This is a genomic window from Pseudomonas koreensis (genome assembly GCF_025447595.1).
Taxonomy (GTDB): Bacteria; Pseudomonadota; Gammaproteobacteria; order Pseudomonadales; family Pseudomonadaceae; genus Aquipseudomonas; species Aquipseudomonas koreensis_H.
Genome location: NZ_JAOEJU010000002.1, coordinates 230,687 through 287,545, shown reverse-complemented (window position 1 = coordinate 287,545; position 56,859 = coordinate 230,687). Strand labels below are relative to the sequence as shown.

The 56,859-nt window shown below is 59.6% G+C and carries 54 protein-coding genes and 1 pseudogene (2 of these 55 only partly in view); 20 read left to right on the top strand and 35 right to left on the bottom strand.

The features are described 5' to 3' along the window. A protein-coding gene (locus tag N8H71_RS05100; protein ID WP_262193162.1) for a hypothetical protein crosses the window boundary here: on the top strand, positions 1-169 show its 3' portion. The gene continues 41 nt to the left of window position 1, outside the view; the window shows 169 of its 210 coding nt (coding positions 42-210); its start codon lies off the left edge, out of view; its stop codon occupies positions 167-169. 74 nt (positions 170-243) lie between these two features. Here the strand turns inward: N8H71_RS05100 and rpmG are convergent, their stop codons facing one another. Beyond that, positions 244-399 carry a 50S ribosomal protein L33 gene (gene rpmG / locus N8H71_RS05095; RefSeq protein WP_003177274.1) on the bottom strand — a complete coding sequence of 52 codons (156 nt, stop codon included), beginning with the start codon at positions 397-399 and terminating at the stop codon, positions 244-246. Between the two features lie 11 nt (positions 400-410). Beyond that, positions 411-644, bottom strand: a complete 234-nt coding sequence (rpmB, locus tag N8H71_RS05090; RefSeq protein ID WP_003177273.1) for a 50S ribosomal protein L28 — start codon at positions 642-644, stop codon at positions 411-413. Between the two features lie 446 nt (positions 645-1,090). On the opposite strand from rpmB, the gene N8H71_RS05085 reads away from it, so the two are divergent. After that, positions 1,091-2,677: an ABC transporter substrate-binding protein gene (locus N8H71_RS05085; protein ID WP_085606123.1), complete on the top strand. Its 1,587-nt coding sequence runs from the start codon at positions 1,091-1,093 to the stop codon at positions 2,675-2,677. Positions 2,678-2,802: 125 nt separating this feature from the next. Here the strand turns inward: N8H71_RS05085 and radC are convergent, their stop codons facing one another. After that, entirely contained in the window at positions 2,803-3,477 is a 675-nt protein-coding gene (radC, locus tag N8H71_RS05080) for a RadC family protein (protein ID WP_007954447.1), read from the bottom strand. A 135-nt stretch (positions 3,478-3,612) separates the two neighbouring features. On the opposite strand from radC, the gene coaBC reads away from it, so the two are divergent. From coaBC to argB, 4 genes and pseudogenes are all read left to right on the top strand, one after another. Further along, positions 3,613-4,821 carry a bifunctional phosphopantothenoylcysteine decarboxylase/phosphopantothenate--cysteine ligase CoaBC gene (coaBC, locus tag N8H71_RS05075; protein ID WP_085708873.1) on the top strand — a complete coding sequence of 403 codons (1,209 nt, stop codon included), beginning with the start codon at positions 3,613-3,615 and terminating at the stop codon, positions 4,819-4,821. A 5-nt stretch (positions 4,822-4,826) separates the two neighbouring features. After that, complete coding sequence (gene dut, locus N8H71_RS05070) at positions 4,827-5,282, top strand: dUTP diphosphatase (RefSeq protein ID WP_007954445.1); 456 nt, start codon at positions 4,827-4,829, stop codon at positions 5,280-5,282. 263 nt (positions 5,283-5,545) lie between these two features. Then, positions 5,546-6,922, top strand: a pseudogene (locus tag N8H71_RS05065) (phosphomannomutase/phosphoglucomutase); the annotation flags it as partial. 24 nt (positions 6,923-6,946) lie between these two features. After that, positions 6,947-7,852, top strand: a complete 906-nt coding sequence (gene argB / locus N8H71_RS05060; RefSeq protein WP_007954443.1) for an acetylglutamate kinase — start codon at positions 6,947-6,949, stop codon at positions 7,850-7,852. Positions 7,853-7,922: 70 nt separating this feature from the next. Here the strand turns inward: argB and pyrE are convergent, their stop codons facing one another. Then, complete coding sequence (pyrE, locus tag N8H71_RS05055) at positions 7,923-8,567, bottom strand: orotate phosphoribosyltransferase (protein ID WP_007954442.1); 645 nt, start codon at positions 8,565-8,567, stop codon at positions 7,923-7,925. Positions 8,568-8,649: 82 nt separating this feature from the next. Between pyrE and N8H71_RS05050 the strand changes: the two genes are divergently transcribed. Next, entirely contained in the window at positions 8,650-9,429 is a 780-nt protein-coding gene (locus N8H71_RS05050) for an exodeoxyribonuclease III (protein ID WP_007920349.1), read from the top strand. Between the two features lie 81 nt (positions 9,430-9,510). Here N8H71_RS05050 and gltS read toward each other — a convergent pair whose 3' ends face one another. From gltS to rph, 3 genes are all read right to left on the bottom strand, one after another. Continuing rightward, positions 9,511-10,719: a sodium/glutamate symporter gene (gene gltS / locus N8H71_RS05045; protein WP_262193161.1), complete on the bottom strand. Its 1,209-nt coding sequence runs from the start codon at positions 10,717-10,719 to the stop codon at positions 9,511-9,513. A gap of 385 nt (positions 10,720-11,104) precedes the next feature. Continuing rightward, the gene (locus N8H71_RS05040; RefSeq protein ID WP_085731380.1) at positions 11,105-11,473 is read right to left on the bottom strand and encodes a DUF4870 domain-containing protein; all 369 of its coding nucleotides are present in this window, start codon (positions 11,471-11,473) and stop codon (positions 11,105-11,107) included. A gap of 29 nt (positions 11,474-11,502) precedes the next feature. Further along, a complete protein-coding gene (gene rph / locus N8H71_RS05035) occupies positions 11,503-12,225 on the bottom strand; it encodes a ribonuclease PH (protein WP_003229494.1) in 723 nt (240 codons plus the stop codon). 267 nt (positions 12,226-12,492) lie between these two features. Between rph and N8H71_RS05030 the strand changes: the two genes are divergently transcribed. From N8H71_RS05030 to N8H71_RS05005, 6 genes are all read left to right on the top strand, one after another. Beyond that, a complete protein-coding gene (locus tag N8H71_RS05030) occupies positions 12,493-13,356 on the top strand; it encodes a YicC/YloC family endoribonuclease (RefSeq protein ID WP_007954440.1) in 864 nt (287 codons plus the stop codon). A gap of 10 nt (positions 13,357-13,366) precedes the next feature. Beyond that, positions 13,367-13,987 (top strand): guanylate kinase, encoded by a 621-nt coding sequence (gene gmk, locus N8H71_RS05025; protein ID WP_003229498.1) that lies wholly within the window; start codon positions 13,367-13,369, stop codon positions 13,985-13,987. Between the two features lie 168 nt (positions 13,988-14,155). Then, on the top strand, positions 14,156-14,419 hold the full coding sequence (gene rpoZ / locus N8H71_RS05020; RefSeq protein WP_119426810.1) for a DNA-directed RNA polymerase subunit omega: 264 nt from the start codon (positions 14,156-14,158) through the stop codon (positions 14,417-14,419). Between the two features lie 57 nt (positions 14,420-14,476). Continuing rightward, complete coding sequence (spoT, locus tag N8H71_RS05015) at positions 14,477-16,582, top strand: bifunctional GTP diphosphokinase/guanosine-3',5'-bis pyrophosphate 3'-pyrophosphohydrolase (RefSeq protein ID WP_007954439.1); 2,106 nt, start codon at positions 14,477-14,479, stop codon at positions 16,580-16,582. A 24-nt stretch (positions 16,583-16,606) separates the two neighbouring features. Further along, positions 16,607-16,987, top strand: coding sequence for a RidA family protein (locus tag N8H71_RS05010; RefSeq protein WP_003229509.1), 381 nt, complete (start codon positions 16,607-16,609; stop codon positions 16,985-16,987). A gap of 72 nt (positions 16,988-17,059) precedes the next feature. Further along, on the top strand, positions 17,060-17,800 hold the full coding sequence (locus N8H71_RS05005; RefSeq protein ID WP_007954437.1) for a hypothetical protein: 741 nt from the start codon (positions 17,060-17,062) through the stop codon (positions 17,798-17,800). 138 nt (positions 17,801-17,938) lie between these two features. On the opposite strand, the gene N8H71_RS05000 is transcribed toward N8H71_RS05005, so the two are convergent. Then, on the bottom strand, positions 17,939-18,796 hold the full coding sequence (locus tag N8H71_RS05000) for an SDR family oxidoreductase (RefSeq protein ID WP_262193160.1): 858 nt from the start codon (positions 18,794-18,796) through the stop codon (positions 17,939-17,941). A 188-nt stretch (positions 18,797-18,984) separates the two neighbouring features. Here N8H71_RS05000 and exbB point away from each other — a divergent pair, with 188 nt between their 5' ends. The 6 genes from exbB to N8H71_RS04970 all read left to right on the top strand — a co-directional run bounded on the left by exbB (position 18,985) and on the right by N8H71_RS04970 (position 25,889). Then, positions 18,985-19,938 carry a tonB-system energizer ExbB gene (exbB, locus tag N8H71_RS04995; protein WP_262193159.1) on the top strand — a complete coding sequence of 318 codons (954 nt, stop codon included), beginning with the start codon at positions 18,985-18,987 and terminating at the stop codon, positions 19,936-19,938. 6 nt (positions 19,939-19,944) lie between these two features. After that, positions 19,945-20,373, top strand: a complete 429-nt coding sequence (gene exbD / locus N8H71_RS04990) for a TonB system transport protein ExbD (protein ID WP_007954431.1) — start codon at positions 19,945-19,947, stop codon at positions 20,371-20,373. Continuing rightward, positions 20,370-21,116: a TonB family protein gene (locus N8H71_RS04985; protein ID WP_262193158.1), complete on the top strand. Its 747-nt coding sequence runs from the start codon at positions 20,370-20,372 to the stop codon at positions 21,114-21,116. The genes exbD and N8H71_RS04985 overlap by 4 nt, the downstream gene beginning before the upstream one ends. Positions 21,117-21,394: 278 nt before the next feature. Then, entirely contained in the window at positions 21,395-22,324 is a 930-nt protein-coding gene (locus N8H71_RS04980; protein ID WP_007954418.1) for a hydrogen peroxide-inducible genes activator, read from the top strand. A 9-nt stretch (positions 22,325-22,333) separates the two neighbouring features. Continuing rightward, a complete protein-coding gene (recG, locus tag N8H71_RS04975; RefSeq protein WP_262193157.1) occupies positions 22,334-24,409 on the top strand; it encodes an ATP-dependent DNA helicase RecG in 2,076 nt (691 codons plus the stop codon). A 79-nt stretch (positions 24,410-24,488) separates the two neighbouring features. Then, positions 24,489-25,889 carry an aminoacyl-tRNA deacylase and HDOD domain-containing protein gene (locus N8H71_RS04970; protein ID WP_114886341.1) on the top strand — a complete coding sequence of 467 codons (1,401 nt, stop codon included), beginning with the start codon at positions 24,489-24,491 and terminating at the stop codon, positions 25,887-25,889. A gap of 71 nt (positions 25,890-25,960) precedes the next feature. On the opposite strand, the gene N8H71_RS04965 is transcribed toward N8H71_RS04970, so the two are convergent. After that, positions 25,961-26,344, bottom strand: coding sequence for an SCP2 sterol-binding domain-containing protein (locus N8H71_RS04965; protein ID WP_096817262.1), 384 nt, complete (start codon positions 26,342-26,344; stop codon positions 25,961-25,963). A gap of 586 nt (positions 26,345-26,930) precedes the next feature. Between N8H71_RS04965 and N8H71_RS04960 the strand changes: the two genes are divergently transcribed. Beyond that, positions 26,931-27,299: a DUF6124 family protein gene (locus N8H71_RS04960; protein ID WP_262193156.1), complete on the top strand. Its 369-nt coding sequence runs from the start codon at positions 26,931-26,933 to the stop codon at positions 27,297-27,299. A 62-nt stretch (positions 27,300-27,361) separates the two neighbouring features. Here the strand turns inward: N8H71_RS04960 and N8H71_RS04955 are convergent, their stop codons facing one another. The 26 genes from N8H71_RS04955 to tssH all read right to left on the bottom strand — a co-directional run. Further along, positions 27,362-28,450 (bottom strand): hypothetical protein, encoded by a 1,089-nt coding sequence (locus N8H71_RS04955; RefSeq protein ID WP_262193155.1) that lies wholly within the window; start codon positions 28,448-28,450, stop codon positions 27,362-27,364. A 28-nt stretch (positions 28,451-28,478) separates the two neighbouring features. Next, a complete protein-coding gene (locus N8H71_RS04950; RefSeq protein ID WP_262193154.1) occupies positions 28,479-29,498 on the bottom strand; it encodes a hypothetical protein in 1,020 nt (339 codons plus the stop codon). 34 nt (positions 29,499-29,532) lie between these two features. Further along, complete coding sequence (locus N8H71_RS04945; RefSeq protein ID WP_262193153.1) at positions 29,533-30,288, bottom strand: lysozyme inhibitor LprI family protein; 756 nt, start codon at positions 30,286-30,288, stop codon at positions 29,533-29,535. 2 nt (positions 30,289-30,290) lie between these two features. Continuing rightward, positions 30,291-31,139 carry a tetratricopeptide repeat protein gene (locus N8H71_RS04940; RefSeq protein ID WP_262193152.1) on the bottom strand — a complete coding sequence of 283 codons (849 nt, stop codon included), beginning with the start codon at positions 31,137-31,139 and terminating at the stop codon, positions 30,291-30,293. Continuing rightward, positions 31,126-31,671: a hypothetical protein gene (locus tag N8H71_RS04935; RefSeq protein ID WP_262193151.1), complete on the bottom strand. Its 546-nt coding sequence runs from the start codon at positions 31,669-31,671 to the stop codon at positions 31,126-31,128. Before N8H71_RS04935 ends, N8H71_RS04940 begins: the two co-directional genes overlap by 14 nt. A gap of 4 nt (positions 31,672-31,675) precedes the next feature. Further along, positions 31,676-32,131 (bottom strand): hypothetical protein, encoded by a 456-nt coding sequence (locus tag N8H71_RS04930; RefSeq protein ID WP_262193241.1) that lies wholly within the window; start codon positions 32,129-32,131, stop codon positions 31,676-31,678. An 87-nt stretch (positions 32,132-32,218) separates the two neighbouring features. Continuing rightward, positions 32,219-32,728, bottom strand: coding sequence for a hypothetical protein (locus N8H71_RS04925; RefSeq protein WP_262193150.1), 510 nt, complete (start codon positions 32,726-32,728; stop codon positions 32,219-32,221). Next, a complete protein-coding gene (locus N8H71_RS04920) occupies positions 32,725-35,175 on the bottom strand; it encodes an alpha/beta fold hydrolase (RefSeq protein ID WP_262193149.1) in 2,451 nt (816 codons plus the stop codon). The genes N8H71_RS04925 and N8H71_RS04920 overlap by 4 nt, the downstream gene beginning before the upstream one ends. Positions 35,176-35,184: 9 nt before the next feature. Next, a complete protein-coding gene (locus N8H71_RS04915) occupies positions 35,185-36,579 on the bottom strand; it encodes a TIGR01777 family oxidoreductase (RefSeq protein ID WP_262193148.1) in 1,395 nt (464 codons plus the stop codon). Between the two features lie 99 nt (positions 36,580-36,678). Continuing rightward, a complete protein-coding gene (locus N8H71_RS04910; RefSeq protein WP_262193147.1) occupies positions 36,679-36,999 on the bottom strand; it encodes an XAC2610-related protein in 321 nt (106 codons plus the stop codon). 121 nt (positions 37,000-37,120) lie between these two features. Continuing rightward, entirely contained in the window at positions 37,121-37,552 is a 432-nt protein-coding gene (locus N8H71_RS04905; protein ID WP_262193146.1) for a hypothetical protein, read from the bottom strand. A gap of 176 nt (positions 37,553-37,728) precedes the next feature. Beyond that, on the bottom strand, positions 37,729-38,475 hold the full coding sequence (locus N8H71_RS04900) for a lysozyme inhibitor LprI family protein (RefSeq protein WP_262193145.1): 747 nt from the start codon (positions 38,473-38,475) through the stop codon (positions 37,729-37,731). A 387-nt stretch (positions 38,476-38,862) separates the two neighbouring features. After that, the gene (locus N8H71_RS04895; RefSeq protein ID WP_262193144.1) at positions 38,863-39,273 is read right to left on the bottom strand and encodes a hypothetical protein; all 411 of its coding nucleotides are present in this window, start codon (positions 39,271-39,273) and stop codon (positions 38,863-38,865) included. After that, entirely contained in the window at positions 39,274-42,183 is a 2,910-nt protein-coding gene (locus N8H71_RS04890; protein WP_262193143.1) for a M23 family metallopeptidase, read from the bottom strand. A 5-nt stretch (positions 42,184-42,188) separates the two neighbouring features. Continuing rightward, the gene (locus N8H71_RS04885; RefSeq protein WP_262193142.1) at positions 42,189-42,659 is read right to left on the bottom strand and encodes a hypothetical protein; all 471 of its coding nucleotides are present in this window, start codon (positions 42,657-42,659) and stop codon (positions 42,189-42,191) included. An 11-nt stretch (positions 42,660-42,670) separates the two neighbouring features. Continuing rightward, the gene (locus N8H71_RS04880; RefSeq protein WP_262193141.1) at positions 42,671-44,704 is read right to left on the bottom strand and encodes a type VI secretion system tip protein VgrG; all 2,034 of its coding nucleotides are present in this window, start codon (positions 44,702-44,704) and stop codon (positions 42,671-42,673) included. A gap of 28 nt (positions 44,705-44,732) precedes the next feature. Continuing rightward, positions 44,733-45,734: a serine/threonine-protein kinase gene (locus tag N8H71_RS04875; RefSeq protein ID WP_262193140.1), complete on the bottom strand. Its 1,002-nt coding sequence runs from the start codon at positions 45,732-45,734 to the stop codon at positions 44,733-44,735. Continuing rightward, positions 45,731-46,459 (bottom strand): PP2C family protein-serine/threonine phosphatase, encoded by a 729-nt coding sequence (locus N8H71_RS04870; RefSeq protein WP_262193139.1) that lies wholly within the window; start codon positions 46,457-46,459, stop codon positions 45,731-45,733. The genes N8H71_RS04875 and N8H71_RS04870 overlap by 4 nt, the downstream gene beginning before the upstream one ends. Beyond that, positions 46,459-49,998, bottom strand: coding sequence for a type VI secretion system membrane subunit TssM (gene tssM / locus N8H71_RS04865; RefSeq protein WP_262193138.1), 3,540 nt, complete (start codon positions 49,996-49,998; stop codon positions 46,459-46,461). The genes N8H71_RS04870 and tssM overlap by 1 nt, the downstream gene beginning before the upstream one ends. 13 nt (positions 49,999-50,011) lie before the next feature. Further along, entirely contained in the window at positions 50,012-50,887 is an 876-nt protein-coding gene (gene icmH, locus N8H71_RS04860; RefSeq protein WP_007954389.1) for a type IVB secretion system protein IcmH/DotU, read from the bottom strand. 5 nt (positions 50,888-50,892) lie between these two features. Then, positions 50,893-52,224: a type VI secretion system baseplate subunit TssK gene (tssK, locus tag N8H71_RS04855; RefSeq protein WP_011336586.1), complete on the bottom strand. Its 1,332-nt coding sequence runs from the start codon at positions 52,222-52,224 to the stop codon at positions 50,893-50,895. Between the two features lie 2 nt (positions 52,225-52,226). After that, complete coding sequence (tssJ, locus tag N8H71_RS04850) at positions 52,227-52,727, bottom strand: type VI secretion system lipoprotein TssJ (RefSeq protein WP_011336587.1); 501 nt, start codon at positions 52,725-52,727, stop codon at positions 52,227-52,229. A gap of 5 nt (positions 52,728-52,732) precedes the next feature. After that, a complete protein-coding gene (gene tagH / locus N8H71_RS04845; protein ID WP_085647082.1) occupies positions 52,733-53,926 on the bottom strand; it encodes a type VI secretion system-associated FHA domain protein TagH in 1,194 nt (397 codons plus the stop codon). 18 nt (positions 53,927-53,944) lie between these two features. Continuing rightward, a complete protein-coding gene (locus N8H71_RS04840; RefSeq protein ID WP_003229566.1) occupies positions 53,945-54,085 on the bottom strand; it encodes a hypothetical protein in 141 nt (46 codons plus the stop codon). Positions 54,086-54,178: 93 nt separating this feature from the next. After that, a complete protein-coding gene (locus N8H71_RS04835) occupies positions 54,179-55,705 on the bottom strand; it encodes a sigma-54 interaction domain-containing protein (protein ID WP_262193137.1) in 1,527 nt (508 codons plus the stop codon). A 10-nt stretch (positions 55,706-55,715) separates the two neighbouring features. Continuing rightward, positions 55,716-56,859: the 3' end of a type VI secretion system ATPase TssH gene (gene tssH, locus N8H71_RS04830; protein WP_262193136.1), read on the bottom strand. 1,514 nt of this gene lie beyond the right edge of the window; the window shows 1,144 of its 2,658 coding nt (coding positions 1,515-2,658); its start codon lies beyond the right edge, outside the window; its stop codon occupies positions 55,716-55,718.

Sequence of the window (56,859 nt, the reverse complement as noted above, 5' to 3'; positions counted from 1 at the left end):
CGGCCAAATCGCCACCCCTGAGACCCTGAGCGCTATCCGCACTGCGGCCGGAGTTCAGAAACATCGACTGGAACGGCCGGAAGACTTGTTCAATCTCCTGCCCAAGCCCGACCGAATCCGGGTATTGGTCAACGATCGCAATGAGATCGATGAACTGATCTGCGGTTGATTGCCAACCGCCAGGCAACAAAAAAGGCCCGTATCGTGAGATACGGGCCTTTTTCGTAAGTCGGGAAAAATCAATTACTTGATTTTGCCTTCCTTGTAGATCACGTGCTTGCGAACAACCGGATCATATTTCTTGATCTCGATTTTGTCCGGGGTAGTACGCTTGTTCTTGTCGGTAGTGTAGAAGTGACCAGTACCGGCGCTCGAGATCAAACGAATCAATTCACGCATGATTAGCTCCCTTAAACCTTGCCGTCGCGACGCAGCTCGGCCAGCACAACGCTGATGCCACGCTTGTCGATGATACGCATGCCTTTGGCGGAAACGCGCAGGCGTACGAAACGTTTCTCTTCTTCAACCCAGAAGCGGTGATGCTGCAGGTTCGGCAGGAAACGACGACGGGTTTTGTTGTTTGCGTGGGAAATGTTGTTCCCAGTCACCGGACCCTTACCGGTAACTTGACATACTCTAGACATGCCTCAGCCCTCTAAAACCACATGCCCAACCCGGCATGGGTTGGCCGCTTAATCTCTAGTCATTGTGGCGCCAGGCGCCGCGATTCTTTAGAGGTCTTACCGGCTACACCTACAAGCGAAGGAACCGGGCCCCTAGAAAAGAGCGCTGCTTTATACCAGAAAGACCACGGAGCAACAACTTTCCGTGTGCAAAGAATGGCTAAAAAGCCGCTTTTTCTGGCCGCAAGCGCCTTGGACAAAGGCTGCCGGCAATTTTTACCATTCGTCGAAGAAAAACGATCATACCCGCGTTCGAGACTTTTCCTGCCGTCTCTTCCGACAAATCCTGCGCCGCGCAGCCCCGAAAATGCAAAAAGGGGATAGTCATTTGTAATCGCGACCACTAGGGTAGGCCTTTTCCAGACTGCACTTGCAGATGGGCCTTCGATCTGTAAAGGAAGCCGACCATGCGCCTCGCTGCCCTCCCCCTGCTCTTCGCCCCGCTGTTACTGAGTCCACTGGCCCAGGCCGCCGCCCTGAGCGTCTGCACCGAGGCCAGTCCCGAAGGCTTCGACGTGGTGCAGTACAACTCGCTGACCACCACTAACGCCTCGGCGGACGTACTGATGAACCGTCTGGTGGATTTCGACACCGCCAGCGGCAAGGTGGTCCCGAGCCTGGCCGACAGCTGGGAAGTCAGCACCGACGGCCTGACCTATGTGTTCAAGCTGCACCCGCAGGTGAAGTTCCACACCACCGACTACTTCAAGCCGACCCGCGAGCTGACCGCCGAAGACGTCAAGTTCAGCTTCGACCGCATGCTCGACCCGGCCAACCCGTGGCACAAGGTTGCCCAGAGCGGCTTCCCGCACGCCCAGTCGATGCAGTTGCCGAGCCTGATCAAAAAGATCGACGCACTGGATCCGCTGACCGTACGCTTCACCCTCGATCATCCGGACTCGACATTCCTCGCGACCCTGAGCATGGGTTTCGCCTCCATTTATTCTGCTGAATACGCCGACAAGCTGCTGAAAGCCGATGCCACCGACAAGCTCAACAGCCAACCGGTCGGCACCGGCCCGTTCGTGTTCACTCGGTTCCAGAAAGACGCCTCGATCCGCTACAAGGCCAACCCGGACTACTTCCGCGGCAAGCCCGCGGTGGACCCGCTGATTTTCGCCATCACCCCGGACGCCAACGTGCGCCTGCAAAAGCTGCGGCGTAACGAGTGCCAGATCGCCCTGTCTCCAAAACCACTGGACGTACAGGCGGCGAAGCAGGAGCCGACGCTGAAAGTCGAAAAGACCGACGCGTTCATGACCGCGTTCGTCGGCATCAACAGCCAGCATCCCCCACTGGACAAACCGGAAGTGCGCCAGGCAATCAACCTTGCCTTCGACAAGGCCAACTACCTCAAAGCCGTGTTCGAGGACACCGCCGAAGCCGCCAACGGCCCGTATCCGCCGAACACCTGGAGCTACGCGAAGAATCTGCCGGGTTACGCCCACGACGTGAACAAGGCCAAGGCATTGCTGGCCAAGGCTGGATTGAAGGACGGTTTCCAGACCACCATCTGGACCCGTCCGTCCGGCAGCCTGCTGAACCCGAACCCGAGCCTCGGTGCGCAGTTACTGCAATCGGATCTGGCGGAAATCGGTATTCAGGCGGAAATCCGCGTAATCGAATGGGGCGAACTGATCCGTCGCGCCAAGGCTGGCGAGCATGACCTGCTGTTCATGGGCTGGGCCGGCGATAACGGCGACCCGGACAACTTCCTGACCCCGCAGTTTTCCTGCGCGGCGGTGAAGTCCGGCACCAACTTCGCCCGCTACTGCAATGCCGACCTGGACAAGCTGATCAGCGCCGGCAAGACCACCAGCGAGCAAGGCGTGCGCACCAAGCTCTATGAACAGGCACAGGCGCAGATTCAGCAGCAGGCGCTGTGGCTGCCGCTAGCACATCCGACTGCCTACGCCCTGACGCGTAAAGACGTGCAGGGTTACTCGGTGAGCCCGTTCGGACGGCAGGATTACTCCAAGGTCACCCTGAAGTAACCTGCCACACACAAACCCTGTGGGAGCGAGCTTGCTCGCGAAAGCGTTCTATCAGCTGACAGCAATGTCGACTGGCATGACGCCTTCGCGAGCAAGCTCGCTCCCACAGGGATACTGCATCACCCTCACATCCAGCCACACTCCGCCATCGACAACGGCTCGCCATCACCGACGATGAAGTGATCGAGCACCCGCACGTCGATCAGCTCCAAAGCCTTCTGCAAACGCTTGGTCAATAATCGATCAGCCTGACTCGGATCGCTATTCCCCGACGGATGGTTATGGCACAGGATCACCGCTGCCGCGTTGTTGGCCAGGGAGCGCTTCACGACTTCCCGGGGATGCACGGCGGTGTTGTCGATCGAGCCGCGAAACAGCGTCTCGAAGGTCAGCACCTGATGTTTGGAGTCGAGAAACAGGCAACCGAAAACCTCGTGCGGCTCGTGGCGCAGCATGGCTTTGAGGTAATCACGCACGACCTGCGGGTTTTCCAACGCCGTTTTTTGCCGCATGCGTTCGGCCAGGTGTCGCCGGCCCATTTCCAGCACGGCCTGCAACTGGGCGAACTTCGCCGGGCCCAAGCCCAATTGTTCACTGAACGTTGCGAGATCGGCCTCAAGCAAGGCACGCAAGCTTCCGAACTGACCCAACAGATGTCTTGCGACATCCACCGCGCTTTTACCGGATACGCCGGTCCTTAGAAAAATCGCCAGCAATTCAGCATCGGAAAGACTTCCCGAGCCCTGTTCCAACAACTTCTCCCGCGGCCTTTCCGCCGCCGGCCAATCGCGAATACTCATGCACATTCCTTGTCTGTGGGCGCCGCTGTTCCGTAGCGGTCGCTGTGATATCGTAGCCCATCTTTTTTGCGGGCGAATTCACCCTGGGGAGGGGGTTTCGCCACGTATGTCACCAACGAAATGAAAGGCAGACCTATGCAGCGGCTGTATCGGAAACGCATCGTTCTGGGCGTCGGCGGCGGTATCGCTGCCTACAAGAGCGCCGACCTTGTGCGCCGCCTGATCGATCAGGGCGCCGAAGTGCGCGTGGTCATGACCCGTGGCGGCAGCGAATTCATCACCCCGCTGACCATGCAGGCGCTGTCCGGCCACCCGGTTCACCTGGATTTGCTCGACCCGGCTGCCGAAGCGGCGATGGGCCACATCGAACTGGCCAAATGGGCCGATCTGGTGCTGATCGCCCCGGCCACCGCCGACCTGCTGGCTCGCCTGGCCCAAGGCATTGCCAACGATCTGCTGACCACATTGGTGCTGGCCACCGACGCCATCGTCGCTGTCGCCCCGGCCATGAACCAGGCCATGTGGCGCGACCCGGCGACTCAGGCCAACCTGCAACTCCTTGAAAGCCGTGGCCTGAAGACCTTCGGCCCGGCCTCCGGCAGCCAGGCCTGCGGCGACGTCGGCATGGGCCGCATGATGGAAGCCACCGATCTGGCCCAGCTCGCGGCGGACTGCTTCCAGCGTCAGGCGCTGACCGGCAAGCACGTGGTGATCACCGCCGGCCCGACCCAGGAAAACATCGACCCGGTGCGCTACATCACCAACCACAGCTCCGGCAAAATGGGCTTCGCCCTGGCTGAAGCAGCAGTGGAAGCCGGCGCCCGCGTGACCCTGATCAGCGGCCCGGTGCACCTGCCGACGCCGGATCGCGTCACCCGGATCGACGTGGTCAGCGCCCGCGACATGCTCGCAGCGTGTGAAGCCGCGATCCCTTGCGACATCTTCATCGCCTCGGCGGCGGTGGCGGATTACCGTCCGGAAGTCGTCGCCCCGCAAAAATTAAAGAAAGACCCTACGAGCGGTGACGGCTTCGTCCTGCAAATGGTGCGCAACCCGGACATCCTGGCCACCATCGCGACCCGTCCCGATCGTCCGTTCAGTGTCGGTTTCGCCGCCGAGACCGAACACCTGCTCGACTACGCTGCACGCAAGCTGAAGGACAAGAATCTCGATCTGATCGTCGCCAACGACGTCGCCAACCCGAGCATCGGTTTCAACAGCGAAGAAAACGCCTGCAGCGTCATCGACCGTGGGCTGCACGCCACGGTTTTCGCCCAGACCAGCAAGAGCAAGATCGCTCGCCAGCTCGTCACTTTTATCGCCGAACGTCTGAACCAGGTTTAATTTACATGCACGCTTTGCAAGCCAAGATCCTCGACCCACGCATCGGCACCGAATTCCCGCTGCCGCAATACGCTACACCGGGCTCCGCCGGCCTCGACCTGCGCGCCATGCTGCAAGAGGACATCGTGATCAAGCCGGGTGAAACCGTGCTGATCCCTACCGGGCTGTCGGTCTACATCGGCGATCCGAACCTCGCCGCGCTGATCCTGCCGCGCTCGGGCATGGGCCATAAGCACGGCATCGTGCTGGGCAACCTCGTCGGTCTGATCGACTCCGACTACCAGGGCCCGCTGATGGTGTCCTGCTGGAACCGTGGCCAGACCGAATTCACCATGCCGGTCGGCGAGCGCCTGGCGCAGTTGGTGCTGGTGCCGGTGGTGCAGGCGCACTTCGAAATGGTCGAAGAGTTCGTCGAGACCGAACGCGGCGCTGGTGGTTTCGGTCACTCCGGCACCAAGTGATCGGCTAGAAATCTGTCGTGGCGAGGGCGTGTTTCTCGCCAAGAAATTCAAAATGTCATCTGCAAGGTTTAGCGCCGAAAATCAAGGCATTGGCAGGCCAAAGCCACGCCGCACAAGGCGTCATGGCCCTTTCACACCACGAACTCTCTGGGAAAAGCGCCGTCATACCCTTCAGTTTGAGTCTGCCGTCGTATTGATTCGCCGGCATGTCCCGCCACTTTCGAGATGGAGCATTTTCGCAGATGAGCACCCCCGCCCAAGTCGCCCCGAAGCTTCCCGACAGCATCTTCCGCGCCTACGACATTCGCGGCACCGTGCCGGAATTCCTCAATGCCGAAACCGCCTACTGGATCGGCCGCGCCATTGGCTCCCAGAGCCTGGCCCAGGGCGAACCGAACGTGTCCGTCGGCCGTGACGGCCGCCTGTCCGGTCCGGAACTGGTTGCCGAGCTGATCCGCGGCATCGCCGAAAGCGGCTGCCATGTCAGCGACGTCGGCCTGGTGCCGACGCCTGCGCTGTACTACGCCGCCAACGTGTTGGCCGGCAAATCCGGCGTGATGCTCACCGGCAGCCACAACCCGTCGAACTACAACGGCTTCAAGATCGTGATCGCCGGCGACACTCTCGCCAACGAACAGATCCAGGTCCTGCATGACCGAATCAAGACCGGCAATCTGAGCAGCGGCACGGGCAGCGTGACCCAGGTCGAAATTCTCGATCGTTACAACACCGAAATCGTCCAGGACATCAAACTGGCCCGGCGCCTGAAAGTCGTGGTCGACTGCGGCAACGGCGCGGCCGGCGTGATCGCCCCGCAACTGATCGAAGCGCTGAACTGCGAAGTCATCCCTCTATTCTGCGAAGTCGACGGTAACTTCCCGAACCATCACCCGGATCCGGGCAAGCCTGAAAACCTCGTCGACCTGATCGCCAAGGTCAAGGAAACCAAGGCTGACATCGGCCTGGCCTTCGACGGCGACGGCGATCGCGTCGGCGTGGTGACCAACACCGGCACCATCGTCTTTCCGGACCGTCTGCTGATGCTGTTCGCCCGTGACGTGCTGGCCCGCAACCCGGGCGCAGAAATCATCTTCGACGTCAAATGCACCCGTCGCCTGATTCCGCTGATCAAGGAATACGGCGGCCAGTCGTTAATGTGGAAGACCGGTCACTCGTTGATCAAAAAGAAGATGAAACAGTCCGGTGCGCTATTGGCCGGAGAAATGAGCGGGCACATTTTCTTCAAGGAACGCTGGTTCGGTTTCGACGACGGCATTTACAGCGCCGCACGGCTGCTGGAAATCCTCAGCAAGGAAAAATCCGACGCGGAAACGCTATTCGCGACCTTCCCGAACGATATTTCCACGCCGGAAATCAATATCCATGTGACCGAAGAGAGCAAATTCAGCATCATTGATGCACTGCACGATGCACAGTGGGGCCCAGGCGCCGACCTGACCACCATTGACGGCGTGCGGGTCGACTACGCCAAAGGCTGGGGCCTGGTGCGCGCGTCCAACACCACACCGGTGCTGGTGCTGCGCTTCGAGGCCGATGACGAGGCTGAACTGCAGCGCATCAAGGCTGTGTTCCATGCCCAACTGAAACGCGTTGCACCTGATCTCCAACTACCGTTCTGATTGCTGATTCACCCGGAGCCCTGAATGACCCTCGAACGCGATGCCGCCGCCAACACTGCCAAGGTCCTGTCCGAAGCGCTGCCTTACATCCGCCGATACGTCGGCAAGACCCTGGTGATCAAATACGGCGGCAACGCGATGGAAAGCGAGGAGCTGAAAACCGGCTTCGCCCGCGACATCGTGCTGATGAAAGCCGTGGGCATCAACCCGGTGGTCGTGCACGGCGGTGGCCCGCAGATCGGTGATCTGCTCAAGCGCCTGTCGATCGAAAGCCATTTCGTCGACGGCATGCGCGTCACCGACGCCGCGACCATGGACGTGGTGGAAATGGTCCTCGGCGGCCAGGTCAACAAAAGCATCGTCAACCTGATCAACCGCCACGGCGGCAGCGCCATCGGCCTGACCGGTAAAGACGCCGGGCTGATTCGTGCGAAAAAGCTCACCGTCACCCGCCAGACCCCGGAGATGACCCAGCCGGAAATCATCGACATCGGCCATGTGGGCGAAGTGGTCGGGATCAACACCGAACTGCTGAACCTGCTGGTCAAAGGCAACTTCATCCCGGTGATCGCGCCGATCGGTGTGGGTGAAAACGGCGAGTCGTACAACATCAACGCTGACCTGGTGGCTGGCAAGGTTGCCGAAGCGCTGAAAGCCGAGAAGCTGATGTTGCTGACCAACATCGCCGGCCTGATGGACAAATCGGGCACCGTGCTGACCGGCCTGAGCACCCAGCAAGTCGACGACCTGATCGCCGACGGCACCATCTACGGCGGCATGCTGCCGAAGATCCGCTGCGCGCTGGAAGCGGTTCAGGGCGGCGTGGGCAGCTCGCTGATCATCGACGGCCGCGTGCCGAATGCGATCCTGCTGGAAATCTTCACCGACACCGGTGTAGGTACGCTGATCAGCAATCGCAAGCGTCCGTAAGCGATAGCGCATACAAAAAGGCCCCGCTCAGCCTGGCTGAGCGGGGTCTTTTTTTACCCGGAAGAAGCGATCAGACGCCGAACTGGGCGCGATAAGCTTCAACGGCTGGCAGGTGCTGCTTGAGCTGCGGGTCGTCTGCCAGGAATTCCAGCACCTGGTTCAGCGACACGATGCTGATGACCGGGATGCCGAAATCACGCTCGACTTCCTGAATCGCCGACAGCTCGCCGTTGCCGCGCTCCTGACGGTTCAGGGCGATCAGCACGCCAGCAGCCTTGGCGCCGTCCTGGGAAGCGATGATCTGCATCACCTCACGGATCGCAGTGCCGGCGGTGATCACGTCGTCGATGATCAGCACTTCACCGGTCAGCGGTGCGCCGACCAGGCTGCCACCTTCGCCGTGGGCCTTGGCTTCCTTGCGGTTGAAGCACCATGGCAGGTCACGGTTGTGGTGCTCGGCCAGCGCCACGGCAGTGGTTGCCGCCAGCGGGATGCCTTTGTAGGCCGGGCCGAACAATACGTCGAACGGAATACCGCTCTCGGCGATGGCTGCGGCGTAGAAACGACCCAGCTGCGCCAGCGCCGAACCCGAATTGAACAGGCCGGCATTGAAGAAGTAAGGACTGGTGCGCCCGGACTTCAGGGTGAACTCACCGAAGCGCAAAACGCCGCGATCGATGGCAAAACGAATGAAATCGCGCTGATACGCTTGCATGAAAAAAACCCCAAATACCACGGATTTAGCTAATTAGCTTGACGCCGTGTATCATACACGCACGCGATTTTTGGGGCCATTTATGCGGATCATCAGTGTGAACGTCAATGGTATTCAGGCTGCAGTCGAGCGCGGTTTGCTCAGTTGGCTGCAGGCACAGAATGCCGACGTCATCTGCCTGCAGGACACCCGTGCCTCCGCCTTTGAACTGGACGACCCAGCCTTCCAACTGGATGGCTACTTCCTTTATGCCTGCGATGCTGAAGTCCCTGCCCAAGGCGGCGTGGCTTTGTATTCGCGGTTGCAACCGAAGGCTGTCATCAGCGGTCTCGGATTCGAGACGGCCGACCGCTACGGGCGCTACCTGCAAGCAGATTTCGACAAAGTCAGTATTGCCACCTTGCTGCTCCCTTCGGGGATGAACGGCGATGAGGACTTGAACCAGAAGTTCAAGCTCATGGACGACTTCGGCAAGTACCTGGACAAACAGCGGCGCAAACGTCGCGAGTACATTTATTGTGGCTCGCTGTACGTCGCGCAGCAGAAGCTCGACATCAAGAACTGGCGCGACAGCCAGCAATCTCCGGGCTTCCTGGCGCCAGAACGCGCCTGGATGGACGAGATTGTCGGCAACATGGGCTACGTAGACGCCCTGCGCGAAGTCAGCCGCGAAGGCGACCAGTACAGCTGGTGGCCGGACAACGAACAGGCCGAGATGCTGAATCTGGGCTGGCGTTTCGACTACCAGATCCTGACCCCGGGCCTGCGGCGTTTCGTGCGCAGTGCACGCCTGCCGCGTCAGCCACGGTTCTCGCAGCACGCGCCGCTGATCGTCGACTACGACTGGACGCTGACTATCTAAGCGTCGTTTCGCAGTAGAAAAAATGCCCGTATCGCAGGATACGGGCATTTTTTATGGGTCAGTCTCAGGCTGGAATGTGCTTTAGACAGCAGCGAAGAACGGCAGCGCCAGGTACAACTTGATCACGATGACATTGATGATATCGATGAAGAATGCACCCACCATCGGTACGACCAGAAACGCGATCTGCGAAGGCCCGTAACGCTGCGTCACCGCTTGCATGTTGGCGATGGCAGTCGGCGTCGCACCAAGGCCGAAACCGCAATGCCCCGCCGCCAGCACTGCCGCATCGTAGTTGCGCCCCATCACCCTGAACGTCACGAACACCGCGAACAGCGCCATGACCAGTGCCTGCACGGCCAGAATGATGAAGATCGGCAACGCCAGCGCTGCCAGGTCCCACAACTTGAGTGACATCAGCGCAATCGCCAGAAACAGCGACAGGCTGACGTTGCCCAGCACCGAAACTTCACGCTCGAATACCTGATACAGGCCAAACGCCGAGAGGCCGTTGCGCAGCACAACACCCACGAACAAAACACAAACGAATGTCGGCAACTCGAAAGCCGTGCCATGCAACAGTCCGTTCAGGAGATTGCCGACCAGCAGACTGACCGCGATCAGTGCCAGGGTTTCGATGAATGAAAATGGCGTGATCGAGCGCTCCTTGTTCGGCTGCTCGAAGCCCTTTGGCAGACGCGGCGCCTCCTGCGCGTGGCAACCAGGCACCTCTACACGCTTGATAAGCAGGCGAGCAACCGGCCCACCGATCAGACCACCCAGCACCAGACCGAATGTCGCCGAGGCTATCGCCAGTTCAGAGGCGGAAGCCAGGCCGTATTTCTCGCTGAATACCGTTCCCCACGCGGCGCCGGTTCCGTGACCTCCGGCTAGCGTGATAGAGCCCGTCAACAGCCCCATCAGCGGATCGAGCCCCAGCATTGTGGCGAGTCCGATACCCATGGCGTTCTGCAGGATCAGGAGGCCGGTGACCGCCAGTAGAAATACGCCCACTACGCGACCGCCCTTCTTGAGGCTGGCGAAGTCGGCACTCAGACCGATAGTGGCAAAAAACGCCAGCATGAGCGGTGTCTGCAACGATGTATCGAAACGAACTTCCATATCGAGCGCTCGCAATACCAGAAGGACCAGAGCAACCAACAGGCCACCCGCAACGGGTTCGGGAATATTGAAATTGCGCAGTACACCAACACGGAATACAAGGCCGCGCCCCAGCAAAAGTACGAGGGAAGCGGCCACGAGCGTGCCGTAGAAATCGAGCTGAATCATCTGGATTATTCTTGGCTATATATTCAGAGGCGAACTTTCCCTGGATACGCCTCATGAACCGGTGAACTGTTCAGCACCGGAAACACTGGGATTCAAAAGCCTTCGATGGCTTGAACATATCGAAATATTTCTGAAGGAATATTACGTGCGACAACCTTAACAAGCACAAACTCATGCTGCCAATGACCTTGGTAAGACCAAGGCATTACAGTTGTGACTAAAAATGTAAGATGGATGAATATATAAAATATCTTCTACCACTCATCGCAGACAGAATACTCCTACAAACAAAGCAGGTTTATTTAGTTGCAAAAAAAGCCCTGATAAGTCAGGGCTTTTAAATATGCAGAATTAATTATTCCAACATGCACCTTTCGGCTGAATGCTATTTGATCAACCGCCAGGTAAACGGATAACGATACGGAAAACCTTCATTGGCTTTTACGCCACCGATGATCGTCAACACCAGCGCCGCAATGGCCAGCAGGCCGAACAGCACGAACCCGATGATCAACAGCATCAGCACGAAGCAGATCATCGAAGCGATCGCCACGGTGATCTGGAAATTCAGCGCTTCCTTGCCCTGGGCGTCGATGAACGGATCGGTCTCGCGCTTCATCTGCCACAGGACCAACGGCCCGATCAGCGTGCCGAACGGAATCCAGATCCCCAACAAGGCGGACAAGTGACAAAACATCGCCCATTGACGAACCTCCTGGCTCGGCTTGGGCAGCAACTCTTGCTCATCACTCATCGCGTCCTCCTTGCGGGTTACGAACCTGCTCAGTCGGCCAGTGCAGCCTTTTGCAGTTCGAAAATCTCGTTCATGCCTTTCTTGGCCAGCTCCAGCATCGCGTTCAGCTCTTCAGGCTGGAACGGCGCGCCTTCGGCGGTACCCTGCACTTCGATGAAACCACCGGTGCTGGTCATTACCACGTTGAGGTCGGTCTCGGCGGCGGAATCTTCAAGATAGTCCAGATCCAGCACCGGCTCGCCCTGGTACATGCCCACGGAAACAGCGCCGATCATTTGCTTGAGCGGGTCGCCGCCTTTCAGGCCGCCGCGCTTCTTGATCACTTTCAGTGCATCGACCAGCGCCACCATGGCGCCGGTGATCGACGCGGTGCGGGTGCCGCCGTCGGCCTGGATCACGTCGCAGTCGACGTACAGGGTGACGTCACCCAGCTTGGACATATCCAGCGCAGCGCGCAGGGAACGGCCGATCAGACGCTGGATTTCCAGGGTGCGACCGCCCTGCTTGCCACGGCTGGCTTCACGCTGGTTACGCTCGCCAGTGGCGCGCGGCAGCATGCCGTATTCGGCGGTCAGCCAACCCTGGCCCTGACCTTTGAGGAAACGCGGCACGCCATTTTCGACGCTGACGGTGCAGATGACTTTGGTATCACCGAATTCGACCAGTACGGATCCCTCGGCGTGTTTGGTGTAGTTGCGGGTAATGCGGATCGAGCGGAGCTGATCGGCAGCGCGACCACTTGGACGTTTCATAGGAGATACCTGTACTGGGGACGGAAAACTGCGGAGCATTATAGAGCCGCGCACCGCGCCTGGGCACTCGTTAAAAAATCCCGCCGACGACCGAAGGCCCTGAAACGCGCTTCGCCGACGGCCTGCAGCCCTTTGTCACACCGTGTGTTTGGGCGCATCTGCCGCACTGCGCTACAATCCTGCGCCTTTGCTGCCAGTCGGCTTAAATTCATTGATATCGAGCTGCGGAGCTTCAATTCGCGCCGATCTGTATCGCGAGGTCACCCCATGGTGCACAGCATGACCGCCTTCGCCCGCGTCGAAAAAGCCGGCGTTCAGGGCACCCTGAGCTGGGAGCTGCGCTCGGTCAACAGCCGCTACCTGGAACCCCATCTGCGTTTGCCGGAATCGTTTCGCGACCTCGAAGGCGCCGTCCGCGAAGCCCTGCGCCAGGGCCTGTCGCGCGGCAAACTGGAATGCACCCTGCGCTTCACCGAGGAAAGCACCGGCAAGCCGCTGCAAGTGGATCGCGAGCGCGCCGCACAACTGGTCGCCGCGGCCGAAACCGTCGCCGGCCTGATCAAGAACCCGGCCGCGCTGAACCCGCTGGAAGTACTGGCCTGGCCGGGCGTACTGGTGGCCGACGCCACCGACCCGCAGGCGTTGAACGCCGAAGCGCTGGCCCTGTTCAATCAGGGCCTGAAAGACCTCAAGGCCGGCCGCGAGCGCGAAGGCGCGGAGCTGGCGCGCCTGATCAACGATCGCCTGACCTCCATCGAGGAAGACGTGGTGACCCTGCGCGAACTGGTTCCGCAAATGCTCGCCACCCAGCGCCAGAAAGTCCTCGACCGCTTCGCCGACATGAAGGCCGAGATGGACCCTCAGCGTCTGGAACAGGAAATGGTCATGCTCGCGCAAAAGAGCGACGTGGCCGAAGAACTGGATCGCCTGAGCACCCACATCATCGAAGTTCGCCGGGTCTTGAAGTCCGGCGGTGCCGCCGGCCGGCGCCTGGACTTCCTGATGCAGGAACTCAACCGCGAAGCCAACACACTGGGCTCCAAGGCCTTCGATCCGCGCAGCACCCAGGCGGCGGTCAACCTCAAGGTGTTGATCGAGCAGATGCGCGAACAAGTGCAGAATATTGAGTAAGGCAACAGACATGACCCACAGCACAGGCACCCTGTACATCATTTCCGCCCCTTCGGGTGCGGGCAAGAGCAGTCTGGTCAAGGCCCTGACCGACGCCAACCCGGAAATCCGCGTCTCGATTTCCCACACCACCCGCGCCATGCGCCCGGGCGAAGTGGACGGAGTGAACTATCACTTCGTGACCCGCGAAGAGTTCGTGAAGATGGGCGAGCACGGCGACTTCCTGGAACGCGCCGAAGTCTTCGGCAACTTCTACGGCACCTCGCAAAGCCGCCTGCAGCAGACCCTGGACGAAGGCCACGACCTGATTCTGGAAATCGACTGGCAAGGCGCCGAGCAAGTGCGCAAGCTGATGCCGCAGGCCCGCTCGATCTTCATTCTGCCGCCATCGCTGCAGGCCCTGCACCAGCGCCTGACCAACCGTGGCCAGGACAGCGACGAGATCATCGACGGCCGGATGCGCGAAGCCGTCAGCGAGATGAGCCACTACGTCGAGTACGACTACCTGATCATCAACGACGATTTCGCCCACGCACTTGACGATCTGAAGGCGATTTTCCGCGCCAATCAGCTGCAACAGAAACGCCAACAGGTGCGTTTCGGCAAATTGCTGGCTGAATTGCTGGGCTGAAACAGCACTTCCCAAAACCGCTGCAAGGGCTTTACATTGGCACTTGCAGCGCGTTGAAGAGTCTGGTCAAAAAATCAGCGCTTCCCTAATCGCTGGTGATTTTTTAAACTGTTGAGTCCGCTCGCCCAACCGGGCAGCGCGCATATTGCATTCGCTCCGAGGAATACCATGGCCCGCGTAACCGTTGAAGACTGCCTAGAACACGTGGAAAACCGCTTTGAGCTGGTCATGCTCTCTACCAAGCGTGCCCGTCAACTGGCCACCGGCGGCAAAGAGCCCCTGGTTCAGTGGGAAAACGACAAACCGACCGTAGTTGCGCTGCGTGAAATCGCTGAAGGCATGATTACCTACGAGTTCATCGCCGAGCAGGAAATCGTCCACGAAGACCCTGTCTTCGCTGCGTTCGAGGACGAGTCCAACGAGGCCGTCTAAGCCTATGCCTGGTCGACGTAGCACGGCGCGGGATCACAGCCTACGGCAGGAGACATCATGCCGAGCATAGACGCCCTCGCCGATCGCTTATCGACCTACCTCGGCAACGACCAGGTGAACCTGGTCCGCCGAGCGTATTTCTACGCCGAACAAGCCCACGACGGCCAACGCCGCCGCAGCGGCGAGGCGTACGTCACGCATCCTCTTGCCGTGGCGAATATTCTTGCCGACATGCACATGGACCATCAGAGCCTGATGGCCGCGATGCTGCATGACGTGATCGAAGACACCGGTATCGCCAAGGAAGCGCTGCAAGCGCAGTTCGGTGAAACCGTGGCCGAACTGGTCGACGGGGTCAGCAAACTGACCCAGATGAACTTCGAGACCAAGGCCGAAGCCCAGGCTGAAAACTTCCAGAAAATGGCCATGGCCATGGCACGCGACATTCGCGTGATCCTGGTCAAGCTCGCCGACCGCCTGCACAACATGCGCACGCTGGAAGTGCTGTCCGGCGAAAAACGCCGACGCATTGCCAAGGAAACCCTCGAGATCTACGCACCCATCGCCAACCGGCTGGGCATGCATGCGATCCGCATCGAGTTCGAAGACCTCGGTTTCAAGGCGATGCACCCGATGCGTTCCGCGCGGATCTACCAGGCCGTCAAGCGCGCCCGGGGCAACCGCAAGGAAATCGTCAACAAGATCGAAGAATCCCTCGGCCACTGCCTCGCCATCGACGGCATCCAGGGCGAAGTCAGCGGTCGCCAGAAACACCTATACGGCATCTACAAGAAAATGCGCGGCAAGCGTCGGGCCTTCAACGAGATCATGGACGTCTACGCGTTCCGGATCATCGTCGACAAGGTCGATACCTGCTACCGCGTGCTGGGTGCTGTACATAATTTGTACAAACCGTTGCCGGGGCGCTTCAAGGATTACATCGCGATCCCCAAGGCCAACGGCTATCAATCGCTGCACACCACACTGTTCGGCATGCACGGTGTACCGATCGAGATCCAGATCCGCACCCGTGAAATGGAAGAGATGGCCAACAACGGCATCGCCGCCCATTGGCTGTACAAATCCAGCGGTGACGAGCAGCCGAAAGGCACTCACGCCCGGGCCCGTCAGTGGGTCAAAGGCGTGCTGGAAATGCAGCAACGTGCCGGCAACTCGCTGGAATTCATTGAAAGCGTGAAAATCGACCTGTTCCCGGACGAGGTCTACGTGTTCACGCCCAAAGGCCGGATCATGGAGCTGCCCAAAGGCTCCACGGCGGTCGACTTTGCCTACGCGGTGCACACCGACGTCGGCAACAGCTGCATCGCCTGCCGGATCAACCGTCGTCTCGCACCGCTGTCCGAACCGTTGCAAAGCGGCTCTACTGTCGAGATCGTCAGCGCTCCCGGCGCACGGCCGAATCCGGCGTGGCTCAACTTCGTGGTCACCGGCAAGGCGCGGACCCACATCCGCCATGCACTGAAACTGCAACGCCGCTCCGAATCCATCAGCCTCGGCGAGCGCCTGCTGAACAAGGTGCTCAACGGCTTCGACAGCGCGCTGGAACAGATTCCGGCCGAACGCGTGAAGGCGATGCTCACCGAGTACCGCCTCGAACTGATCGAAGACCTGCTCGAAGACATCGGCTTGGGCAACCGCATGGCCTACGTCGTGGCACGCCGCCTGCTCGGCGAAGGCGAACAACTGCCGAGCCCGGAAGGCCCGCTGGCGATTCGCGGCACCGAAGGCCTGGTCCTCAGTTATGCCAAATGTTGTACGCCGATCCCGGGCGACCCGATTGTCGGTCACCTCTCGGCGGGCAAAGGCATGGTCGTGCACCTGGACAACTGCCGCAACATCAGCGAAATCCGCCATAACCCGGAAAAATGCATCCAGCTCTCGTGGGCCAAGGATGTCACCGGCGAATTCAACGTCGAACTGCGCGTCGAGCTGGAACACCAGCGCGGCCTGATCGCCCTGCTGGCCAGCAGCGTCAACGCAGCCGACGGCAATATCGAGAAAATCAGCATGGACGAACGCGATGGTCGCATCAGCGTTGTCCAGTTGGTGGTCAGCGTCCACGACCGTGTGCACCTGGCCCGCGTGATCAAGAAACTGCGCGCCCTGACCGGGGTGATTCGCATCACCCGCATGCGTGCATAACTCAAACATTACAAGGAGTCATACATGACCAAGACTGTTATCACCAGCGACAAGGCCCCGGCCGCCATCGGTACTTACTCCCAGGCGATCAAGGCCGGCAATACCGTTTACATGTCGGGTCAGATTCCCCTCGATCCAAAAACCATGGAACTGGTCGAAGGCTTCGAAGCCCAGACCGTCCAGGTGTTCGAGAACCTGAAAGCCGTGGCCGAAGCTGCTGGCGGTTCGTTCAAGGACATCGTCAAGCTGAACATCTTCCTCACCGACCTGAGCCATTTCGCCAAGGTCAACGAGATCATGGGCAAGTACTTCGACCAGCCGTACCCGGCGCGCGCCGCCATCGGCGTGGCAGCCCTGCCAAAGGGTTCGCAGGTTGAAATGGATGCCATTCTGGTCATCGAGTAATGCGCACGGCGCGGCTTCAGACGCCGCGCCGACTGCTCTGCGGTAAAGAAAAGGTTTTGAAAGGATTCCACCATGCGCAAAGCGCTTGCTCTCTCGCTGCTCGCCATTTTCCTCGGCGGTTGCGCCAGCAACCCTGCAGACCGTGACATCAGCGGCACCTGGATCAATCAGGTCGCCATCGATGCCGCTGCCAAGGGCGGCCCCCTGCGCGAAGCGCTTCAGGCTTACGGCCCGAACCTGGAGTGGGACGTCAACACCAAGGCCGGTCAGGCCCGCTACACCAACGGTTTCGAAAACGTCGAAGGTCGCTTGCTCGGCGAACAGTCCGGTGCCTGGAAAGTCGACTTCTATGGCAGCTCCGCCAGCGAGCTGAAACGTGACGGTGGCCAACTGCAACAAGCTGCCAACGAAAACGAACCGGAACAGGTCTTCGACCGCGCGCAGATCCCGGTGCCGGAAGGCGCACCGATCGGCGCCAGCTTCGAACGCGCGCTGTATTCCGCTTATCTGGGCGGCAACTGGACGATCACCAGCGGCCAGGGCGAAGGTGCCACCGTGCAATTCCAGGCTGACGGGCAAGTCTCCGGTCTGCCGGGTGCCGACCGCTATGCGCTGTGCCTCGCCGGCGATTGCGCGTCGATGAGCAGCGGCAATGACAGCATGTGGCTGCAGCAGAACGGTCAGGGCAACAACTGGATCTTCGTCCGCAAGGGCAAAGAGCTGGAAATCCTGCAGGCCGTGAACACGGCACTGGCGGACGAACAACCGCAGTTCACCCCGGGTGAGCGCAAGTGGTTGCTCGAGAAGCAGTAACCCACCTCTGAAGCGACAGAGATCCCATGTGGGAGCGAGCTTGCTCGCGATGAGGCCATAGCATTCAACATTTATGCTGACTGTTATGCCGCCATCGCGAGCAAGCTCGCTCCCACAGTGGTTTGTGGCGCCTGGAAATCAGCACTTGCCCTCAAGAATCGCCGCATACCCCTCGCGATAACTCGGATACTTCGGCACCCAGCCCAACGCCCTGGCCCGTGCATTGCTGCATTGCTTGCTGCCGGTGCGACGTACGCTTTCGTCTTCCGACCATGCGGTGACACCCAGATACTCACGCAGCCAAGCCACCACCTCGGCCAACGGAGCCGGTGCATCGTCCACGCCGATATAGATGTCATCCAGCGCCACGCCCTCGCGATCCGCCTCCAGCAGATAAGCCATCAACCCCGCCGCGTCATCGGCATGGATGCGATTGCCATACAACGGCGGATCGACCGCAACCCGATAACCCCGACGCACCTGGGTCAGCAGCCACTCACGGCCGGGGCCGTAGATGCCGGTCAAGCGGACGATGCTCGCGGGAATGCCAGAGTTAAGCGCAACCTGCTCCGCCTCCAGCATCACCCGACCGGAATAACCCGCAGCGACGGTTTCAGATTTTTCATCGACCCACTCGCCGTTCTGCTGCCCGTAAACACTGCTGCTGGAAACGAACAGCAGCCGCTCAGGCTCCTGACCGTAATCGTTCAGCCAACCCAGTACATGCTGCAAACCCTGCACATACGCCGCGCGATAACCGGCTTCATCGTGATCGGTGGCCGCCGCGCTATACACCAGGTAATCGATAGCGCCCACCGGCCAGGTCTCGGGGCAATCTTCATTGAACAAGTCACCGGCCACACCGATAACGCCGTCCGGCAAACGTGAAATATCACGGCGCAGGCCATAGACCTGGAAGCCGGCAGCCAGCAATTGCGTGGCCAGACGGCTGCCGACATCACCGCAACCGGCGATCAAAACAGAAGGCGCGGACATCAAAAATCTCCCATCGGAAAGCGACAGACTAGCCTCGGCAGGGGACGAGCGGCTAGCAATGAAGGAAAAAAAGCAACTCTATTACTTTTGTTAACAAGAATTACTTGCAATAATGCTGGCCACTTTTGTTCTCGGCCTCACGAGGCCTGGAAGAGCATTACCGTTTTTCTATCTCAGGTCCGGCCAGCATGACACGCATTCAAAACTCCGCTTCGCCAACCAACCGACCTCGCGCCTGGAGCGCCGTGGCTGCCCTGCTGCTCAGCCTGATGCTGGCGCCGGTCGCCGCATTCGCTGACGCACAAGCCCCGGCCGCGCCAGCCGCCACCGAGCAAAGCGCTCCGGCCGCCGCACCTGCTGCGACCGACCCGGTGCAGGCCGTAGACGCCAGCGCCGCCGATGCGCCGGAAGTCCTCGAAGCCGACAACACCCTGGGCATGGCCCACGACCTGTCGCCATGGGGCATGTACCAGAACGCCGACGTCATCGTTAAAGCCGTGATGATCGGCCTGGCCATCGCCTCGATCATCACCTGGACCATCTGGATCGCCAAGGGTTTCGAGCTGATGGGCGCCAAACGCCGTCTGCGTGGCGAAATCGCTGCCCTGAAGAAAGCCACCACCCTTAAAGAAGCCAGCGCAACTGCGGCAAAGGAAGGCACCCTCGCCAACCTGCTGGTGCACGACGCCCTCGAAGAAATGCGCCTGTCGGCCAACGCCCGCGAGAAAGAAGGCATCAAGGAACGCGTCAGCTTCCGCCTCGAGCGTCTGGTTGCCGCCTGTGGCCGCAACATGAGCAGCGGCACCGGCGTCCTCGCCACCATCGGATCCACCGCACCGTTCGTCGGTCTGTTCGGCACCGTGTGGGGCATCATGAACAGCTTCATCGGCATCGCCAAAACCCAGACCACCAACCTTGCCGTCGTAGCACCGGGTATCGCTGAAGCGCTGCTGGCTACCGCACTGGGTCTGGTTGCCGCGATTCCTGCCGTGGTCATCTACAACGTCTTCGCCCGCTCCATCGCCGGTTACAAGGCTCAGGTGTCCGATGCGTCGGCAGAAGTCCTGCTGCTCGTCAGCCGCGACCTCGACCACCAGCCTGAGCGCAGCAGCTCGCAACCGCACATGGTGAAAGTGGGGTAATCGGCCATGGGCCTGCATTTGAAAGAAGGCGCAGACGACGATCTGGCCGAGAACCACGAAATCAACGTCACGCCGTTCATCGACGTGATGCTGGTGCTGTTGATCATCTTCATGGTGGCCGCGCCGCTGGCCACCGTGGACATCAAGGTTGACCTGCCTGCCTCGACCGCCAAACCGGCGCCGCGACCGGAGAAACCGGTGTTCCTCAGCGTGAAGGCTGACCAGCGCCTGTTCCTGGGCGAAGACGAAGTGAAAGCCGAAACCCTCGGCGCCGCACTCGACGCCAAGACCCAGGGCAAGAAAGACACGACGATCTTCTTCCAGGCCGACAAAGGTGTGGATTACGGCGACCTGATGAGTGTGATGGATAACCTGCGCGCCGCCGGTTACCTGAAGGTCGGTCTGGTCGGACTCGAGAGCGCAGTCAAGAAATGATCACGACGCGCCATAAGCTGACGCGTTACAGCGGTAGCCTGGCCGTGGTGCTGGGTGTTCATGCGCTGGCCATCGCGCTGGCGCTGAACTGGACCGCCCGCCCGCCCATCGAATTGCCACCGCAGGCAATGATGGTCGAGCTGGCACCGGTTCCGGCCCCGCCACCGCCCGCACCGCCGAAAGTCGTCACGCCACCGCAGCCACCGGCTCCGGTTGAAGAACTGCCGATCCCGAAACTGGCCGAAGCGCCAAAAGCCGAGATCGCGGTGCAGAAACCTAAACCCAAGCCGAAACCAAAACCGCCGAAGCCGATCGAGAAGAAACTGCCCGATCCGCCGAAGGAGAAACCGTCCGAAGAGAAGCCGGCCGATACCCAGCCGACTCAGGCGCCGACGGAGAAGGCCGCCCAGCCTGCACCGGGCCCGTCGCCTGCACAAATGGCCGCCAAGGCCAGCTGGCAAGGCACCCTGCTCGCACATCTGGCCAAGTACAAGAAGTACCCGGCCAGCGCTCAGGCCCGGGGCAAGGAAGGCTTGAACCGGTTGCGCTTCGTGGTCGATGGCGAAGGCAACGTGCTGTCGTTCGAACTGGTGGGCCGTTCCGGCAACGCCGATCTGGACCGGGCTACCCTGGAAATGATCCGCCGCGCCCAACCGCTGCCCAAGCCACCGGCCGACATGCTGACCAATGGCGCGATCGAAATTGTTGCACCGTTTGTGTACTCGCTGGAACGCCGCCGCTAGGAAACACCGCAAAACCTGTGGGAGCGAGCTTGCTCGCGAAGAGGCCTTGTCAGACAGGGCTGCTTCGACTGATACGCCGCTTTCGCGAGCAAGCTCGCTCCCACAAGGTTCAGCGCCAACCGGAAGAATCCAGTCAAAAAGGCACCGAAAGGTGCCTTTGTCATATCTACAAACGGCAAACCGGCATTGCCCGGTGTCGCATTCATCACTCAGTCTGATAACGTGCGTCTATCGATTGCAGCCGGTATGCTTGGCCCGCATCTTCATGGACGCTTGCTATGACCCTCACAGAATTACGCTACATCGTTACCCTCGCCCAAGAGCAACATTTTGGCCACGCGGCCGAGCGTTGCCACGTCAGCCAGCCGACCCTGTCGGTGGGCGTGAAAAAGCTTGAAGACGAACTCGGTGTGCTGATTTTCGAGCGCAGCAAAAGCGCCGTGCGCCTGACCCCGGTCGGCGAAGGCATCGTCGCCCAGGCGCAAAAAGTGCTGGAACAGGCCCAGGGCATCCGCGAACTGGCCCAGGCCGGCAAGAACCAGCTGACCGCCCCGCTGAAAGTCGGCGCGATCTACACCGTCGGCCCGTACCTTTTCCCGCACCTGATTCCGCAACTGCACCGGGTCGCCCCGCAGATGCCGTTGTACATCGAAGAAAACTTCACCCACGTGCTGCGCGACAAGCTGCGCAACGGCGAGCTGGACGCGATCATCATCGCCCTGCCGTTCAACGAAGCCGACGTGCTGACCCTGCAACTCTACGACGAGCCGTTCTACGTCCTGATGCCGGCCCAGCACCCGTGGACCCAGAAAGAATCCATCGACGCCGCGCTGCTCAACGACAAGAGCCTGTTGCTGCTCGGCGAAGGCCACTGCTTCCGCGATCAAGTGCTGGAAGCCTGCCCGACCCTGACCAAGGGCAACGACGGCGCCAAGCACACCACGGTCGAATCCAGCTCGCTGGAAACCATCCGCCACATGGTCGCGTCCGGTCTGGGCATCTCGATCCTCCCGCTGTCGGCAGTGGACAGCCATCACTACGCCCCCGGCGTGATTGAAGTGCGTCCGCTGTCGGCACCGGTGCCGTTCCGCACCGTGGCCATCGCCTGGCGCGCGAGCTTCCCACGGCCGAAAGCCATCGAGATTCTCGCCGACTCCATTCGGCTGTGCTCGGTCGCCAAACCCGCCGCGCCGGTCACGGCCGGTTAAGCCAGCGTCATGACTGAGCTGTCGCAGGTGTCGGTCACCGCACTCAAGGGTGTCGGTGAAGCCATGGCCGAGAAGCTGGCCAAGGTCGGCCTGGAAAACCTCCAGGACGTGCTGTTCCACCTGCCGCTGCGTTATCAGGATCGCACCCGCGTGGTGCCGATCGGCGCGTTACGGCCGGGGCAGGACGCAGTGGTCGAGGGCACCGTCAGCGGTGCCGACGTGGTCATGGGCCGGCGTCGCAGCCTCGTCGTGCGCTTGCAGGACGGCACCGGTGGACTGAGCTTGCGCTTCTACCATTTCAGCAATGCGCAGAAAGAAGGCCTCAAGCGCGGCACGCGGATTCGCTGCTACGGCGAAGCCCGGCCCGGCGCCTCGGGGCTGGAGATCTACCACCCGGAATACCGCGCCATCAACGGCGACGAACCGCCGCCGGTGGATGAAACCCTGACCCCGGTCTACCCGCTGACCGAAGGCCTGACTCAGGCGCGTCTGCGCCAGTTATGCATGCAGACCCTGACCCTGCTCAAGCCGGCCACCCTGCCCGACTGGCTGCCGACCGAACTGGCCCGCGACTACCAATTGGCGCCGCTGGCCGACGCGATCCGCTACCTGCACAACCCACCCGCCGATGCCGACGTCGATGAACTCGCCCTCGGTCATCACTGGGCCCAGCATCGCCTGGCCTTCGAAGAACTGCTGACTCACCAGTTATCGCAGCAGCGCCTGCGCGAAAGCATGCGCTCCCTGCGCGCACCGGCGATGCCGAAAGCCACGAAGTTGCCGGCGAAATACCTGTCCAACCTCGGCTTCAACCCGACCGGCGCTCAACAGCGGGTCGGCAATGAAATTGCCTACGACCTCAGCCAGCACGAACCGATGCTGCGGCTGATTCAGGGCGACGTCGGCGCGGGCAAAACCGTGGTCGCCGCCCTCGCTGCGCTGCAAGCGCTGGAGGCGGGTTATCAGGTCGCACTGATGGCGCCGACCGAGATCCTCGCCGAACAGCACTTCATCACCTTCAAGCGCTGGCTCGAACCGCTGGGCATCGATGTGGCGTGGCTGGCCGGCAAGCTCAAGGGCAAGAACCGCGTCGCCGCGCTGGAACAGATCGCCAGCGGCACGCCGATGGTGGTCGGCACCCACGCGCTGTTCCAGGACGAAGTGCAGTTCAAGAATCTGGCGCTGGTGATCATCGACGAACAACACCGCTTCGGCGTGCAGCAACGTCTGGCGCTGCGGCAGAAAGGCGTCGGCGGGCGCATGTGTCCGCATCAACTGATCATGACCGCCACGCCGATTCCACGGACGCTGGCGATGAGCGCCTACGCCGACCTCGACACCTCGATCCTCGATGAACTGCCGCCGGGTCGAACCCCGGTCAACACCGTGCTGGTCACCGACACCCGCCGCGTCGAAGTCATCGAACGGGTGCGCAGCGCCTGCGCCGAGGGCCGTCAGGCCTATTGGGTGTGCACGCTGATCGAAGAGTCCGAAGAGCTGACCTGCCAGGCTGCCGAAACCACTTTCGAAGACCTGACCGCCGCCCTCGGCGAGTTGAAGGTCGGGCTGATCCACGGCCGCATGAAACCTGTCGAGAAAGCCGCCGTCATGGCCGAATTCAAGGCCGGCAACCTGCAACTGCTGGTCGCCACCACCGTGATCGAAGTCGGCGTCGACGTACCCAACGCCAGCCTGATGATCATCGAAAACCCCGAGCGCCTCGGTCTGGCGCAACTGCACCAGTTGCGCGGTCGAGTCGGCCGGGGCAGCGCAGTCAGCCATTGCGTACTGCTCTACCATCCGCCGCTGTCACAGATCGGCCGCCAGCGCCTGGGCATCATGCGCGAGACCAACGACGGTTTCGTCATCGCCGAAAAAGACCTCGAACTGCGCGGCCCCGGCGAAATGCTCGGTACTCGTCAGACCGGTCTGCTGCAATTCAAGGTCGCTGACCTGATGCGCGACGCCGATCTGCTGCCCGCCGTGCGCGATGCCGCCCAGGCCTTGCTCGAACGCTGGCCCACCCACGTCAGCCCGCTGCTCGACCGATGGCTGCGACACGGGCAGCAATACGGCCAAGTGTGAGCACCGTCGCAGTTTCTCAAAGCTCGTTCCAACCAAGCTGGTTATACTCCAGCAATTGTTTCAAAAACGGATACAGACCATGACCGAAGCTGCTCTCGCCCCCGAATCCCCGCACGCTCCGTCTGTTATTCGGCTGCTGCTCAACAAGCTGGGCGTCGCCTACGAAGAAGTGCTCGACCACCACGGCCTCAACGCCTCGCGCAAAGTGCAGGCCGTGTTGCTGGACGACGCGGTCGGTGCGCTGATGGTGCTGTTTCCACAGAGCCAGTTGCTGGATCTCAACCGCCTCGCCGAGCTGACGGGCCGTCGGCTGACCGCCGTGTCCACCGAGCGCCTGGAAAAGATGCTCGGCAAACACAGCCTGAGCCTGCTGCCGGGCCTGCCGGCGCTGACCAGCTCGCCGTGCCTCTACGAAGAAAGCCTGCTGCGCGAGCCGAAGTTACTGATCAACTCCGGCGAGCCGGGCCTGCTGCTGGAAATCGCCAGCGAAGACTTCAAGACCATGCTGACCAAGGCCAGCGCCGCCAACTTCGGCGAAGCCCTGAGCAGCATCCGCCCGAACCTCGACCGTCCGGACGATGACCGCGAGGAAATCACTCAGGCCGTGCAGGCGTTCACCGCGCGGCGCATCCAGCAGCGTCTGGAAGCGACCATCGAGATTCCGCCGCTGGCCGAAACCGCACAAAAAATCATCAAGCTGCGCGTCGACCCGAACGCCACCATCGACGACATCACCGGCGTGGTCGAAACCGACCCGGCGCTGGCTGCGCAAGTGGTGAGCTGGGCGGCGTCACCGTACTACGCGTCGCCGGGCAAGATCCGTTCAGTGGAAGACGCGATCGTGCGCGTGCTGGGCTTCGATCTGGTGATCAACCTGGCGCTGGGCCTGGCCCTCGGCAAGACCCTGAGCCTGCCAAAAGACCACCCGCAACACACCACGCCGTACTGGCAGCAGTCGATCTACACCGCCGCCGTCATCGAAGGCCTGACCCGCGCCATGCCGCGCGCCCAGCGCCCGGAAGCCGGCCTGACCTACCTCGCCGGCCTGCTGCACAACTTCGGTTACCTGCTGCTGGCCCACGTGTTCCCGCCGCACTTCTCGCTGATCTGCCGGCACCTGGAGGTCAACCCGCACCTGTGCCACAGCTACGTCGAGCAACACCTGCTGGGCATCAGCCGCGAACAGATCGGCTCCTGGCTGATGCGCTACTGGGACATGCCGGACGAACTGGCCACCGCCCTGCGCTTCCAGCACGACCCGAACTACGACGGCGCCTACGCCGAATACCCGAACCTCGTCTGCCTGGCCGTGCGCCTGCTGCGCAGTCGCGGCATCGGCTCCGGCCCGGATGAAGACATTCCGGATGCGCTGCTGGAGCGCGTTGGTTTGACTCGCGACAAGGCAAATGATGTGGTCAGCAAAGTGCTTGAGGCTGAAGTGCTGCTGCGGGAACTGGCTTCGCAGTTCAGCCAGGCCTGATTTGCGCCCATAAAAAAGGCCCCACACTCACACGAGTGTGGGGCCTTTTTTGTTGATCGTTCACACCGGACTCAAGCCTTCGGCTTGGCCTTCCTCGGCTTCAAATACTTCATCAACCCCTGAAACCACATCACCAGCGCCGGGTTGCCCTTGAGCTGGATCGACTTGTCCTGAATCCCCTGCATGAACGCCAGCTGCTTGTTCTTCGCCTGCATCGTGGCAAACCCGAACGCCGCATCCTTGAACGCAATCGCAAACGCCGGCTCCGCCACCACCCCGGACTTGCTGGTAATGCGCTGGTCCTTCACCACGAAATGCCGCGCCACTTTCCCGTCCAGAGTCTGTAGCTGAAACACCAGATCCTTGTCACCCAACTGCTGCTGGAACGCAGGATTTGTCCGACTGGCCTTACCCATCAACAGACCCAGCATCCACAGAAGAAAACGAAATTTCATGCGCACAGCCTCAAAAGGAAAATGAACGGCCGGGGGAGTGTAAGGGATTCGGACAGATTCGCCACTATCTTGGATGGATAGAAGACGATGCAGGGCTTTTCCTGAAAGATGACTGCCAAGTCACGACTTCGCTCTCAGGACTTGATCGTTCCCACGCTCTGCGTAGGAATGCCTCCCGTGACGCTCCGCGTCACACCCTCCCCCCGTCCTACACCTGAAGAAACACATTCCTGTAGGAGCTGCCGATAGCAGTGGCTTCTTGTTCCTCTACCCCGCAATTCCTTGGGAAATGTCCTTCAAACTGCGGTGCTGTCCATGAACTAGGCGTGTTCGGAGTTCATCGATAACCTCTTTCCGTCACCGCAAAATCGGTGACTCGAACGTGCAGGTTCGGAATCGATGCACATCAGTTATAGCCATTCACCGAGTGTTTTCTTATGCTCGCGAATCGTTATGGCGGCTGTGTGTGGGAGATCTTCGGGTCTGCCGGGTTCATCGATTACCGGTCTTGCACACCTATACACAGCTGCCACCTCATTCGAAGTGCAAGCGAGAGGTTGCTAGCTCCATCAATCGGTAAATTCCAATGATCAAACCAACGCCCAACCCTCCTGAAATTCCAGAAACCTCCCCCTACGAATCCCCCGATTCAAAGAAACTCCACGAAGCCGCCGAACGCGCCCTCGACCACCATTTCAAACCCAGCGCCCCACGCCCAAAACGCCTGGGCGGCCTGTTCGCCCTCTGCCCCAACGCCGACGCCGAAGCGCTCATGGCCAACGCCTCCGAAGACCTCCTGTCCATCAGCGCCTTCGCCGCCAACCTGGCCGACGACCTCGACGGCCCCCGCCGCTCGATGGCGCTGGGCCTGAGCAGAATGGCGGACGGCGTGCGGTTGATGGTGGAAGGCACGCTCGATCACATTGAGTTTCGGGAGTATCAGGCCAAGCCGTAGCTGAATTGCGGGCGGAAAAAAGGGGACGTTGAGTTCCCTTTCCTAATCTTTGGCAGCAGCAACTAACGGAAGTCCTCTGCGCTTTTGGGGCGCGCTTCTAACCCGAAATCCGCCAACCGATGGACGTGAGCATGACCACCGGCCTCACAAGACTGTCGGAATACAACTTTGTCCCCCTTGAGCACCGTCAGATAACTCACGAAAGCCTGGTTAACGAGGTAGGTATACGCACCGCTTTTGAACTTGATGATGTTCAGGTTCACGCTGCCTTCCGACGCATCTACAACAAAGAATTTGCCCTTGGGTGGCGTAGCATTCTTCGGGTAGACCATCTCGATATTCCCCGGCACACCGTAGCGATACTGAACAGAACCGGCCGTGGGCTTGCTGTTTCCCCGCGCACAAACAGAAACCGTCTTGCCGCCCTCCAGCGGGCAACTGAAGTAGATGTCTTCGTCATCCGAGCACAACGTTCCATCCTGCCCGCCCTTCAATGGTGCCGTCTCCTGCGAAACACGCTCCGGCGCTTTCGCGATATCAGCACAGTTGGACAGGCAAACCAGTTTTGAAAGATCCGGATCATCGCTTTCAGTGAACAGGTAAGTCGCTGAACCATCGCGGTTGCGGGCGTGATAAACGGGAACACTGACGGCCAGCCCTTTGGCCGACACCGGCACCTTGGTATCCCCGCCCGAGACGACCCAGCCTTCGGCCTCCCCGCACAATGCCTCCAAAGCGACCTCACTGAACGAATCTTTCGTTGGTACGGCGAACGGCTTGGCATCACCTCGGCAGTCATAGCCATGCCAGTAGGGTCCGGTGTTCATATCAATGTCGATCGAGAAAACATAAGCGCCGTCGAGCACCACCTTGCCGCTGTCGTAGGTGAAAACCAGCCAGCGGCGCGTCTTCGACTGGGAGTAATTTTCTTCCTGAAGGATGTAGCGTTCGCCATCTCGGTACAGCCAAAAGCCACTCATCGCTCCAGCCGGTTCCTCCATCTCGGAGAGGCGCTGCCCGGAGTGTGCGTCCACCAGAAAGTTGTCCTTCAGCGCCAGCGCACAGTCGCTGCCAACGTCCCTGCACGAAGTGAGTGACGGGAACATCGGCCCCGCCACCGCAGAGAAAGAACACAGCAATAACGCGATCAAACCCAATCTTTTCAACTTGCCACCTGTTTCAAAGCGAGTAATCCATCACTTCTTCCAGCCGCCAGCATTGCCCACGAACAAACCGATACTCGAAGACATAATCGGTATCCGGTTTCTGCAGGATGGCGATGGCGTGATCACCCTGCTCTTCCTTGACGGTCAACGTCAGGCCCTGAGTCTCTCGCTTCGCCAGATCCGGGATGATCGGGAACTTGAGCTGATCGCCGCTGAGGCTGCTTTTTTGCATCTCGGGCTCGGGATCACCGGCCACAGTCGTGACCATTTTCAGCGGCTGCTGGACGAAGGCTTTCTGTACCTCTGCGCGTTCAGAAAAGGCTAAGAGGAAGGTTGAAAAGTTGGGTGAGGGGCACTTAACACTGGTCACGTCATCGTCGGTCTTTAACGCTTTCTGGCGGGTATCCTGTTGCAGTTTCGAATCGGCAAAGTTCTTTGCATCAAGGTCTGCCAGACGCTTTTTGATACTCGCTGCATCCTTGTAGGCACACACGACATCGACACCGTTTTCAAGGTCTCGACCGTCGCGACAGTCCTGCAATTCGGGGTCTGGTGGATCACCGCGGAAAAACCGCAAAGACAACTGCTCACCCTGCTTGATGAGCGGCAATTCCAGCGTCCAATAGGTGTAGCCTTCAAAGTTACTGTATGACTCTTTTAGCTTCGTGAGCACGTACAGGGATTTCCCCGCTCGCTCAGGAAATTTGCGTTCAAAGAAAAACACCGACGCGATTTCATCTCCTATGAGCGGCGCCACAAAAGAGAGTTCTGGCTTCGTGGGACTCATCGTCGTGTAAAAAACCTCTCCACCGGGAACGTAGGTGCCTGTCGTCTGACCCTTGAGAGTGTTCTTCAAGAACAACACGGTGATCTTCTGCTCGCCCACTGATGCCACCACCGGCGGATGCATTTGCTCGATGGTTTGCAGGTCATCAGCCGTTGCCGGTTGTGCTGTAAAACCGATGATCGATACGAACATGCACACACAACTTGAGAACCGGGTCACTTCCATTACTTCCTTGTTGATCGACAAATTGATCAATCTTCAAAAACCAGCGCGAGTGGCCTCACGATGATTCAGGGGCACCGCATTTCAGCTCTTTGATCTGCTCGTTCTGAATCGGAATTACACAGGCGAGGCGCTTTTCGCCGGTAGGGCGAAGCTCTGTCAGGCTAAGCGTCACGTGCAAACCGTCGTCCGCAAATTCGTGATCCTCAAACCCGGCATAGCTATAACCCGATCTGAACGACTTGCCGTCAAAACTGCAAAAGCGCCTAGACGCCAACACCCTCCAATTACCCTCTGGCGCGAGGATTTGCACATCGAGGCACGGACTACCAAACGTGGTGACGTAACGAGCAACAACATCACCAAAGCGTTGAGAAGCAGAGTTGGAAACCTTGGCGACATCGACTACTTCACTCGGATCATCCGGTGCGACAGCGTCCAGATAAGAGGCTCGCTCCAGACTCATTCTGGCGATGCAGTTATTGGTCAGCGTGGTATATGCCTTGGATCCGGTTTCAGTCTCTATGGCTTCGAGAGGGCATGTGGTGTCGCGCAACTTGATCCACGCGCGTTGCGAGTCTCTGGCCATGGCCATGTATGCCTTCGCTTGTTCTGGCTGACGCTTCCATTGAGACTCGAATCGAGTCATCAATAGTTTGTAGCTGGCATTAAGTTTTGCATCGGCACTCTTGCGGTCGGCTTCCACACATTGGTCGTATTGCCAGCTCACCGTAATGACTTTGCAGTTGTCCTCAGCGAGCGCGATTGAAGCGGACAGCAGTCCTAAGGACAACGCGATAAAGCGCACAAACATGTTCAATTTTTCATTCCCTGAATGACGGATCGCTCAACTGCGCGTTGAGGTATTTTCTGCGCCTTGCCGTCGGCGCTCATCGCGTCGCGGTACTGGCTGTAATAGCGCTTCGCTTCATCTTTGCGATCAAGGCGCCAGAGTGAATCGGCGATGTTCAACATCAGCACTGTGCGTTTACCAACGGCCTCAACGCCGCGATAGAACTTCAGCGCCAGCTCATCTTTGCCGCCCTCAGCCAGGTAAAAGCCCAGGTCGTTATAGGCCTGAACATTTTGCGCCGGGGGGTGACACGCCATGTAAGACTCCGGACTTAAAAAGACCAGACCCCATTCGATGGACTCTGCTCGGGACTGCGCCAGTTCGTTACTTGTGACATGTTTCAGCAAGTCCTTTGGAGACCTCGTCTCCAGGGCGGGAGTGAGCACTTCGCCGTCGTCGGTAACCCATTGATTGCCCTTCCACTGGCCGACACAAAAAGTGGCCGAACGATCAGCCAGCACACAACCGGTCTCCATGGAGATCACCGTGCAATGCTGTTGCGACACTAGCTTCTCTTCACCGTTTTCGTCCGACAACATGCCGAAGTTCACCGGGTCGAGCAGCAAGGTTTTCTTGTCAGGACTGAGCATATTGGAGTGCCCATCGGCGCCAATATCGGCGCCAAAGAGCGGAAAGGTTTTCCCATTGGCGGTGAACCATGCAGTCGCCGAATCCACACCGGGCATCGTCCATTCTGTAGCCCGAAATGACACCGTGTTCCCGTTGACGCCGACTATTGGCGGGTCCTCGGCAAAGGCGCTCATAGCTCCGAACAGACAGCCGATCATCGATACCCACTTAAGGCTGCCCATAGTCGATCCTTTTCACCGAGGGGCTTTCCGACTGCAGCTGCGTCTTCGTCACGCCATAAGCCTTGATCAGCTCTTCCCAGGAACCCTTCGAACCAAATGAGCGCTGAGTATTATCGAAGCTGTATTGCTCCAATCGCCCCGCCGTCGAGTAATACCCGCGCCATTCAGGACAGGCACCGCAACCGCCGTAACCACCTATCGAAACAAGACTGCCCTTGGTGCCTTTCACACAATCCATCGCCACGACAACGTTACTCAGCATCTTCGTCTTCTTACCGTCCGACGTAAGCTGTGAAACCTTGTCGATGTTGCGGCGCAACACTTTGCCGCCGATGTTGATCGTCTGATCGGAGCAGACCGGGATGAGGTGAGTTTCTGCGTCATCCACCGTCACGGATCGGCAGGACGACGCCAATACCACTTCAACGCCGCCACATTGCATGACATCGCGTTGGGTGAAGGCGTCCTTGGGACCGGCGAAAGCTGGCAGCGAGAGCAGCAGCGAAAGGCTGCTCGCAAGAAGACGGTTCATCGACTCACTCCTCATCGATCGACGGTGATTCCACGTCGGTCATGCCAAGCAGCCGGAACTCATTGTTTACGAATTCGTAGTACCGATCCCGGTTACGGTTTTCCAGGCGATTTCCCTGGGCGTCTTCTTCGCCATCGAGCGTGACTCCGGAAATAATGATCAAGCGACTATCGGGCAAATACGTCGTGTCGAAAGTGCTGCCGTCGTAGGCATTCGGAAGACCGCCAACGACATCACCGGTCTGGGCGTCCAGCACTTCGCCGCAAATGGCGCCGCCGCCACAGCCGAACCTGTACAGGATGTAATGGCCGGCGAAATTGACCTTGCCTTGCAGGGCCTTCGCCCGGGTGCTGTCCATGACCGGGTTGCTTTGCTCCTGCTGCACCGGTTCATGGTTGGGGCCGCTGAAAACGGGGATGACGGCGTAATCCCTGAAGTCGGGATCGGCGGCGAATGCCATGGAAGTGGCAGCGGACAGCAAGCTGCCGAGAACAATCGAAAATCCTTTCAAGTACTAACTCCATAACTGCAGTGGGAAACCGCTGGCTTACTCAGACTGACCTTCATAACGCTGTGTCTGCGGGTTGAATTGCCACAGATGCGGCCGGGTCATGCCCTCTTCGCCCTTGTAGCGAATCCGCCCTCGCTTGTCCCTGATGTAGGAGTAGATCTCGATGTCCTTGAATTCACCGCCACCTTTGGGAGGACCGTCCAGAACTTTGACCCCGGCGAAATAATCGCCACCCGAATACTTCAAGTAACCGCGGCACTGGATCAGGAAGGCGAATGTGCTGTCCATCGAAGAGCCAATGCCTACGCGGGAATTGAAGATGAAGTCTTCGATACCATCGCCGTTTAGGTCGCCACGGAAGACCACGTGGCCTGGCTCGATAGAGAATTCTTTTCCATCGAGACTGGAAAGTATGTCTTCCGGATCTCCGCCGCTCTCCGGCCATTGCGATAAGAAATATTTGGAGTCAGTTTCCTGATTGCAGACACCTGCCGCCATAACGGCCATCGGCAACCAGCTCATGCATAACACCAGCAGTCGTTTCACTTCACATCCTTCGAATTCATCAATTCCAGTACACCATCCCGATACACCACCTCACACCCCACCCAAGCCGGATCCACCTGCGGCATCACCGCCGAAGGCTTGCGCAGTTCCCGCAACAACGTCGAACCATGCGACAACCGCCCACCCATCCGCGCAATCACCGCCCGCGCGGCCTGATAGTGCGCGTGACGCCCAGGATCCAGGGTGTCTTCCAGCAAGATGTCTTCGCCAAGAATGCCCCGCACCTGCCCCGGGTAAATCATGAATCCGGTGGCCTGTTCGGCACCTTCGCGGCCGTCCTGCCAGAAGCTGCCATCGCGCGTGCGGATGTCCGGGTGCGGTGCAAACCAGTGTTCGCGATCCGCCAGTGGCATGGCGTGGTGCAGGCGGAAGAAGATGCGCATCAGGTTGTCGCGATACCACTCGCGCACTTGCAGGTAGTAACCACGCAGGCCCGGCAGGCCGGTCGAATGCGCGAGGCAAATCAGCCCTGACCATTGCGGGAACGCCTGTAATGGCAGTGAGTTCGACGCGGGTCGAGGTGTGGCCGGATCGGTCTCCCACGGCAGCCGATGAGGGCTGTTCTCCAGGTTGTCGTAAGCGGTGGGCGGTCGGCCGAGCCAGTCCCCGCCGCTGCTGGCCAGCGCCGCGGCGATACACAGATTGCCCTGCACCACGAACACATAAAACCGGGTGAACCAGTCGGCGAGTTGCTGACCGTCCGCCCCCTGGGCGACGAGGTCGGTCAGCTCTTGGTCGAAGCGCTGCAAGCCGTGTTCAAGGCTCAGCAAATTTCCGCGAGCGATACGTTGCATGCGCAGAAACAATGGCAGAGAACGCAACATCCGCAGCGGTCGCCACGGCAGATGCGGGGTCGCGCCGCCGACTTCACCGGCATAGTTGCTGGCGCTGATGCCCCAGTCGGCCAACCGTGCGAGAAACAGGTCGTTGTTGATGTAGGACGCACCGCCAAACACGGCCGTGAACGGCTCGTTGTCCTGCAACACCCGCGCATCCCAACGGGCCATGATCGCCGGAATGCTCGCGGCGGCCCGGCGCTGGGCGTACTCCACCAGCACACTGGGTTGCGGCGGCAGAATCTCAGCGATGTTGGCGGCCGTCAGGTGCCGGCGCCAGCCGTAGTCGCTGATCGGCCGGTATTGCAGCAGCCACAGTTGCGTACCGTCCCAGGCCCATTCGACATCGCCCGGCACATAGTGAAACACCCGCAAGACATCCTGGAGAAAGCGCCACAGCACGTCTTCGGTCAACCCATCGGTGGCCGTGAACGTGCCACTGCGCCAGGCATCGCCGAGCCGCGAAAGCGTCGCCCGCTCCGGGCTGATCTGACCGTCGGCAAGGGACTCAAGATGACCTTCAACCCATTCGAGCTCCACCGACAGATGACGCACAAATGCGATGCCCGACACCTGCGGCGTGATGAAGCGCTGCACCACCACTTCCTCGACACCTTCGGCAGTCAGCTCGGCGATGCGCGCCGGCACGTTGGCGGCCGGCTCACGCAGGTAGGTCGTGCTCAAACCGGCATTCGCCGAGTCGGCCTGATCTTCGCCGTAACTGGAGGAACGCACCGCCCAGATCGCCTGTGGTTGGCCGGCGAGGAAGGTCGGTAGTCGCGGATCGTTGTAGTCGTTGAGGGTCAGCGCCGCCGGCACCGGTTGCCGGGCCAGTTCCGCCAGACGCAAACGCCCGCCCTTGGTGTGCGCGACGAAGCCGCGCTCGCCCGACTCCAGCCACTGCGCAAACTGCGCGGGCGCGTCGATCCACGGGTAATGTCCCCAACCGGGTTTCAGGCTGATGGTCAGGTCTGCGCGCGCAAGAATCGCCGACCATGCCGCCGCTTGTTCGATGCCAAGCACCTTGTCCTGATCGCCCCAGACCAGTTCGACCGGGTCGGTGATCCACTCCAGCAATGGCAACGCGGTGTCGGCACGGATCAGATCCCAGTGCGGCACAAACGCACGGCAGCGCGCATAACCGGCGCCCATGCGCTGATACTGCGCGGGCGTCCAGGTCTGGTTGGAGAACTTGCGCGCGAACAGCGTGGGTTTGTTCGACAGCAGCCAATGAATGGTCTTGCGGATCGGCAGCGGTGACATCAGCGCCGGCAATCGACGCTGCCACAAAAAGGCGCCCACCGGCGCCAGCAAAACACTGCGAGAAAAGTGCCCGGGCCGACGTTGCAGCGCATGCAGCACCAGCAACGCGTTGACCCCGACGGCCATGATCGCACTGCCCTTTTGCGTCATCGCCAACAAGGTCTGGGCGTAAGCCGCCAGATCCTCGCAGGGCGGCTGCGGGTTGGCGCCGAAGCCCGGCAGCTCCAGCGGCACCACGTCGTAACGCTGAAAATGCGGCAGCGCGTCATCCCACCAATCGGCGGCGCTGCCGTTGCCGGCCAGCAAGTACATCAAGGGCTTGCTCATGGGCAATCCTCAGGCCAGATCGCGCAGCGCGGCGTCGAGGGTCGGATAGCGGAACGTGTAGCCCGCCTCGCTCAAACGCTGCGGCACCACACGCTGGCCGTCGAAGAACAGCTGAGCCATTTCCCCGGCCAACGCACGCACCGGCGCTGCTGGAATGTGGAACCACACCGGGCGCTTGAGGACTTTGCCGACGTTCTCGGCGAACGTTGCCTGACTGACGGTTTCGGGCGCGACCATGTTGTAGGTGCCGCGCAAATTTTCATCGTGGAAGGATCGCGCGATCACCTGAATCACATCGTCGCGATGCACCCAGATCATGATCTGCCGACCATCGCCCATGCGCCCGCCGAAACCCAGACGGAACGGGATCAGCAACGGCAGCAGCGCACCGCCCGGCCCGAACACTACGCCGAGGCGCAGCACCACCTGACGCACACCAAACTGCGTGGCGGGTTGCGCCGAAGCCTCCCAACGCGCACAGAGCTCGGCCATGAAACCGTCGCCCTTGCTGGCCTGTTCATCGAGGCTTTCACTGGCATCGCGTACGCCGTAGAAACCGATAGCCGAGGCCTGAACCCAAAGCGCGGGTTTATGGCTCGTGCGCTTCAGCCAGGTCATCAAGGCTTCGGTGGTATCGACCCGACTGGCGAGCAATTGCGCCTGACGCTCGGGACTCCAGCGCGGGCCAGCGACTGGTGCGCCGGCCAGATTGATCACCACGTCGAAGGATTCGTCGCAGCCGAGCTCGCTCAACAAACGCACACAGCGGACGCGACCGTCGAACAGGTTCGCCGCTTTCAACGGATCACGCGCCAACACGCTGACCGTGTGACCGGCGTCGAGTAACTGATTGACCACCGCTTCACCGATAAACCCGGTGCCCCCGGTGATCAGCACGCGCTTGTAGGCACCGCCGGCAAAGGGGTTGGACTTGCTCACCGTTCTTTCCGGCGGGGATTTCCGACGATCATGGCGCAATAACCAGATCAGCGGCGGCAACAGGACCAGTAGCGCAAAACCGTCGAGCCACAGATGCGACCAGACCTGTTTTTGCGCGGAAAGCCACATGTCCTGTGGTGCCCATAACAGGACGCCCGCCATCAACCAGCCCCAAATTGCAGGTGCTTTAAGACGGTTGCCAAGGTGCACCAACGCGAGCATGTACAGCGAATAACTTTGCAGCGTCGCGCCGAACAGTGCGAGCCACCACACCTGCTGCTCGTGACCGGCGGCGGGAACCACGTCCGCACCCCAGAACGCGAGTTCGAGGGTGTGAAGATAGCCGTCGAGTAATCCGGAATGACCGGCCCAGGTCAACGTGAGACCGGCGAGCACATGCACGATTGCCGCGGCATACAGCCACAGCACCATCGCGGGGCGAAGAGAGAAAGAGGGGGCTGGCATTCCGTGTCCTGAGCGCGTTCCTTGAGGGCGGGGAGTTTAAAGGAAAATGGGGGTTGTCAGATGCACAAGCGCTAAACGTTTACCGTGACGGGCTCAGGGTCAGCGCTTGTGAAAGCGCGTCACACATGACTGTGACCCGTTCATTCCCCAGTAAGTGCTGAGCAATACTTTGCGTTTCTTGTCGACACGGAGGTTGACGAAACCATCGCCACAATCCGGCTGCACTTCCTCGAAGTCAGCGGTTTTCGGCCGGTAGATGAAAATCCGGTGGATGGTGTAGGTGCCCATGCCGTCGTCGATCTGCCAGACCGAAAAATCTTTCATGCCATCGAAGTTGAAATCGTCGATAGCGACGTGCAGGGATTTTTCAGCGGAAAAGTTGATGGTTCGCGACTCGCGAGCATCGACTTGAACCGTCACTTTCGGCCGCTCACTTCCAACATCACTTCAACGTTTTTAACAGGGCTGAACGATGTTGCCTCCGCCCCCGCCGACGCCGATTCCAACACCCCGAACAGCGCCAGACCCAAGCTCACTCGACTCATTGATCGCCCTGCTTCCACTTGCAACCACCGTCTAGAGAAACATCGACATTGGGGTCAAGCAGGAAACTGTATTCCTTGCCGTTGGACTTCTTGGTGTAAACCATCGAAACGCTCATCGCTGCTTGGGTGACCCACTCATAGGTTCCCGTGACCTTGCCGTCGACAATCTCGGACCAGGTACGGGTATTTTGCGTGGGTGCGTCCGGGGCAAGTATTTCTTCCTGATGATCCGTCAGTACGATGGAAATCGGCGTTTTCGACTTGGCGTATTTGACGAAACCACCCGACCAATTGCTTTCGTGATCGTAGAAGGTTCTGAGTTCGAACTTGATCGAGTGGGCGTCATCGAAGCAGTAGTTTTCGGAGGTGACCTCGCTATGGGCAGTCAGGGGGAGGAAAACCATGAGTAACGGGAGTAGCTTTCTCATCTTGAATCCGTTCAGAAGAAATGACGCGCCTTGGCACTAGTCACAGCGACTGGAAAAAAGAAGCGGGGCAGATCTATTTATCGAGCTCCGCTAGGGCTGAAACCACCAAACTCGAAAAATTCGGTCTGCTCATTTTTTACAAAACACAAAATAAATCCGTCCCCTTTTCGATTTGGCTATTTAGCCAAAGGCGCAACCGCGATCTGTCTGGCACGATCAATTGTTAACCGAATCAAACAGCTTTCTGAATACTCTCCAAATATTGCGCTATTGCATTCAAGATCTCTATTTTTCATCCAGGCTCTTTGAACCTCACGAAAAACATCTCGCTTGTCTTGACTCAAACGACTGGCTTTATCTCGGTAGGCAGAATTGAGCAGAGCATCGGCATCCGCAAGAACCAACTGATAAATCCCTCGATCTTTTTCAATCTTTACTTGGGGCAGGCTTTGCGGGATATCCGAATCCCAATTATTCAACCCATTATTATCCTCAATAGTTAGCAATACTGTTTTATTATCATAATATCCATACTGATTTTTGGTTGCTCCACTTTTATAGACCAACTCAATATATACAGGATCGCTTGCTCGCTGAGGGTCATTAAGCAATGTCTGGCTCGTCACTTTCACATTGCCTTCGCCTTCATCTAACTGAATTCTGAAACAAGGGTTGGGGCCAGGCTGCGTAGCTGACTTACTGGCCTTCATGCAAGTGGCCAGGCTAGAACCACTTGCCTCATCACTCCCTGACTCAACATCTTGAATTCTAATCAACAGCTTTATGTCAGGAACTGCAGAATAATCGGCTTGCAGTATCTTCGCGGAGTAGAACGGCTCCGCTTGGGCCGCGCTGTTAAAAATAGAAAGAGTAACGATACAAAAAGATAGAGCGATATTTTTAATCACAAACATTAATTCCATTTAAAAACACTGCACAAAAAATAATTCACCCAAGAAACACACAAGATAGATAAAACTGTTGTTAGATTTCCTAAGACTACGAAACTAAACTGCCCAATAGTGGTGAAACCACCACAAATAAATCTGTCACCTTTTCCTCGCGAAGGTGATGGTTCTGGATTCGCTTCGCCCATCGGTAGTAATCGAAAACGCGAGCGAAGAGCCTTCAGACGTGAGCGTCACTTCATTGCCTGAAATTGGGCTGAAGGCGGTGACTTCGGCATGAGCAGAAGCCGTCCAGCACAGGCCAAACAGCAACCAGGTTAAAAATTTAAACGGTATACGCACACCTAACTTCCACTTACCGCTAACACAACAAGACAAACCCGCCAATTTAACTATCACCAGTCAATCTTTTAACTTGGCAAGGCACTTATCGTAAAGTTCTGAATATTTTTTATCGTATGCCAACTCAACCGGCTCATCCAGATCAGCCGAAGCATTAAATAAAGTTTTGTCTTGCGGATAATACTTGATCCAGCCAACGATACCCTCTCCGGAAGTATCATACTGTAGCTGCGCCAGTATCCTTTCCCCATTATCATCGTCAATTAACAAATTAACTTTATCTTTACTCGTGTAACGAAACGGAAAATTGCTACTTCTGACCAACTCCGTCAGATACCCATAGCAACCTGCGCCATCTGAACGCGCGTCAACCGTCTCGCTATCGCCAGCAAAGACAAGACTGGCAAGCGCCGACAGCAAAAAAACGAAAAAAATTCTTAACTTGAACTGACTACGCTTCTTAATTTTCATCTACTCACCTTTTTCCAATGCTTCAACAAATCGTGCGCGAATTGCCTCGATGTGCTTTTTGTAGACTGCTTGCACACTAGTATCCGTAGAGTGCCACCGTGCCCACTGCCCATTATGCCGATTGATGTAGTCGGCTTTATACTCCATGCCTGCCAAAACCGAAGGCAACACGACAAAAACTTTCTTTTTGTCGGTAACCTGCTGGTTCCCACCTTGCCCGCTCATCCCTTTGTTTTCAAATGCTGACCAAGTGCCTGTGGGAGCATATTCAGGGTTAGCTTCAAAAATGGAGCCATCCCAACCATAGTAAGGAGGTTGGCCGAAAGCTTCCATGCCACCAGTTCCACAATGCGCGTACTGCTTGGACTCGAAGTGGGCAGTTTCATCGCGATACATACGTTCGATGATGACCGCCATATCTTTCCCATATTTTTCGTAAATAACTTTTATCGCAGCCTTGCCATCTGCAACAGTAAACAGTCCAACGTTAGCAACAGGGCCTTTTGGCTTGAAATTGTTGACGAACTCTATCGGATGAAAATGATAAATCTGACTTGGTAGCGGCGTCTGCATGGCACCTGCCATTTCATCCCAGAATACCAACTTGTCTATACGCTCCTGCTCATGTTTGAGCAAATCCGGTACGTCCTTCAGTAACGTTTTCAGCCGTTCCCACTTGGGTTCACTCGACTTTGCTTGCCATTCCGTCGGATGGTACGCAATCAACTTCGACCATTCGCTACGTATTTCCGGATCTCGCAAAGCGCTTTGCAGTTCGGCGGGTGTGACTTCGTTATCCTGTGTACCCTTCGCATCGATCTTGGCGTACAACTCTTTAAAAAAGGCGGGCATATCATCAGGATCCAAAAATCCATCGGCCGTCGCATTGCTTTCTTTTATTACTTTGAACCCAAGCCTTTCCCAATCATGCTGGCAAATGATTTCCTGCTTTTCTTTTTCGATAAACCCGACTTGCGATTTGCCGTCACTCTGAAAAGTAGCGCGAACCCATTCTTTGCCTGCGCTGTCTTTAATAATTACCGGACGATCAAAGGGCGCTAATGTATCTGCTGTCAGCCCGGTTTCTTGAGGATTGAATACCGGCGCCTCATCCGTACCACCTTTTGCAGCTAATATCTGATCCTTTTTCAGTTTCAGATATTTTTTCCCTTCAACCAAGGTCGCAGGATTTTTCAAATACTCCTCAAGTTTCTGATCCGAGCTGAAAATCTCGATGTGAACCTGATATTTCTTGTTGATATTCCCTTTATTGTCAGCAGGTGTTTCATAGAGACCTAGATAACCGATCGGCTCACCCGCCTTAATTGCCGACTCACATACCACCACACTGTCAAAAACAGTAGGAACAGTGCTTTTTCTTTTTATAACAGCATCTTTTCCGACGTCGGCTACGCTGCACCAAAACGTTGCAGGCAGGACTCCCTTTCCTTTTAGGCCAGTGCCTTGTGCTGGAACCAAGGTACATTCAGCCATAGGATATTTTTTACCATCGACCAACAGCCATTTGATCTTGTCACTGTCAAACTGGATTGTACTTCCAGTACAAAGTACTTGCTCGGGAGCTACTTGCTCGCCGGCCTTGTCTCCGGATGGCGCGCCTCGGACTTTCAGACCGCGCGGCGCTGTAATCGTGGCCTGCACCATACCTTTCCAGTAACCCGGGACCTTACGCTCGGGCGGGAGCACCGTCTTCAGACGTTCCTTGTCCTTGCCGTTCTTGATGGGTTTCCCATCTTCTTCGATGGCGAACCAGACGATGTCATCTTTTTTTAGTTCACCAATTTTGCCCTTGAGAATTTTGCCCTGAGCAAAGTTGTATTTACCGTCAGCCGTCGGCTGCTCTTTTTGTATTTCGAACTCAACACCTGACGGAATGTTTTCCACAACCCTACTTTGCGGATCATCTTTATGAAGTGTTCGAGCAGGCCACCCACCATTGACAACAGTGACCACTCTAGGGGCTTTTTCTTCTTCTGCCGTATAAAGCTCATACGGCAATACGTGCATGTATAGGCTGAAGAAAACCAGTTTATTGGTTTTTACTCCCTCGGATTTCTCATTGACGGGTGACTCGTACTCGTGTCGAACCAGACAAAATGAAGTGGAATACTGCAACCCTTTTGCCGGTTCGAAATCCGACGTCAGATAGTTCTTGTTCAGGCGATAGGCGACTACTACTCCATCGGCAATACAACGCACAGGCTCGTCTCTGATGCACTGTGGTGCACTGGCACTGGTGATATGAATCCCACCGTGCCAAAAATGGTTGCTTCCAAGCAAATAGTGCCCGGCCGTCTCGCTGTCCAAGGCTTTGTACAGTTCCTCGGCGTCCTCGAACTGACCCCCACCATGCTTTCTGATCGGATATTGGAAGCTCATTTTTTGCGTCGACGGAGCGGCAGCGGGGGCCGCCGCAGGAACAGCTGCTGTAGCGTTATCGGGATGAGTAAGATTCGATATATCGAACTCACGAGGGTTCACTGTTGCATGTCCTTGCACGAGGTTGGGATGACCTTTAGTGCCATTCCTCAAAACCTCAAAATGCAAATGGGCACCGGTCCCGATACCTGTGTTACCACACGGGCCAACTGTTCCACCCTTTGCCACTGCCGCCAACATCTCCAAGGGCGATGCTGTACGCATATGTGCGTAAAGCGTATGCACTATTTCAGCACCATTCGCGTGCTCTAGAACGACCACATTGCCATAGCCATTCATCACGCCTTTATAGACAACTTTTCCCGCGCCGGCAGCTGGGATGGGTGTACCAGCGGGAGCCGCCCAGTCCTCACCCCGGTGTGGTCTGACCTCTCCGGTAACCGGATGCACTCGATTGGGATTCCATGCACTCGTATAGTGAAATGGCGCACCTGGATTAAATAATTCCATATTGATTACTCACTGTACTCATCACAGTAAAAGACCGAGCTTCCGAGTTGCTTTGGGTCGGCGATCAAAATCGGGGCCTTACCCTCACTTTGATTCAGTTTTAAGTCTTTGAAGCGCTCACGTAAGGCAGCTTCAACAACCGCTGAACTTTCTTTCAAGTAAATGGCGTGAACACTGAAAGGCCCTTTATACGGAATGGCAATCTGCCTGACCGCCAAGCCATAGAATGTATCGTTCACGCAATAAAATGCAGCTTCATCAACTCGACAAGGCTCAAGTTTTTTATCAATAAAATATTGTCCACTTGGCTTGTTGGTAACCGGGTCGAGAAAAATGTTATGGATGTTGCACGTCTCAATACCGGTGAACTGCTCCTCCAGCGTCATCTGGGAGCAAGCGCTTAATACCAAGAGAACAACAGGCAGCAGAGCCCGTTTGAATCGCTGCATTGCTTGGGATGTTCTGATGTTGAGCATTCGTTTCGTCCTTACTCTGAAAACACAAAAAATGCTTTCGGCTTAACTTTCTCAGCCGAACCCGCTATTGCCTGCCCCATCAAACTCCCCGCCTTATCCTTATCCGCCGCACCCGGCAGCACCGGCGGTTTGATCCCGATGCCAGTGCCCGCTCCCGGCGACCCGCCAGCATTAATCTTCACCACCGGCCCAACCACCGTCACACCACCGCCATCGAGCTTGATGAAACTGCCGCCGCCGAGAATCGTCAGCTCAGTCCCCGCCTCAATGACAATCTTGTCCCCAGCCTTGATATGAATCTCTTTCCCGGCACTGGTCAGTTGCGCAGTCCCGAGCTTCACATGCTGGTTCTCACCAATAGTCAGGTGGTCGTCCATCCGCGCTTCGATCTTGCGGTCGGAAATCGTGGTGCGGTGTTCTTCAGCCTTCAGCTCGGTGTAGGTGTTCTTCACCACCGTGTCGTGGCGTTCATTCCCGACCCGAATCTTCTGGTCGTGCTCAACGTTTTCATCCCAGTCGCGCTGGGCGTGGATGAATATCTGTTCGGCGCCTTTTTTGTCTTCGATGCGCAGTTCGTTGTAGCCACCACCGCCCGGGGAGCTGAGGGTTTTGAAGACGGTGCGGGTTTTGTTCGCCGGGAGGGCGTAGGGCACCGGGTTTTCCTTGTGGTACAGGCAGCCGGTGACCAGTGGTTGGTCTGGGTCGCCTTCGAGGAAGGTGACGAGGACTTCCATGCCGATGCGCGGGATGGAGATGGCGCCGTAGCGGTCGCCGGCCCAGGAGCTGGAAACGCGCAGCCAGCAGCTGGTCTTGTCGTCGGCCTGGCCTTCGCGGTCCCAGTGGAATTGCACCTTGATGCGGCCGTACTGGTCGCAGTGGATTTCTTCGCCTTTGGGGCCGGTGACCATGGCGGTCTGGCTGCCGAGCACGCGGGGTTTCGGGTGCTCCAGCGCCGGGCGGTAGAACACGTCCCATGGGGTGGCGAGGAAGGTGTTGCGGTAGCCCTGGTGGAAGTCGTCCTTGTGGTCGGTGGTGTCGCTGGTCACCGACTCTTCGAGGACTTGCGGCTGTTTGCCTTCGTGGAAGATTTCGGTGAGCAGCCACAGGTCGTTCCACTCGCTGCGCGGGTGGTCGGACATTTCCATGAAGTGGCCACTGACCAGTCTGGTCTGGTCGCCGCGACCTTCGGCCTGACGGTAGTCGGCGCGGTGGCGTTCGAGGGCACGCTGGCTGAGGAATTTGCCACGCGCGCGGTCGATGAAGCGGCCGGGGTAGTCGTAGTCTTCGAGATCCGGTTCAGTGCTCTCGCCGTCCGGTTTGTAGGCCGCTTCCATTTGCAGGCGCGGTTTTTCGAAGTCGTAGTCGCGGCGGGTGGTGCGGCTGGTGCGGGTTTCCAGACGCAGCCGGAAGCCTTTGATCACCGGCTCTTCGGCGACCATGCCGCTGCCCTGCACATACGCGGTCGGTTGGCCGAGGTTCGGGAACACGGTCTGATCATCGCCGAACACCAGCAGGTGGCCTTTCTTGCTGTGCTGGAAGTGGTAGTGAATGCCTTCTTCTTCGCACAGGCGCTGGACGAAATGCAGGTCGGTTTCGTCGTACTGCACGCAGTAGTCGCGATCCGGGCACGGCTGGCTCAGCTGGAAGCTGTAGGCGTTGCCCTTGATGCCGTGCTCGTCGAGGATCAGCGCGATGATTTTCGGCGCCGACATCTGCTGGTAGATGCGCTGGTTGGTGCGGTGATGCAGGTATTGCAGCTGCGGCACCAGCGAGACTTTGTAGCGGGTCAGGCGCTTGCCGGCATCGCCCTGGGCGACACGATAGATCTGGCCGTGGATGCCCGAGCCCTGCGGATCGAGGGCGAGGAACGCCTGTTTGTGCAGGAGCTTTTCCAGATCCAGATCCGGGTTTTCGCTGACCAGTTCCAGGTCGAAACGGAACGGCTGGCTGATGCCTTCGGTGCCGGTGAACGACAGGACTTGCAGGTCGCCCACGTAGTCTTCGACCGTGAGGCTGAAGTGCGTTTCGTTAGCTGGGTTGAACATAGTGTGCTCCCTGTTCGAATGTCATCCGTTACGCCCGCAGTCGCAAACGCTGCAACCAGGACGAAGTGGCGCCCAAGGCGTCACGCAATTGGTCGGCAGTGATGTTGCGCTCTGCCGGGTCAAAGGCCAGCGCGGTGCGCAGCGCGGGCCAGCAGTGTGTCGGCAGATTTGCCGGGGCTTGCAGCTCGCGATCCAGGTGTTCGTCACGGGCCTGGGTCGAGGGCAAGCGGCGGAACGGGTGTTTGCCGCCCGCCAGTTCATAGATCACGCAGGCCACGCCGTACACGTCTGCGCTGGCCGACAGCGGTTGGCCCTCAAGCAGTTCGGGGGCGGCGTAGCCCGGGGTCCAGGCGTTGAAGCGCTCGCGGCTCAGGTGCGGCAGGCCGGGCAGGATGCCCTCCTCGGCTTGCCCGAGACCGAAGTCGAACAGGCGCACACCGTCTTCGCAGAGCATGACGTTGCTCGGTTTCATGTCACCGTGCAGCACGCCGCGACGGTGGGCGTAGGCCAGCGCGTCGAGCAGCGGCAGCGCGATGTCGCGCAGTTCTTTCCACGGCAGGCCCAGTGGCCGCTCGCAGAGCAGTTTGTCCAGGGTCAGGCCACGCATGAGCTCCATGGTGATGAAGGCCCGCTGGCAATCGGTGTCCACTTCGAACGTGTGCGGTCGCAGCACGTTGTCGTGGCGCAGGCGCCGGGTCAGGGCGAACTCGCTGTAAAGCAAGGCACTGGCGTCCGGCGACTCGGCAAATTCTTCGCTGAGGATTTTCAGCGCAATGTAAGGATCGGGATCCCCGAACTGTTCGTGCAGCAGATCCCGGGCCCGGTAAACCGCACCCATGCCACCGGCCCCGAGCAGACGCTCGAGGTGGTAGCGGCCTGCCAGAACATCCGGCAGTTCGCCGACGCTGGCCTTGGTCGGCGCCAGCGCGGGTTCAGCGTTATGTTGCTTGGCGAAGGCGAAATAGGTCAGGTTGTTGGCCTGCTCTTCGCTCATCAGCAAGTCGTCGACTGAGGATTCGATTTCAGTCATTGGCGGATCACCACGGCAGTCAGGTTGTCGCGAGCGGCGCCACGCAGGGCGCCGTCGAACAGACGTTCCAGCGCCACTTGTGGCGCCGCCAGGCTGAGGGCGTTGCCGAGGGCATCGCTGCTCAGACCTTGATACAAACCATCGCTGCACAGCAGGAACACATCGCCCGGATAGACCTCAAGCTCCAGCACATCCAGGGTCAGTTGTTCCGCCGCGCCCACCGCCCGGGTCAAGGCCTGGGCTGCCGGGTGCGCCGCTGCCTGTTCGACGCTCATCTGTTGCTCGTCGATCAGTTGCTGCTGCAGCGAATGATCCTTCGACAGCTGATACAACCGCTGCCCGCGCCACATGTAGCAACGGCTGTCGCCGGCCCAGATACAGGCCGCGCGATTGCCGTCCACCAGCAGCGCCACGACGGTGCTGCCCATGATGCTGTCGTGACGCCCGGCGGTGACGGTCAACTCTTGCCCCAGGCGCCGGTTCAGCCAGTGCAGGCACTGGCGGATGGCTTTGAGGCGTTCGTCGAAGTCTTCGTGTTGCGGCAGTTCAGCCAGGCTGGCGACGATCAACTGGCTGGCGATGTCGCCACCCTGATGACCGCCCATGCCGTCCGCGACCACCCACAGCCCATGCTGCGGGGTGTCGAGGAAGGCATCTTCGTTGCGCGACCGCACCTTGCCCGGGTCGGTTCGCGCCGCGCTGCGCCAGGGACTGGCCACCAGCATCAGAGCTGCACCGGCATACGGAAGGTGCGCATCACGCCCATGTCGAACGGGTTCGGCGTGCGCTGGCTGGTCAGCAGGTAGTTGGCGCGCAGGCCACCCACATCGGCCTTCAGCACCAGCACGTCGCGACCGGTCAGGTACTCGGTCTGCATCAGGTCGAACAGACGGAACAGCGACCACGGGCCGGAGTTCTTCTCGATGCCGATCGGGCGGCCGGCCATCTTGTCCATGACCAGGCTGGTACGACCGTCTTCAGCATCGGTCGGCCACTTGAAGTTCATCGGCAGGATCGGACCGTGGCGGTATTCCATGGTCTTGTCGCCGAACTTGAACTCGGAACGGCTGACCGCCGGATCGAGGGTGTACGGCTCCAGCTTGAACTGCACGGTCGGCTCGGCCGGGTTGATCGAGAAGAAGCTCTGACGGATGTTCAGTGCAGCCGCCATCTGGTCGAGGAAGACCTTGGACACCGGCAGGCTGCGACCGTCGATGCTGCGCATCCGGTAGTTGCCCGGATCACCACTGACGAACGGACGCATGTAGTTGTCGAAGAAGCGGTCGATGGTGCCCTGAGCCCGGAAGAACTCGCGGAAATCGCTGATCGCCACGTCGCTGGTGCTCGACGCACTGAACGGGTAACGCTTGCTGATGGTCTTGCCATACACGCTGTACAGCTCGTTCTGATAACGGCCGTTCAGGTATTGGTAGGCATCGTTGAGCACCAGGCGCCACGAGTCTTCGGCCAGCACGTTGAACCACACGCTCAGCGGACGCGGCAGACGACCCGACGCATTGCGCAGGTTGGTCAGCGCATCACGCTGGCCGCTCATGCGGGTCTTGGCCAGTTCGAACGCGGCCTGCTCCGGCGTGCTGGAACGGGCGAGGCCCGCCAGTTGCAGTTGCAGGTCGTTGAGCGCGGTGAAGGCCGGGGTCAGGTCAGCGGCCGGGCCGTTGTTGTCGTCCAGCAGTTTATGCAGCGGCTCGAAGCGACGTTGCAGCGACTTCTTGGCAGTGTCCGGCAGGTTCTTCGCCACGTTCAAGGCCGAGGCCTTGTCCGCGACAGCGGAAGCGAGTTTGCCGACCTTGCCCAGTTTGCCCTTCTGCCCCGCCAATGCATCGGCGGCATCACCGGCTTCATCCACCGGCTCAGGAGCGGCCGGGAAACGGGTGTTTTCGCGCACTTCAGTCAGCAGCGCCAGCACCGGCGAGTTGGCCGAGGTCAGGCCCGCCAGTTGCTCGGCGCCTTCACCGGCATCGCTGATCGGCGGCAGTGCCACCTGGCCAACGGCCTCGCTCCAGTAGTTGGCGTAATCGCGGAAGTACAGTTGCTCCAGCTCGACCATCAGGCGACGCAAGTCCATGTCGCTGATGCCCGCGCCTTCGCCCAGCACCCAGTTGTCACGCAGGATGTCGGTCACCAGCGACGCGCCTTGCACCGAGAAATACTGCTGATAACCAGTCTGGGTGTAGAAGCCCGGAATCACGTATTCGGTGCCGATGAACAGCGAGCCCTGCGGGCCGAGGTGCTGGCTGAAGCGATAGTCCGGCAGGTTGCGCGCCTGCTCGCGGAGCATGCGGTAAACCACGTTTGCCAGCGATTCACTGCGCAGAACCTGACGCGCCTGAGTCACCAGTTGCTCGTTGAGCGGATAGATGAACGGCAGCTTCAGCAGACGCTCCAGATGCGCGTTCAAACCGTTCTGCACAGCGGTGTTGCCGGTGTAGCGCTGGGACCAGTCGGTGGCGACCCAATCCTTGAGCCAAGCTGCGTCACGACGATCCTTCATGTTCAGCATCAGGTACGCGCGCAGGCTGTTGATCAGCTTTTCGCGGTCCTTCATGTTGGCGCGGATCTGGCCTTCGAGCATGGTTGCAACGCGCGGCAGCAGTTGCTTTTCAAGCTCGCGCTCGTACGCTTCCTTGACCACCGGATTGACGTCCTGGCCCTGATACAGACCAACGCGCTCGTGGTACGCAGCGTCGCCCTTCTTCGGGAACACCTGAGTTGCGGCGTAGCTGGTGTCGAGGGTTTTCAGCGTGCCCATGGCGTCATCGCGCGGCGACAGTGCCGTGCGTTGCTGGGTCCAGTTCTGCGCCAGGTTGCGCAGGTTTTCCAGACGCTCCCAGTTGGCCGAGAAACCACCGGCCCAAAGCATGCCGAATAGTACGAGTGCGCCCAGTGCGCCGACGTACAAAGCACGCTGGCCCCAGTGGATGCGGCTGCGCTCGCGCTTGTCCAGACCGGCCAGATCGGACTCGGGGAAGATCACGCGGCTGAGCAAATGGTGGATGAAACGCGAACGACCGCTGCGCAGTGTCGGCAACACGCCGGCGCTTATGCCCAGACTCGCGCCGATACCGGCGGTAGTCGAATCCATTTCGTGGGTCAGGTGCGGTGCGCTGGTCAGGTAGAAACCACGCAGCAGCGTCGCACGCTGGTAGCGGTTGCCGGTGAACGCCATGTCGACGAACAGGCACAGGCGCTCGCCGATCTGGCCCATCTGATGCGGGAAGTCGAGGATGCGGCCACGGCGCTGGGTGTCGCGCTCGGAGTGCATGCGCATGATCACCTGGCTGTTGAGGCGGCGCAGCAGCTCTTCGAACTCGCCACGCAGCACAGCCACGTCGGTGCCGACCTGATCCTTGCGGAAACTGGTACCCAGCACCTGATCGCTTTCTTCGCGGGTCAGTTGGTCGAAGAACTCGTCGAAGCCCAGCAGCTTGTCAGCCTTGCTCAGCACCAGATACACCGGCACATCGACGTGCAGCTTCTGATAGACGTCTTGCAGACGCGCGCGCACCTGGCGGGCCAGGGTGTCGATGTCCTGCTCGCTGCCACTGGTCAGGGTTTCCACCGGAATGGTCACCAGCACGCCGTTCAGCGGACGACCGCGACGACGCTTGCGCAGCAGTTCCAGCAGAGTGGTCCAGGCGCTGCCGTCGACTTCCGAATCCGGCTGGGTCAGGTAGCGGCCGGCGGTGTCGATCAGCACACCGTGGTCGGCGAAGTACCAGTCGCAATGGCGGGTGCCGTGGGTGTCGCGGGTCAGCTTGCGGTCGATCTTGTTGATCGGGAATTCCAGCCCGGAGAAGTCCAGCAGGCTGGTCTTGCCGCTGGCCTGCGGGCCGATTAGCAAATACCACGGCAGGTCACTGCGCCAGCGCTCGCTGCGGCCGCGATACAGGCTCGAAGTCTTCAGGGTTTTCAGGGCGTCCTTGAAACGCTCCTTCAACTCTTTCTGCTCTTCGTCGATCAACTCTTCGCGGCGGATACGATCCTGGCCGTCTTCGGTTTCTTCGACGGCTTTCTTGCGGATACCGGCGCGCCAGCTGACGAAGACCATGGTCAGGCCCCAGATCAGGAACAGCACGCTGATGGTCAGCAGGCGCGAAGTCGCGCTTTCCCAGAACTTGTAATCATCCACCGCCAACAGCGGGCCGACGAACCACACCAGCAGCGCCACAAACAGCACCAGCAGCAGGGTCCAGACCCAGGTCTGGCGCAGGAAGGCGCCGACTTTCTTGAAAAACTTTTTCATCACACGTCCCTGTTTACGGCTGCGACTGCGGCTGGACCGCGGCCGGATCAAGCGGCTGATAAGGTTGCAGAACGGTGTCGCGCTGCTCGCCCAAGACCCAGGCGAAGCCCGAATACATCATCACCAGGCAGACGAAGGTGAACAGCACCACCATCCACGCCGGCACGATGCGCACCAGGTTGCGGCGCTGATCGTTGAGGCCTTCCCACTGCGGCGACAATTCGCGCGGCACGTCACCACGCAACTGACGGATCTGCCGGTACAGGGCGTCGCGGATGCCTTCGAGTTCCAGCATGCCGCGCGCCTGCACCCGGTACTTGCCCTCGAAACCGAGGGACAGGCACAGGTACATCAGCTCCAGCATCGGCAGGTGCTTGACCGGGTTTTTCGACAGCCGATCGAGCAGCTGGAAGAACTTCTCGCCGCCGAAGGTTTCGTTGTGGAAGCTGCTGAGCAGGCTCATCTGCGACCACTCGCTTTCGTTGCCCCACGGCGTGGTCACGACGGCTTCGTCGACCACGGTGCAGAGCACGTAACGGGCGGCCATCACCTGACTGCTTTCGGCGCCGTTGTGCAGAGCGCGTACTTCAAACAGCTTGAGCCCGGCGGTCAGGCGCTCGTTGAGCGCATAGAGGTCTTCGCGGGTTTCGCTGTGCTTGAGGCGCACCACTTCCGACAGCAGTTCGGACGACGCCGCCACCAGCGAATTGAGGCTGATGTTGAAGGCTTCCGCCGGACGCAGGCGCGCGGCGTAGATCATCCGTTCTTCCAGTTGTTCGAAGCGCGGTGGCGCGGCGAAGTCGGTCAGCGGACTCGCCGCCGGGCCATGGCCCTGACGGTCGAGCAGGACGGTTTTGTCGTCCTGGTTGTGTTCCATGTCCTTGATCATGTCGGTCAGTTCCTGATGGCCCAGAATTTCAGTTCAAGCTCGGCGAATTCGCCGGACACGTGGAACGCGAAGCCGCCGGAGCGCTCGAGTTGTGCCAGGTCTTCGGAACTGAGTTCGAGGATGAAATAGGTTTTGTTCGAGTGGAACGCGATCTGCCGCGGGGCCACCGGCAACGGTTTGACCTTGATCCCCGGCAGGTGCAGGTTGACCAGTTGGCGGATGCGCTCCACCGGGCCGACCTTGAGGTGCGCAGGCAAGCGGTTGCGCAGTTCTTCGGAGTCGCAGTTGGCACTGGCTGCCAGCACGAACGACGCCGAGCCCAGCAGTTTGTGGTCGTGCAGCGGCGACACGATGATCCCGTACTGACGCGCTTGCAGGATCAGTTCGATGGCGTGCTGTTCCAGCACCATCGACAGCACCTGACGGATCGACTCCATCAGCTTGCGGAAACTCGCACCCTGGTCGGCGTGGGAGTAACGGCTGTCCAGACGCGGGCGTTTGCTGTCGCTGGAGAACGTCGCCAGATCGCCGAGCATGGTCAGCAGCGTGCGATACAACTCTTCCGGGTGAACCTGCTCCAGGCCCAGGTAGTGGCGCAGCAGCAGTTCGGTGCGGTTGATCAGTTGCAGCATCATGAAGTCGCCGATTTCCGCGCCGCCGACCTTGCCGTTCGAACGAATCCGTTCGGCAATGGTGTCGCCCCGGTGACCGAGCATGCTGATCACTTCTTTCAAGCACGACAGCAGGTAGCTGGAGGCGTGGGCCTGAATGTAGGTCGGCACGAAATCCGGGTCGAGGCTGATCACGCCGTCCGGCGTGGTGTCGAGCACGTCGCAGATCTTCAGCTTCACGTAGGCCTGATCGCTCTGCTGCTCGCCGAGCAACAGTTTGAAGTCCGGGCGACCGCAGCTGACCTGGCTGGCGGAATCATCACCGGCGTTGGAGTCGGCGACTTCGGCGTCATACGCGGTGTAGCGCGCCAGCACATCGGACTGCTCCGGACGGCGGGCCTCGATGTGGTTACCGGTGACCAGCGGCAGTGCCAGGTAGATCGGCATGTTGCCGGTGTTCGGCGGCACGTCCAGCGCCAGCGGTTCGGTGTTGCCGCCGAGTTCGAACAGGCTGCCGTCCGGCAGGATCCCCGAGGCTTCACTGATCACCAGTTTGCCCATGTTGAGGAACTGCAAGTCGATCTCAAGGTTCAGGAAACCCCAGGTGTAGCCGCCCAGCAACTGGGTGCGGGTCTTCATCTGGTGATCGTAGTAGCGGTCGTTGTGCTGGAAGTGCTGCGGACGCAGCAGCATGCCTTCCTGCCAGATGACTTTATGGGTATTCATGATCAGTCATCCGCCTTGGCGAGCACTTCGTTGGTCTTGCGGATACCGGCCTGATCCAGGGTCAGATCGGCTTCGGTGACTTCCAGCGGCGTGATCGGGAACGTGTGGCGCCATTTGGTTTCCGGCAGGTCGCGGTACGCGGCGAGGATGCCGATGAAGCGGCTGCCCTCCTCCACGCTGAGTTTCAGCTCCACGGTTTCACCCGGGCGCAGTTCGAGTTCTTCGCTGGCCACCAGATCCGGGTTGAGGGATTCCTTGGCGCGCTCGTAGAGGCTGAAGAAATCGGCGTTCTCGAAGGTCACCGGGTGCTTGAGTTCGAACAGGCGCACCACGATCGGCGACGGGCGACCGTTGAGGTCCGGGTTCAGCTGATCGCTGCCGGTCAGCTTCAGGTTGATCTTGGTCACTTTCGAATACGGCGACAGCGACGAGCAACCGGCGAGCAGCACCAACAGGGTGAGCGCGGTCAGCGTCTTGAAAAAAGCGGTCGAGCGGCGAGACATGCGCATCATCCTTGGTGGTCGGTGTGGAGGGTGGAGATCAGGCGGATCTGTTCTTCGTAGGCCTGGGCGAAGTCGCGGGCCAGCAGGCGCTCGCTCCAGTCGTCGTCCTGACGCAGCGCATGGTGGTAACGGTTGAACGCTCTCCAGCGCCCGCCAGCGGTGGCAAGCAAAGGCTTGTTGTCGCGCTCGAAACGCAGGGTCAGTTGCTCCGGCGAGAAGTGCTCCAGAGTGCCGCGCACCGCCGCGCGGCTGGCGGTCAGCAGCGCCACCTGATGCGCCTGCAAGTCGCGGAACGCACGGGAGATCGCCTGCTCGGCCGGCAAGTGACCCGGCTTGTGCGGCTGCAACAGGATGTCCAGCGCTTCGCTCGGGTCGACGGCGAATTTCAGCGGGTTCTTGTTGGTGCCTTGCACGGTGGTCTGGGCCAGACGCAGTTCGTTCTTCAGCTCCGAACGGGTGCGCAGGCTCTGTTGCAGACCGCCGACGCTCTGGCGCAACAGACGTGCAGCGTTCAGCGCGAGGGCTTCACGCTCGTCGTGGCTGAGGTTCTTCACGTTCACGCCGAGGGCCGCGCCGAACTTATCCCAGAAGGTTTCGCTCTGACGCTCGACCGCTTTCGGTGCCGGTGCTGGCTCAGGCGTGGGCTCGACGATCAGCTCCGGCACCATCAGGCTTTCCATGTCGATGCGCGCGTAGTCGGCGCGCTGACGGGAGTCTTCAGGGTCGGTAACCGGTGCGAGCATCTCCTCGAATTCCGAGTACACGCGCTCTTGCTGTTCCAGCGACTTCAACGGGTCGAGGTCGAGGAACGCGTCGTCCGGAATGATGCTGCCGGCGGCCCGTGGCAGGCCGACTTCACCGTCGAACGTCGCCGGGTCGCGAACCAGTCGTGCGCGAATCTCGAAGTCGCCCAGCACGTAGGTGCTGCCATGCTCGATGCGCACCGGTTCGCCCTTGTGCAGACGTGCGCCGCTGTCGCCGTCCTGAACACCGTTGCTGCTGGTGTCGGTCAGGAAGAACGTGCCCTCGCGATAGCTGACGATCGCGTGGTGGTTGGACAAGTGACGCTTGCGGTCAGGGATGATCCAGTCGCAGTCCTCGCCCCGCCCGATCACGCCACCGGCCTGTTTGAAGGTCCGCTGGCACAGCTCGGTGGGCACGAACTGCTTGGTGTTCAGCATTTCGAAAACCAATTCCATGTTTGATGCTCCTTGCGGTCACTTGCCGCGATTGACCGCCTGCGGATCACCCAACGGGCGGTAATCGTTATCGTTGAATTTGTAATTGCCGCTGCAGCCGCCGAGGCCGCATAGAACGACGAGGGTCAGCAGGACAGCGTGCCAGTGACGAACAGACATCAGAGGGTCTCCAGGTGTAGACAAAGCACAAAGCGCCGACCCTCGCGGGCGGCGCTGAAATAGGTTTTCGAGGTGAATCCGACGGACTTTCGCCTACCCATCGAAATCACCCAGATTGATGTTCAAGCGGCCGAGCCGGTACAGCAGCGTGCGTCGCGGCAAGCCCAGTTCCCGGGCGGCGAGCGTCTGGTTGCCGTCGTTCTTGCGCAGGCAATCGAGCAGCAGATTGCGTTCGACCGCTTCCAGTCGTTCGCGCAGATTGAGGCCGCAGTGGTCTTCCGGCGCCGGCGCCGATTCCAGGCGCAACGAGAAATGCTCGGCCAGCAACTCGCCGCCTTCACACAGCAGCACCGCGCGCTCGACCAGGCCTTTGAGCTCGCGCACGTTGCCGGGGAATGTGTAACCGCAGAGGTGCTCCAGCGCCGCGTCCGACCAACGCACCGGATCACGCTGCAGGAAGGTGCAGGCCTTGTCGGCAAAGTGTTTGGCCAGATCAAGGATGTCGCCTTCGCGCTGACGCAGGGCCGGCAATTCAATCGGGAATTGCGCGAGGCGGTAGTACAGGTCCTCACGGAATTTGCCTTCGCTGACCAGCACCGACAGATCGCGGTGCGTCGCGGCGATGATGCGCACGTCGATCTTGTGGGTGTCGTTGGAACCCAGCGGACGAATCTCGCCTTCCTGCAACACGCGCAACAGCTTGGCTTGCAGCGCCAGCGGCATGTCGCCGATTTCGTCGAGCAACAGCGTCCCGCCATTGGCCGCGTCGAACAGGCCGGCACGATCGCGGTCAGCACCGGTGAAGGCGCCTTTGCGGTAGCCGAACAGCTCGCTTTCCAGCAGGTTTTCCGGGAACGCCGCGCAGTTCTGCACGATGAACGCCTGGGACCGGCGCGGGCCGCAATCGTGGATCGCCCGCGCGACCACTTCCTTGCCAGTGCCGGTCTCGCCACGCAGCAGCACGGTGTACGGGCTGTGCAGGACTTTGCTGATCAGCGAGTAGGTCTGGCGCATCGCCGCGCTCTTGCCGATCAGGCCGTAGCCGCTGGCACTCGGCAGACTGCGCACGACCGGCGCGGCCGCATCCACTGGCTGGCGCAGGCGTTGCAGCAGATGCAGTTGACCAAGCACGAACGAGCCGAGCTGACCGAGGGAATCGGCGAAGCCTTGCAGGTCGATATGACGACGGCTGGCGCACAACAACAGACCTTCGACAGCCTTCTGCTGGTTGACCAGCGGCACGCAGAGCAGCGACTGCCACGGCGCGGACGACGCCGGCAGAAAACTGGTTTCGTGCAGACTGCCGCCCAGGTCGTCGAAGCACACGACGCGGTTCTGACACAGCGAGAACTGCAACAGTTGCTCGCCGTTGTAGTCCGCCGGCAGGCTCGCCGCGCTGCGCGGCTGCAACACGCCATCGAGGCATTCGGCATTCATCCCCAGCGACGTGTGCGTGGCGTCCAGCAAGTACAGCTGGGTCAGTTCACAACCGCTCAGCCCGGCCAGACCGCGCACGAAGTCACCCAGCAGCGCAGCACCGTCCGCCGCCCGCGACAGGCTGGCGAACTGCGCCAGCAAGGCTTCGGCATAGAGCAGTGGCTGCGGCACCTGAGTGAACATCACACTCACCTCAGGCGAACTCGCAGGTCACGCTGGCTTCACCGTCGAGCGTCGCATGCACGCGCTTGAGGCTTTCACCGGTGGCCATGGCGTCGAGCAAACGGTCGGCCACCAGCGGCAGTACGTGCTGATCGAGCAAGTGGTCGATCAGACGCGCACCGCTTTCGCTTTGCGTGCAGCGCTCGGACAGGTGATCGACAAGGTTCTGGCACCAGCTGAAGTCCAGCTGGCGACGGTTCAGACGCTCGCCCAGACGACCGAGCTTGATCTCGATCAGCTCGCGCAGCACCGGGCCGCCGACCGGGTAGTACGGCACCACTTTCATCCGCGCCAGCAGCGCCGGTTTGAAGTGTTTGCTGAGCACCGGGCGAATGGTTTCTTCCAGCACTTCGGCGGTCGGACGCGCGCCGTCTTCGCAGAGGTCGCTGATCTTGTCGCTGCCCAGGTTCGAGGTCATCAGGATCAACGTATTGCGGAAGTCGATCTCGCGACCTTCGCCGTCGTTGGCCACGCCTTTGTCGAAGATTTGGTAGAACAGGTTGAGCACGTCCGGATCAGCCTTTTCGACTTCATCGAGCAGCACCACCGAGTACGGCTTCTGGCGCACGGCTTCGGTGAGCATGCCGCCCTCGCCGTAACCGACGTAGCCTGGCGGTGCCCCGATCAGGCGGGAAACAGTGTGCTTCTCCTGGAACTCGGACATGTTGATGGTGGTGATGAAGCGGTCGCCGCCGTACAGCAGATCGGCGAGCGCCAGGGCGGTTTCGGTCTTGCCGACGCCGCTCGGGCCCACCAGCAGGAACACGCCGACTGGTGCGTCAGGCTTGTTCAGGCCGGCAGCGGTGGCGCGCATCGAGCGATCCAGTGCGTGCACGGCCTGTTCCTGACCACGGATGCGGGTGCGCAGGTCGGTGGCGAAGCTGGCGACCTTGGCGTTGTGTTCGCGGGCCAGTTGCGCCAGCGGCACGCCGGTCCAGGCGCTGATCACTTCGGCCACCAGACGCGGGCAGACTTCGAAGCTGACCAGACGCTCCTTGACCTGAGCGGCGGTCAGGGCGCTGTGGGTTTCGTTGAGTTGGGCTTCCAGTGCTTCCACACTGAGAGCGTCGTCGACTTCGGCGGCGTGGGTTTCGATCACGGTACCTTCGGCGTCT

What these genes read in the sequence shown, in the direction of transcription:
- pyrE (WP_007954442.1), bottom strand. Translation starts at nt 8,567, where the DNA reads ATGCAAGCGTATCAGCGCGATTTCATTCGTTTTGCCATCGATCGCGGC.
- tssJ (WP_011336587.1), bottom strand. Translation starts at nt 52,727, where the DNA reads ATGTCTCGCCGCTCGACCGCTTTTTTCAAGACGCTGACCGCGCTCACC.
- dut (WP_007954445.1), top strand. Translation starts at nt 4,827, where the DNA reads ATGCACGCTTTGCAAGCCAAGATCCTCGACCCACGCATCGGCACCGAA.
- N8H71_RS05030 (WP_007954440.1), top strand. Translation starts at nt 12,493, where the DNA reads ATGGTGCACAGCATGACCGCCTTCGCCCGCGTCGAAAAAGCCGGCGTT.
- rpmB (WP_003177273.1), bottom strand. Translation starts at nt 644, where the DNA reads ATGTCTAGAGTATGTCAAGTTACCGGTAAGGGTCCGGTGACTGGGAAC.
- N8H71_RS04970 (WP_114886341.1), top strand. Translation starts at nt 24,489, where the DNA reads ATGACCGAAGCTGCTCTCGCCCCCGAATCCCCGCACGCTCCGTCTGTT.
- N8H71_RS04895 (WP_262193144.1), bottom strand. Translation starts at nt 39,273, where the DNA reads ATGAAAATTAAGAAGCGTAGTCAGTTCAAGTTAAGAATTTTTTTCGTT.
- tssK (WP_011336586.1), bottom strand. Translation starts at nt 52,224, where the DNA reads ATGAATACCCATAAAGTCATCTGGCAGGAAGGCATGCTGCTGCGTCCG.
- N8H71_RS04870 (WP_262193139.1), bottom strand. Translation starts at nt 46,459, where the DNA reads ATGCTGGTGGCCAGTCCCTGGCGCAGCGCGGCGCGAACCGACCCGGGC.
- recG (WP_262193157.1), top strand. Translation starts at nt 22,334, where the DNA reads ATGACTGAGCTGTCGCAGGTGTCGGTCACCGCACTCAAGGGTGTCGGT.
- spoT (WP_007954439.1), top strand. Translation starts at nt 14,477, where the DNA reads ATGCCGAGCATAGACGCCCTCGCCGATCGCTTATCGACCTACCTCGGC.
- N8H71_RS05010 (WP_003229509.1), top strand. Translation starts at nt 16,607, where the DNA reads ATGACCAAGACTGTTATCACCAGCGACAAGGCCCCGGCCGCCATCGGT.
- N8H71_RS04960 (WP_262193156.1), top strand. Translation starts at nt 26,931, where the DNA reads ATGATCAAACCAACGCCCAACCCTCCTGAAATTCCAGAAACCTCCCCC.
- rph (WP_003229494.1), bottom strand. Translation starts at nt 12,225, where the DNA reads ATGAAACGTCCAAGTGGTCGCGCTGCCGATCAGCTCCGCTCGATCCGC.
- N8H71_RS04885 (WP_262193142.1), bottom strand. Translation starts at nt 42,659, where the DNA reads ATGCTCAACATCAGAACATCCCAAGCAATGCAGCGATTCAAACGGGCT.
- gltS (WP_262193161.1), bottom strand. Translation starts at nt 10,719, where the DNA reads ATGATTCAGCTCGATTTCTACGGCACGCTCGTGGCCGCTTCCCTCGTA.
- tssM (WP_262193138.1), bottom strand. Translation starts at nt 49,998, where the DNA reads ATGAAAAAGTTTTTCAAGAAAGTCGGCGCCTTCCTGCGCCAGACCTGG.
- N8H71_RS04935 (WP_262193151.1), bottom strand. Translation starts at nt 31,671, where the DNA reads ATGAACCGTCTTCTTGCGAGCAGCCTTTCGCTGCTGCTCTCGCTGCCA.
- N8H71_RS04920 (WP_262193149.1), bottom strand. Translation starts at nt 35,175, where the DNA reads ATGAGCAAGCCCTTGATGTACTTGCTGGCCGGCAACGGCAGCGCCGCC.
- exbD (WP_007954431.1), top strand. Translation starts at nt 19,945, where the DNA reads ATGGGCCTGCATTTGAAAGAAGGCGCAGACGACGATCTGGCCGAGAAC.
- rpoZ (WP_119426810.1), top strand. Translation starts at nt 14,156, where the DNA reads ATGGCCCGCGTAACCGTTGAAGACTGCCTAGAACACGTGGAAAACCGC.
- N8H71_RS04875 (WP_262193140.1), bottom strand. Translation starts at nt 45,734, where the DNA reads ATGACTGAAATCGAATCCTCAGTCGACGACTTGCTGATGAGCGAAGAG.
- radC (WP_007954447.1), bottom strand. Translation starts at nt 3,477, where the DNA reads ATGAGTATTCGCGATTGGCCGGCGGCGGAAAGGCCGCGGGAGAAGTTG.
- N8H71_RS04965 (WP_096817262.1), bottom strand. Translation starts at nt 26,344, where the DNA reads ATGAAATTTCGTTTTCTTCTGTGGATGCTGGGTCTGTTGATGGGTAAG.
- N8H71_RS04905 (WP_262193146.1), bottom strand. Translation starts at nt 37,552, where the DNA reads ATGAGAAAGCTACTCCCGTTACTCATGGTTTTCCTCCCCCTGACTGCC.
- argB (WP_007954443.1), top strand. Translation starts at nt 6,947, where the DNA reads ATGACCCTCGAACGCGATGCCGCCGCCAACACTGCCAAGGTCCTGTCC.
- N8H71_RS04880 (WP_262193141.1), bottom strand. Translation starts at nt 44,704, where the DNA reads ATGTTCAACCCAGCTAACGAAACGCACTTCAGCCTCACGGTCGAAGAC.
- N8H71_RS04985 (WP_262193158.1), top strand. Translation starts at nt 20,370, where the DNA reads ATGATCACGACGCGCCATAAGCTGACGCGTTACAGCGGTAGCCTGGCC.
- N8H71_RS04945 (WP_262193153.1), bottom strand. Translation starts at nt 30,288, where the DNA reads ATGTTTGTGCGCTTTATCGCGTTGTCCTTAGGACTGCTGTCCGCTTCA.
- N8H71_RS05040 (WP_085731380.1), bottom strand. Translation starts at nt 11,473, where the DNA reads ATGAGTGATGAGCAAGAGTTGCTGCCCAAGCCGAGCCAGGAGGTTCGT.
- N8H71_RS04980 (WP_007954418.1), top strand. Translation starts at nt 21,395, where the DNA reads ATGACCCTCACAGAATTACGCTACATCGTTACCCTCGCCCAAGAGCAA.
- N8H71_RS04930 (WP_262193241.1), bottom strand. Translation starts at nt 32,131, where the DNA reads ATGGCATTCGCCGCCGATCCCGACTTCAGGGATTACGCCGTCATCCCC.
- N8H71_RS05085 (WP_085606123.1), top strand. Translation starts at nt 1,091, where the DNA reads ATGCGCCTCGCTGCCCTCCCCCTGCTCTTCGCCCCGCTGTTACTGAGT.
- icmH (WP_007954389.1), bottom strand. Translation starts at nt 50,887, where the DNA reads ATGATCAAGGACATGGAACACAACCAGGACGACAAAACCGTCCTGCTC.
- N8H71_RS04900 (WP_262193145.1), bottom strand. Translation starts at nt 38,475, where the DNA reads ATGGAATTAATGTTTGTGATTAAAAATATCGCTCTATCTTTTTGTATC.
- N8H71_RS04915 (WP_262193148.1), bottom strand. Translation starts at nt 36,579, where the DNA reads ATGCCAGCCCCCTCTTTCTCTCTTCGCCCCGCGATGGTGCTGTGGCTG.
- N8H71_RS04840 (WP_003229566.1), bottom strand. Translation starts at nt 54,085, where the DNA reads ATGTCTGTTCGTCACTGGCACGCTGTCCTGCTGACCCTCGTCGTTCTA.
- exbB (WP_262193159.1), top strand. Translation starts at nt 18,985, where the DNA reads ATGACACGCATTCAAAACTCCGCTTCGCCAACCAACCGACCTCGCGCC.
- N8H71_RS05050 (WP_007920349.1), top strand. Translation starts at nt 8,650, where the DNA reads ATGCGGATCATCAGTGTGAACGTCAATGGTATTCAGGCTGCAGTCGAG.
- N8H71_RS04835 (WP_262193137.1), bottom strand. Translation starts at nt 55,705, where the DNA reads ATGTTCACTCAGGTGCCGCAGCCACTGCTCTATGCCGAAGCCTTGCTG.
- N8H71_RS04940 (WP_262193152.1), bottom strand. Translation starts at nt 31,139, where the DNA reads ATGGGCAGCCTTAAGTGGGTATCGATGATCGGCTGTCTGTTCGGAGCT.
- N8H71_RS05000 (WP_262193160.1), bottom strand. Translation starts at nt 18,796, where the DNA reads ATGTCCGCGCCTTCTGTTTTGATCGCCGGTTGCGGTGATGTCGGCAGC.
- N8H71_RS04890 (WP_262193143.1), bottom strand. Translation starts at nt 42,183, where the DNA reads ATGGAATTATTTAATCCAGGTGCGCCATTTCACTATACGAGTGCATGG.
- gmk (WP_003229498.1), top strand. Translation starts at nt 13,367, where the DNA reads ATGACCCACAGCACAGGCACCCTGTACATCATTTCCGCCCCTTCGGGT.
- coaBC (WP_085708873.1), top strand. Translation starts at nt 3,613, where the DNA reads ATGCAGCGGCTGTATCGGAAACGCATCGTTCTGGGCGTCGGCGGCGGT.
- tagH (WP_085647082.1), bottom strand. Translation starts at nt 53,926, where the DNA reads ATGGAATTGGTTTTCGAAATGCTGAACACCAAGCAGTTCGTGCCCACC.
- N8H71_RS05005 (WP_007954437.1), top strand. Translation starts at nt 17,060, where the DNA reads ATGCGCAAAGCGCTTGCTCTCTCGCTGCTCGCCATTTTCCTCGGCGGT.
- rpmG (WP_003177274.1), bottom strand. Translation starts at nt 399, where the DNA reads ATGCGTGAATTGATTCGTTTGATCTCGAGCGCCGGTACTGGTCACTTC.